This is a genomic window from Actinomyces lilanjuaniae, assembly GCF_003606385.1.
GTDB lineage: Bacteria > Actinomycetota > Actinomycetes > Actinomycetales > Actinomycetaceae > Actinomyces > Actinomyces lilanjuaniae.
Window position 1 is genome coordinate 1 of the sequence record NZ_CP032514.1, and the last position, 57,671, is coordinate 57,671.

A 57,671-nucleotide genomic window follows, 5' to 3' on the forward strand; every position below is an offset into this window, starting at 1 on the left:
GTGCCCGATACAGCCAACACCCAGTGGCTTTCCGCCCTGGAGGTCCTCTCCACCTCAGGGGAGCTGGGGCAAGGCAAGATGTCCATGATCCGTATGACCCACGTCATCGACGTAGATGGAACCCTAGTCCTTGTCGTTGGGTCCGCCTTCGCTAAGGACGTTGTGGAGCAGTCACGGGCACCGATCGCTGCTGCAGTCGCTCAGGTGTGGGGCCATCCTGTGCCTATTGAAGTGACTGTCGACACATCTTCGGAAGGGACTCGCCTTGGCAGACCTAACTCCCCCAGGTCCCAAGAACCGATGAACCTCGCCACAGCTCACCTTAGTCATGACACCACTCCAGGTCACGTCGAGATGCCTACGTACGCCGCTAACCGCACCGAGCACCCGGCCAACGGTACTGACATCTACTCGGAGGCCCCGGCTGCCCGGGGATACGCTGTAACAACTGGCACGGCACCTACCTCCATCGGGAGCGGGTCCCCTCTCGGTACGGACCGTCGGACTACTACTCAACCTCAGGAGACAGCCTCCTCGTCTGTCACTTCGTCAGCCGCCGAGAGCACTTACCGCTCCACTGCGTCCCTCTCCGCCGTTAACCAGTCACCCTCCTCCCTACTGACCCCCACTGCCGCAGACGACATCTCCCAACTCAACCCACGCTACACCTTTGACACCTACGTGACGGGTTCCTCCAACCGGTTCGCCCACGCCACTGCTCTCGCTGTGGCCGAAGCACCTGCCCGAGCTTACAATCCTTTATTTATATATGGCGGATCAGGTCTCGGAAAAACACATCTCCTCCATGCAATTGGGCACTACTCGCGAACGCTTAATCCCGGTATCCGTGTCAAGTATGTCAACTCCGAAGTCTTCGTCTCCGACTTCATCGCTTGTGTACGCGACGGCAATCAAGATGACGGTCGCATGGAAGGCTTCAAGCGGCGCTACCGCGAGGTAGATATCCTCCTCGTCGATGACATCCAGTTCCTCCAAGGAAAAGAATCCACTTTAGAAGAGTTTTTCCACACCTTCAACTCCCTGCACTCTTCCGGAAAGCAAGTAGTTCTTACCTCTGATCAGCCTCCCAAGGCACTAGGCGGCCTCGACGAGCGCCTGCGGTCACGCTTCGAATGGGGTCTTCTAGCCGACGTCCAGCCCCCCGACCTGGAGACTCGTATCGCGATACTGTCACGCAAGGGATCTGCTGAAGGCCTCGACCTGCCGCTGGACGTTCTGGAGTACATCGCTTCGCGTGTCACGACCAACATCCGTGAACTCGAGGGAGCGCTTATCAGAGTCACCGCTTTCGCTTCCCTCAATAAACAGCCGGTAGACCACACGTTGGCAGAGATGGTTCTCAAGGATCTTATCTCCGACCCCGAGGGCCAGGAAATAACCGCCTCACTCATCATGGCGCAGACCTCCGACTACTTCGGTATCACGATCGAGGACCTTTGCTCCGCCAACCGGTCTCGCACAATCGTATCCGCGCGCCACATTGCTATGTATCTATGCCGTGAACTCACCGACCTGTCACTGCCCAAGATCGGTCGCGAATTCGGAGGACGCGACCACACCACAGTCATGAGTGCCGACAAGAAGATCCGCACACTGATGGCTGAGCGTCGCTCCACTTTCAACCAGGTCACAGAGTTGACCAGCCGTATCAAGCAGGCTGCACAGTCCCCACAACACTGACCAACCCCGCCTGGGAACCTGACGCTGGAGCTCTGGGGACCTCCTCCGCGCGGCCGTAGTCCCCTACAAACTCCGTATGCCGGGCCACCATGGTGACCCAGATGGTGCGACCACCGCCAGTACGACCCGTGTGGATACTTCTGTGGAGAGTAGGTGGATGACAACCTGACACAGTGTGGAGACCCAGAGGCTACATGTGGAAACACATTGCTGTAAGTTCCCTGTCTCCACCGCTCCTACTGTCCGATCACCAGAACCACTCCTTTGTGGTTCCACAGAGGTCACCGCGCGGTTCCCGCCTAAGAGCCAGTTCTCCCCAGGATTCACATGTGCTACTACACCTACAGAACAGGAACTTCTTACATGAACGGCACAGCGCAGCCATCGAGGCTCCCTCAGCGCCCTGGACCTGCCTGGGAACCCTCACGGCCGACTCATGCCGAGGCTGCTGTACCAGGTATGGTCGGGGGCGAGGCTGTCAGACTAGTGTTGGGGTGACGTCTAGACTCCTCCGTACGGATCGGTCACGGACCAGCCGTGCCAACGATCCCGCTCCGCTCCACAGCCAGGGACCTGCTGGAGCCAGGGACCAGGAACATCGACAGGAAGGCACCTACCGTGAAACTCAGGGTTGATCGTGACGTCCTCGCTGAGGCTGTGACCTGGACCGCTCGTTCCGTCCCGACCCGGCCTCCGGTACCGGTCCTGGCGGGGGTACGCCTGGAAGCCATAGGAGCGACCTTGGTTCTGGCGTCCTTTGACTATGAGGTGTCAGCACGTAGCGAGGTCGCTGCCGAGGTAGAAGAGGAGGGCGTTGTCCTGGTGTCGGGAAGGCTGCTTGCCGACATCGCCAAGTCTCTGCCCAACAAGCCTGTAGAACTTGAAGTCGAAGGAACTAAAGTCACTGTCACCTGTGGGTCGTCCCGCTTCTCCCTGGCTGCCATGGCGGCAGACGACTACCCTGTCTTGCCCACCATGCCCGCCGTGGCGGGGACAGTAGACGCTCATGACCTGGCTCGGGCGGTGGCCCAGGTCTCTGCTGCCGCGTCACGCGACGACACTCTTCCTCTGCTCACCAGCGTACAGATAGAAGTTAAGGGCGAGTCGCTGGTCCTGATGGCCACTGATCGTTACAGGCTTGCGGTACGTGAGATGACATGGAATCCGTCGCACGTAGAGATCGCCACGACAGCGTTGCTCAAGGCCCGAACCTTGTCTGACGTCGCCAAGTCCCTGACCTCCTCGGGTGAGATCACCCTTGCCCTCTCGGACGACAGCACCTCGTCCGGACGCATCGGGTTCGAGGCTGGCGGTCGACGAACTACCTCCTTGCTTACCGATGGCGACTACCCGCCGGTGCGTCGGCTGTTCCCGGAGACAACGACCATCCATGCTACCGTCGGAACCGAGGAACTCATGGCTGCGGTTCGGCGCGTAAGCTTGGTCGCTGAGCGCTCCACACCTGTCCACATGACTTTCACCCAGGGTACTCTCTCCCTTGATGCAGGCCAGAGTGACGACGCGCAAGCCTCCGAGCAACTTGTGTCCCACCTTGAGGGCGACGATATTACGACTGCCTTCAACCCCGCTTTTCTGCTAGACGGCTTAGGTGCGCTGGAGCATCCTTATGTCAGACTTGACTTCACGCACTCTTCCAAACCCGCGGTACTTACCGGCGTGGACTCTATCGGTGGTGACGAGGATCCCGGCTTCCGCTATCTCATCATGCCGATTCGGTTCGGTGCCTGACTACTTCAGCAACAACGTGTACCTCTCTGACCTTTCCTTGGACAACTTCCGTTCCTACAAGGACTTGGTTCTCTCCCTGTCCCCCGGGCCCACCGCTTTCGTAGGCCCCAACGGCCAGGGGAAGACCAACCTGGTAGAGGCTGTTGCCTATATGGCGACGCTCTCGTCGCACCGAGTTGGTGCGGACACGGCTCTGGTACGCCGTGCCCCTCCTGGTTCTTCCCAGCCTCAGGGAGCCGTCTTGAGAGCAAAGGTGGTGCATACAGATCGTCCCACTGTCCTGGAGATCGAGATCATTGCGGGGAAAGCTAACAGGGCTAGGATTAATCGTGGAAACTGCCGTCCTCGTGACCTGCTGGGAATCCTGCGCGCCGTCGTCTTTGCTCCGGAGGATCTTGCCGTGGTGCGTGAAGAACCCGGGCTGCGTCGCCGCCTCCTGGACGACTTGGCAGTTGCACTGCGACCGGGGCTGGCAAGTGTGCTCGCCGAGCACTCCAAGATCCTCGCTCAGCGAGCTAGCCTTCTGAAGTCGGCGCGTGCCGCACGGTCGAGTGCGACCGGCACCAGATCGGTGATCTCCACCTTGGAGGTCTGGGACGCCCAGCTTGCTGATGTCGCCTCCCGTCTTATCGCGGCCAGGATTGAGGTGCTACGCCGGTTGCGTCCCTGGGTGGAGTCCTCCTATGAGACTGTCTCCGTAGGACGGTCTTCCGTCCATGCTGCCTATCGATCTAGCCTGGACGCCCATGAAAGGACCGGAGATCCTGACCCACAGCGCAAGGAGACCTGGCACGAGACGGAGGAGGCGCTTCGGGACCCGGCCGCGGTCGCGGTGCGGCTGAGGACGGCGATGGCTCAGCTTCACGAGCGGGAGATTGACAGGGGAGCAAACCTTGTTGGCGCGCACCGTGACGACCTTAGTCTGTTCCTAGGGGGGCTGCCAGCTAGAGGGTTTGCTTCTCACGGGGAGCAGTGGTCCCTCGCCTTGGCCCTGCGTCTGGCTTCTTACGAGATGCTGCGGCACAGCGCCGACACCTATGGTGGTGATTCCGAGCCCGTCCTCATCCTTGATGATGTATTCGCCTCACTGGACCAGCAGCGGCGTCGTGCCCTGGCTAAGATGGTCGCGAATGCCCAGCAAGTGTTGCTGACAGCGGCGGTGGACGCTGACGTTCCTGCAGAGTTGAACGGAGCACGCTTTCATGTTCTGGGAGGGAAGGTGACCAATGACTGAGCAGGGACCTGGTTCTCCCCAGCAGCCTAGTCGCGACAGTCAGGAGCCGGTTGACGTCCTTGCCCAACGTGCCCTGGTACGTCAGCGGCGCCGTGCCTGGGAGTCGGGAGAGACGCAGGCTCCTGGGTGGATTACAGACCATGAGAAGAAGGTGGCGCCATGGGACCTTCGACGTGAACGTGATCGTGCCCTGCAACTGGATGAGGACCCGGATGAGCGTGGACCTGGACTGGCGCGCGGACGGGACAGGCCTGGTCCCACTCCCTACGACCCTCGCACGGGCCGTGAGGAGTTGCATCGTATTGTCACGGGCCATGGCTGGGTAGACAGGCTTGCTGTGGCTTGGACCGTGTCTCAATGGTCCGGTATCGTGGGGGAGCAGGTTGCCCAGCACTGTACCGTAGAATCCTTTAACGCCGATCAGGTTACCGTGCGCGCCTCATCCTCTAGCTGGGCCCAGCAGTTGCGGCTGCTTCAGCCTACTATCGAGGCGCGTGTCGCCGAGACGATGAAGTCGGCGCCCGCGGGCACGATGGATGTAAGGAGCCATCCAGGGCAGACCCGCCCCCGTCCTCCTGTGACGCTAAGGATTCTCGGGCCCGCGGCACCGAGTTGGCGACATCGCGGAGTGGGGCTGCACGGAGCGCGTGGTCCTCGCGACACCTACGGGTAACTTTCTTGTAACTGAGGTGACCACAGGCACGTCTGTGAGGGGCTCGTGCTCGCCGGGACATGTGCCCTCCTGGGCTAGAATGCCTCTGAGCGCCCACGGTGCGCCCATGACCGTCCAGATGACAAGCACCTCTTGTAGCGCGGTGTCCAGACCAGGATCGGCCCAAGGAGGGAGCGGGACGGAGACATTCGGACCACCCAGGTCCCTTTTGCGCACAGAACGAGGAGCAACTGACACGTGTCTGACCAGGACATCATGACAACTTCCGAGGCAGCGCTCTCGGGAGACCTTGATCCGACGGCTTCAGGGGGTAGGGACTACGGGGCCTCGGACATCACCGTCCTTGAGGGACTGGAGGCAGTTCGCAAGCGTCCCGGCATGTACATCGGGTCTACCGGTGAACGTGGTCTGCATCACCTGGTCTACGAGGTAGTAGATAACTCGGTGGACGAGGCCCTCGCTGGCTACTGTGACCACATTGAGGTTACTCTCCTGGCCGACGGCGGTGTACGCGTGACGGACAACGGGCGGGGTATCCCTGTCGACAACCATCCCACTGAGCAGCGACCGACTGTGGAGGTTGTCATGACAATTCTCCATGCTGGAGGAAAGTTCGGTGGCAGCGGTTACGCGGTGTCTGGCGGTCTTCACGGAGTGGGAATCTCCGTGGTCAATGCTTTGTCCACTCGTGTCGAGACGGAGGTATGTCGACAGGGGTACAAGTGGCGCATGTCCTTTGCGGAGGGCGGCAAGCCGGTGACTGACCTCGTGCGGGAGGCACCTACACAGGACACGGGGACGACTCAGACCTTCTACCCTGATCCTGCTGTCTTTGAGACGGTCAGTTTTGACTATGAAACCCTGCGCCGACGGTTTCAGCAGATGGCCTTCCTCAATAGGGGCCTGCGTATTACTCTGACGGACGAGCGCGCCGGTGTACAGGACTCGGGGGACGAGATAACTGGGGATGAGGCCGGGCCCGCTGACGACCCGGTCGTAGGGCACCGCAGCGTCAGTTACTGCTACGAGCACGGCCTGCGCGACTACGTGGCCTTTCTCAACACCTCCAAGAAGACGGACCTGATTCACCCTGAGATCATCGCCTTTGAGGCTGAGCAAGTTACGGAGGACGGGCGGTCTATCAGCCTGGAGATCGCCATGCAGTGGACAAGCGCGTACTCGGAGTCCGTGCACACCTATGCTAATACTATCAACACAACGGAGGGCGGTACCCATGAAGAAGGCTTCCGTACGGCGCTGACGACACTGGTTAACAAGTACGCCCGTGATAGGGGGCTGCTCAAGGACAAGGAGGACAACCTCACTGGCGATGACGTCCGTGAAGGACTGACTGCAGTGATCTCGGTCAAGCTCTCAGAGCCACAGTTCGAGGGACAGACCAAGACCAAGCTCGGTAATACTGAAGCCCGCAGTTTCGTCCAGCAGACGGTCTATTCCCAGCTCGGCGATTGGCTCGACTCCCACCCGGGTGAGGCGAAGGCCGTAGTCACCAAGGCTATTCAGGCCGCTACCGCGCGACTGGCCGCCCGTAAGGCGCGAGAGGCTACCCGACGTAAGGGTGTCCTGGAATCTGCCTCTATGCCGGGAAAGCTGCGTGATTGCTCCTCCCGTGTGGCTGAGGAGTGCGAGATCTTCATTGTCGAGGGCGACTCTGCTGGGGGATCTGCCGTGGGTGGACGTGACCCGGAGCATCAGGCGATCATGCCGATTCGGGGAAAGATCCTCAACGTGGAGAAGGCCAGGCTGGACAGGGCGCTGTCCTCGGAAACAATCCGCAGCCTCATCACGGCTTTTGGCACAGGTATCGGAGAGGACTTCGACATCTCCCGGCTGCGCTACGGCAAGATTGTCATCATGGCTGACGCCGATGTTGACGGGCAGCATATTGCCACCCTTCTTCTCACGCTTCTGTTCCGGTATATGAGACCTCTTATCGAGCATGGGCATGCTTATATTGCTATGCCCCCCCTGTACCGGATCAAGTGGGTCGGTACCGACCACGAGTTCGCCTATTCGGATGCCGAGCGTGACCAGCTCCTCGAAACTGGGCAGGCAGCCGGACGGCGCCTGCCCAAGGAAGGTGGTATCCAGCGGTACAAGGGTCTAGGCGAGATGAACGACCATGAACTGTGGGAAACCACGATGGATCCGCAGCACCGGGTTCTCAAGCAGGTCACCCTTGATGAGGCGGCTGACGCCGACGAAACCTTTGCCATTCTCATGGGCGACGACGTCGAACAGCGCCGCTCATTCATCCAGCGCAACGCAACAGATGTGCGCTTCCTTGATATCTGAGCACCCTGGTGCTCATGGCCTGCTGGCTGGTCCTGGGCCGGGGCCGTCTCGTGCCCCTGGTTGTCCAGGTGCCAGATGGATCAGGTGGATACCGAAACACAAGACCGAAGGAAACCCGTGAGCGACGAGAACACCACCAGCATCGACGGTACCGAGGAGACGGATCGGGACCGTATCCAGCCGGTCGACCTGCAGATGGAGATGCAGCGCTCCTACCTTGACTACGCCATGAGCGTCATTGTCGGACGGGCGCTGCCGGACGTGCGTGACGGACTCAAGCCCGTGCACAGGCGTGTCCTCTACGCTATGTACGACGGCGGGTATCGGCCCACCTCATCCTTCTCCAAGTCCTCCCGCGTGGTGGGTGAAGTGATGGGAAACTATCACCCCCACGGTGACGGTGCCATCTATGACGCCTTGGCTCGTCTGGTGCAGTGGTGGTCTCTACGCTATCCTCTGGTAGCCGGCCAGGGTAATTTCGGTACTCCTGGGAACTTGGGACCGGCCGCGCCTCGCTATACCGAGTGCAAGATGGCTCCTCTGGCCATGGAGATGGTCCGAGACATTGATGAGGAGAGCGTCGACTTCCAGGACAACTACGACGGGCGTAATCAGGAGCCGGCGATTCTTCCTTCACGGTTCCCCAATCTGTTGGTTAACGGATCTGAGGGGATCGCGGTGGGTATGGCCACCCGTATCCCTCCGCACAACCTGCGTGAGGTCGCCAGTGGTGTCCAGTGGTTCCTCTCCCATCCTGAAGCGTCCCGCGAAGAGCTTCTTGAGGCCCTCATCGCCCGGATTCCTGGCCCTGACTTTCCCACTGGTGCCACGATCCTGGGACGTCGCGGCATTGAGGACGCCTACCGTACCGGTCGCGGCTCGATCACCCAGCGTGCAGTGGTGGAGGTTGAGGAGATCCAGGGACGCCAGTGCCTTGTGGTCACTGAGTTGCCCTATCAAGTCAATCCTGACAACCTGGCCGACAAGATCGCCCAGCTGGTGCGTGAGGGCCAGGTTCAAGGAATTGCCGACATTCGTGATGAGACCTCGGGACGTACCGGCCAGAGGCTGGTGATCGTCCTCAAGCGCGATGCTGTCGCCAAGGTGGTACTCAACAACCTCTATAAGCGGACTCAGCTGCAGGACAACTTCGCCGCAAACATGCTGGCCCTGGTTGATGGTGTGCCGCGCACTCTGAGCCTGGACGGGTTTGTGCGTCACTGGGTCTCCCACCAGATTGACGTCATTGTGCGGCGGTCACGCTTCCGACTGCGCAGGGCGGAGGAGAGGCTGCATATCCTGCGCGGTCTTTTGGCTGCCATTGACGCCCTGGACGCGGTGATCGCTCTTATCCGTAGATCGCCCACCACCGAGGAGGCCAGGAGCGGACTCATGGAGCTGCTGGGAGTTGACGAGGCCCAGGCTGAAGCTATTCTCTCCCTCCAGTTGCGTCGTCTGGCTGCTCTGGAACGCCTGAAGATCCAGCAGGAGTCTGACGACCTTACCACCCGGGTAGCTGATCTGCGTGACATTATTGCCAGTCCTGACCGTCAGCGCGGTATCGTCTCCTCCGAGTTGGCTGAGATCGTGGACAAGTATGGAGACGAGCGGCGTACGACGATCGTGCCTTTCGATGGCGAGATGAGTCTGGAGGACCTCATCCCCGAGGAGGACGTGGTTGTGACGATTACTCGTTCCGGTTACGCCAAGCGGACCCGTACTGACGCCTACCGGTCTCAGCACCGGGGAGGTAAGGGCGTCAGGGGCGCGGTCCTTCGGGAGGACGACGTGGTCAGCCACTTCTTCGTCACCACGACTCACCGCTGGTTGCTTTTTTTCACCAACCTGGGGCGAGTCTATCGGGCCAAGGGCTATGAGCTCCCTGAGGGAGGCCGTGACTCCAGGGGCCAGCACGTGGCAAACCTCCTCGCCTTCCAGCCCGGGGAGGAGATCGCCCAGGTCATGGAGCTCACGGACTACGAGCAGGCGGACTATCTTGTGCTCGCTACGCGCCGGGGTCTGGTGAAGAAGACCAGGCTGCAAGAGTACAATTCTAACCGCTCTGGAGGGGTTATCGCCATCAACCTGCGACAGGACGAGGAGGGAAGAGCCGACGAGCTGGTCTCTGCGCGCCTGGTCTCCGAGGGCCAGGACCTGCTGCTGGTCTCCCACCACGGTCAGTCGCTTCGCTTTCAGGCGGACGATGCCACGCTACGGCCGACCGGACGTGCAACGAGTGGCGTGACCGGTATGCGCTTCCGGCCGGGTGACTCGCTGCTCGCCATGGATGTCATTGACCCCTCCTGGAGGGACGCGGATCTGTTCGTGGTGACTGAGGGAGGGTACGCTAAGCGCACCAACGTGGCTGACTACCCTGTCAAGGGGCGGGGCGGCCTCGGGGTCAAGGTAGCCAACCTAGTGGAGGAGCGTGGCGAGCTGGTGGGGGCGCTGACGACCGCGCCCAGTGACGAGGTCATGTGCATCATGGCGTCCGGGAAGGTTGTGCGCTCTGCCGTCTGCGAGGTCTCAGTCACCGGAAGGACGACACAAGGTGTGACTTTTGCCAAGCCTGATGAGGGTGACCGCATCATCGCGGTGGCTCGTAACGCTGAACGGGACCTTGACAGCCCGGAGGTGTCTGGGAAGGAGCCACAGGAAGACGCAGCCGAAGACCAGGTGAAGCAGCCTGACACGGCGCTTCTTGGCGTGGTAGCAAGTCAGGATACCCAGACAGTCACGGATGCGAGCACCACGGGTGAGGCGGTAGCGTTGCCTGATGAGGAGAGCGAGGTAGAGGCATGAGCCAGCCGATATCCATTCCGCCTGGTGGCGGGCCGCCCCAGCCTGTGGGAGACGCTGTGTCCGTTGTGGAGGCGACGACCTCCGGGTCGAACACGGAAGAGAAAAAGTCTAAGAAGAAGATCGTCGGTCCACGGCGGGTGCGGCTTGCACTCACCCGAATCGACCCGTGGTCGGTGATGAAGGCCTCCTTCCTGCTAAGCTTTGCTGCGGGGGTCATGGTCATTGTGGCTACTGCTTTTACCTGGCTGATGCTCGACGCAATGCAGGTCTTCTCCACGATTGAGGACCTGGCCAGGACAGTCGCAGGCGAGGACTCTAACGCCTTCACCGCCCTCATGACCTATCTACAGCTGCCACGTGCCCTTGCGATGGCAACGATCGTTGCAGTTGTCAATATGATTCTCATCACTGCTTTAGCAACGGTGGGCGCTTTCCTGTACAACATCACTGCAACCTTGGTCGGTGGGATTCATCTCACGCTCGCTGACGAGTAACTGACTTGGCCGTTCTGGGCCGAGTGAGATAACCTCGTTCCAGTGGCACGGGCCTATAGCTCAGTCGGTTAGAGCGCATCCCTGATAAGGATGAGGTCGCTGGTTCGAGTCCAGCTAGGCCCACTTCAGCGAAGTTGGTAGGGGATCCAAATGTGTAGTCGCGGTTTTGTCCCGATTATGCTTCTCACCGCCTTGGCTACTGGGACCTACGTCTTGTGGTTGAGGTTAGAGTCGGATTGTCGGCAACGGGCCACCTGGGTGGAGGTAGCTGACCCGCTGGACTGAGGTCCAGTACCGGGGCCATGGCGCAATTGGTAGCGCACCTGCTTTGCAAGCAGGGGGTTACGGGTTCGAGTCCCGTTGGCTCCACCTAGCGATGGAAACTGACTCCTCCTCTGGTAGTTCTAGGCGGGGATTACCCTAGAGGCGCTTGGACCGCGGCCAAGGACAAGGCGTTGGCAAGCCAGCATGGTTGGAGTGCAGGTGGCTGTCTGGGCGCTTCTTATTTAGTTTGGGATCTGTCAGACTCTGACGGAGGCTATTTTACCGGGCGCGTGTATTGGAGTCTTACTTAGGCGTTACAACCACCAGGTTGCTGGAGGTCGCAGTCAAGGTCTCCTCAACAGGTGTCAGGAGTAGTATCCGGGTGCGGCTCCCAGGGAGAGGATGTGCCTGGATTTTCGTTCTCGGCCCGCGTAGAGTGAGGAGCGCTTCACCTTGTCAACCAAGTCGGCTTACTGTGGCATCCAGGTCTCCTGGCCCAGGCAGCGGACCTGGGTACTCGGGCCGGTGAGCTGAACGGGGAACGGAGACATAGCATGACTAATCCGTGGGAGATCTACGACGCTCTCATCGACTGCCTTCCCGCCGACATCCGTGTGACACGCACCGGTCAGGGACCGCGGTGGACCCGTGTGCTTAACTCAGCCGAATCGGTGGGGTCAGCCTGGACCATGGATGTACGGAGTCGACCGGCTCTGGTTGAGGACTCCGCACTGATTGGTAAGTCGTTGCGTGACGTTGCCGCACTGGTGCGTTCCTGGAATCTGGCGGAAGCTAGCGTTGGGTTGGCTGCTGTGAACTCCTGGTACTCCGCACCGGGCACCGCTGAAGGCAACGGCTTTGTCCCTACCGGTGAAGGGACTACCTGGAGGCAGGTCTTTGACCCCTTTGCTGCCGATATCGCCGGGAAGAAGGTGGCGGTCGTAGGTCATTTCCCCTTCGCGCAGGCCGCACTGGCTGGGGCCGCGGAGTACAGCTGCCTGGAACGCGTGCTGCAGCCTGGGGACTATCCGGACAGTGCCTGTGAGTACATCCTGCCTGAGTGTGATTATGTGTTCATCTCCTCCTCGAGCTTTGTCAATAAGACGACGCCACGCCTGATCGCCCTGTCTCGGCAGGCCTACACGGTACTTGTGGGTCCTTCCACCCCCTTGCATCCTGTGCTCCTCGACCACGGGGTGGATACCGTGACCGGCTACGTTTTTTCTCCCGATGTTGCCCAGGCGGACGCCTTTGCCGAACTGGTGCAGGACAATACTATTGGTTCTGGTTACCGTGTCCACAGGCACCGGGCATAACTTGGACGGGCGGTGCGACTTATACCTGGACCCGGTCGGGATGAGATCCCGTACGCTGGCCGCGGTCCAAGGCATCGATCGCCGCCACCTGCTCCTGGCTCAAGGTAAAGCCGAAGACGTCACCGTTGGTCCTGATGCGATCAGAATGCACCGATTTGGGGATGACTACGAAGCCTTTTTGTAGATGCCAGCGGATGACTACCTGCGCCGGACTTACCTTCAGGTCCTGGGCTATCTGTACGACCACTGGGTCCTGAAGAACCTGTCCCCGGCCCAGCGGCGACCAGGACTGCGTAACGATACCAAGCCGCTCATGGATGCTACGCAGCGACTCCTGAGTCAGCCACGGATGGAGCTCGACCTGGTTGACGGCTGGTACCACCCCGGTGGCCTCAGTGATACGGTGCAGGTGCTCAGCAGTGTAGTTCGATACCCCGATCGCCCGGACTCGACCCGAGTCAAGAATCTTGATCATAGTGCGCCAGGTATCCACCAGGTCAATTCCCGCAGACATGGCCAGGGGCCAGTGCACCAGGAACAGGTCCAGGAAGTCCAACCCCAGGGCGTCGAGAGTGGCGTCAAGGCTGCGCAGCGCATCGTCCCGCCGGTGGTTGGGATTGTCGAGTTTGGAGGTGACAAACAACTCCTCGCGCTGTAGCCTGCTGGCCGCGAGAGCGCGGCCCACCCCTGCCTCGTTGCCGTACATCTGAGCCGTGTCGATATGTCGGTAGCCTAGCTCGAGCGCCGCCAGGACCACGTGCTCAGCGTCGTCATCAACTACTTTGTAGGTTCCGAGACCCAGTTGGGGGATCATCGGGGGTGTTGATGGTCCAGCGGGACTTATGCCGTGAGTCAGGGGGATGAGGTCTGCTGGCAGTCCGGTCATGGTGACAGGGTACACAGGAGCAGGGTGCGGGTACAGGCAGGCTGTGGTCGCACGGCAACGGCGGTGGCGTACCCGCAGGTACACCACCGCCGTCTACGTGATTCAAGACTGCCTAGCCAGAGCAATACATAACTGCTGCGGACTGGGAGAAGACGATGCTAGGACAGCCGCCGCGTGCAGGATCTATCCTGCTCAGGCCTCAGGGGCAGGAGGAGCTGGCGGGACGGTCGGCGGTTCCGTGCTGTCGCCCTGCTGAGCAGTGTCAGGGGTGGCCGCAGCGGGAGTAATGCCGTATCCAGTGTCCTGGGCATCAGTGGAGTCTGCCCAGTACTCTTCTGCCCAGGGGTCCTCTACCGGCTGGCTACGACGCCACATGACGTAGGCAGCGCTGGCTGTCGCACCGGCGAGAGCCAGCCAACCCAGTGTCTTGAGGACGCGATGCTTCTTCTGCTTCTTCACAGGAACCTCCAATGCGGCGGACTTTGCGGCGACGGCCGCGCGCTGAGCGCGTTCCGTCAGGTTGCCGTCCGCCTGGGCAGCAGCCTGGGCGGCGACAGCGGCACGTTGCGCGCGGGGCACGTAGTCTTCCACGACGCGTAGCCGGGCTTCCTCAACCACAGGTTCCAGTCGGACCTGGGTGTCCTTAGCGGCACGAGCAACATCCGCACGCGCTTTACTGACACGTGGCGCCAGCCACACGGCAGTGCGGGCAGCCCGGTCAGCAACCGTCTCAGCAAGAGAGGCGGCCCCCTGGCGGAGTTGACCACTGTCAATTTTTGCGTGGGTCTTGCAGCACGTCTTCTTGCAGCACAGCATGATGTCGCTCCCTCGCTCGGGACGGAAGGTAGAACAGAAACTATGGTCGCACTGCCGCGGTGATCGTGCCCAACGGAGGAACCGGGGTTTTGCCTGGGGTGAACAGCGTAACGGTCAAGGTGGCGGCTACTGCCCCAAGGGCCAAGCCGTGCAACCATGGCTGCTATGGAAGCGACTCTTCACACGAACCACGGTGACATCCGCCTCGAGCTCTATCCTGAGCAAGCCCCCAAGACCGTCTCCAACTTCGTGGGGCTGGCGACAGGTGAGAAGGCATGGACTGACCCGCGCACAGGGGAAGAGTCCAACGCGCCGCTGTACGACAACGTCATCTTCCACCGGGTGATCCCTGGCTTTATGATCCAGGGGGGCGACCCCCTGGGGACCGGTACCGGTGGTCCGGGGTACGTGTTCGACGACGAGATCGACCCCTCCCTCACCTTCGCTGCTCCCTACGTGCTGGCTATGGCCAACGCCGGCAGGCGGCTGGGGAGAGGGACCAACGGCTCACAGTTCTTCATTACCACGGCACCCACTGAGTGGCTCCAGGGAAAGCACACGATCTTTGGTGCGGTGACGGACGCTGCCTCCAGGCAGGTTGTCGACGCTATTGCCGGCGTCGCCACTGACCAGCGTGACCGCCCCGTGGAGGACGTCGTCATCACCTCCGTATCCATCATGCCGTGAGCCCCGCCCCGTCAGTGCAGGTTGTCAGCCTGAGAGCGCCCCTCCCAGCAAGCGGTTGGTCCCTGTCCGGTTCCGTCCTTGCCAGCCCCGACGGCCAGCCTCGACCGCACTGGCACGCAGTGAGAGACGCGCTACGGTTTCACAGGAAAAATAGATGAGTCAGCAGCCTGTCTCCACTCCTCCTGTCTGCCCTCGACACCCACAGACTGCTGCCTATGTGCGTTGCCAGCGTTGTGGTCGCCCGGTGTGTCCTGAGTGCCAGGTTCCTAGCCCTGTCGGTGTCCACTGTGTGGACTGCGTACGTACCTCGCAAGCAGGTCGGCGGCGTGTGCGCACTGTCCTGGGTGGCAGACCGACGTCAGGAACTGCTGTAACCAACATGCTGATCTTGGCCTGCGTCGTGGTGTATATAGCCCAGTTTCTCCTTCAGACCGCCTCCATCCCCCTGGACCGGCTGCTCGGATTCGTCCCCGCTGCTGCCCTGGAGGAGCCGTGGCGGTTCCTGAGTACCGCTTTTCTCCACGGGCCACCGCTTCACCTGGCATTCAACATGTGGGCGCTGTGGGTCCTGGGCTCTGTCCTGGAACCGCTGCTGGGACGCTGGCGGTTCCTCGCTGTCTACCTTCTGAGCGCCCTGGGCGGGTCTGTGATGATCTACCTGCTGGCCTCCCCGGCCTCCCAGGACTGGGTCACCTTGACGGTCGGCGCCTCAGGCGCGGTCTTTGGCCTGTTTGCCACGACGTTTGTGGTACAGCGACGCCTCGGACGTGACACCTCTCAGATTGTGGGGCTACTGGTCCTCAATGCCGTGATCTCCCTCCTTGGTGCCAACATATCGTGGCAAGGCCACTTGGGGGGGCTGCTCACCGGCGGCCTGCTGGCGGCGGTTTTTGCGTGGGCGCCCAGAGACAGACGCAGCCTGTACGGCGTTGTGGCGACAGTCGGTGCTGCTGTGGTCCTGGTGGCCCTGGTGCTTGTCCGCAGCCTGCTGGTCCAAGGACCTGGGTGACTGTCATGCCCTGCTGGTGTCCATGGAGGCCAGTCAATAACTGAATGACACCGATGTGGTTGTCCCCAGGTGTGGACACATCTGTGGAATCACATCGCTGTAGTTATCCACATGTGTGTACTCACCTGGGGACAAACGCTCCCAGTGCTGTGTACCCCTGTTCACGGGCGGGTACCGCGTTACCTCCAGCGAAGAAGCCCCAGGAAGCCCACCATCATGATGAGAAAGCCGATGTAGAGGTTGCCGTTGAGGAGCCAGTCGGAGGCGTGGTTCTCCTGGAAGTACGGGATCGGGTACTGTCCCTGGAAGAGGTAGGTGATCACGACCCAGAGCAGGCCGATAACCAGGAGAGACACCATCGTCGGGGCGTACCAGCGGGGGGAGGAGGTGTCTCTCACCTTGGTAGGAGTACGGGAGACCCGGTTGGCTGCCGCCCGGGACTGCTCCTCCAGCGCCCTGGCGCGCTTTGCCGGGTTACCTGACCGTAGTGCGTGCCTCAGGTCGGTATCGGACAGGCGCGGCTCGGTGTTCTTCCCAGACTTCTTCCACAGGGCCACGTGGGTCTCCTCACTGGCGGTTGGCGGTTTGGGGACCGCCACAAGTACGTATTCCGCCCTAGCCTAGAGCATGGCGCGAGACGTCCTGGACGTCTGTACTGTGATACGTCCACCACGGGAGACCTTGCGCTTATCCTGGTCTGCCACCAGACTGGGCCTCCCACACCGAAAGAGGTCTGATGTCCAGAACCCATTCTGTGCGCCCCCCGGTGCAGGCTCGTGACCGCAAGCGTGGTAGACGTTTTGTCAACGCGATCCTCACCGGTGTCGGAGAACTTCTTATCACCTCGGGACTCGTTGTTGCCCTGTTCCTGGTCTGGCAGCTGTGGTGGACGGGGATAGATGCCTCGGCAAGCGCCGCTGCTGCTACGACGAGCTTTGAGCAGACCCAGGTGGACTCTCCTGAGGTGGAGGGCACCCGCCACTATGAGGACCCTCCTGCGGTCCGCCCGGTCGGGAACGGACAGACGATCGGGATGCTTGTCGTGCCCAAGTGGTACGGTGTCACGAACAACAACATGCCCGTGATCGAGGGCACGGGATCTGATGTCCTGGACCAGGCAGCTGCTGGTCACTACCCGGAGACCCAGCAGGTTGGTGAGGTCGGGAACTTTGCTGTGGCCGCCCACCGTCGTACCTACGGCAACTCCTTCAGGCGTATTGACCTCCTGGAGGAGGGTGACGAGGTGATTATCTCGACTGCCGATACCTGGTATGTCTACACGGTCACCAGTCATGAGATTGTCATGCCTGACCAGGTTGAAGTCCTCGCTCCTGTTCCCGGGGAACCGACAGCGACGCCCACCACCGCCATGCTGACGATGACGACCTGTCACGGGGAGACGACCGGGGAGTGGGGCAACGACCGCCGCTGGATTGTCCACGCGGAGCTCTCCTACTGGATGGATCGCTCTGAGGGGCGTCCCGCATCAGTTCTCAACGACCCGGAGGTGAACTGATGTACGGCTGGATCTGGAGACATCTGCCCGGACCCTGGTGGCTGCGGGCACTTCAGGCGCTCCTCCTGACAGCGGCAGTGGTCTACCTGCTTATGGAGGTCGTCTTCCCGTGGGCGAACGAGACGTGGAACTTGTCCGGAAACGCCGACGTGGGCTAGGGCGGTGCTAGCCCCTCAACGGTAGGTGGAGCAAAGCACCGGTATAGAAATAGAAGAGAGGAAGAGATGTCGTCGCCCACTGCGACGTACGTCTACTCCTGATCCTGGGAGTCCTCCTCGTCGTCGGCAGCAGCCTCCTCACCGTTGTTCTGAGGACCGTCGGAGACGGTTAGCCTGACTCGCGTACCACGTTCCACCTCGGAGCCTGGTGACGGGCTGACAGAGATGACGTCTCCTGCTGGAACCGAGTCAGAGGAGGCGAGATCAGCCTCGCCGTCGACGCTCAGCCCGGCACCCTCCAGGGTAGCCACCGCTTCCTGCTGGCTCATACCGGCCACGTCAGGCACGACAACCGCCTCGGCTGTAGAGGCTGACGTGGCTGGGGACGTGGCCGTCGGTGTCGGGGTGCCCGCACCGCTGGAGACCACGATATTGACCTCGGTGCCCTGGGAGACCTGGGTGCCGGCTGCTGGGTCAGACGAGATCACCGTGCCCTCAGCGACACTGCTGGAAGAGTCCTGGCTGACGTTACCGACACTCAGGCCGACAGATGTCAGTGCCTCACGGGCCTCCGCCTGGGTCATACCGGTCAGGTCCGGGACCTGGGTCTCCCCGGTGGACAGGACCAGAGACACGGTCGAACCGCGCTGTACTGGGTTGCCAGCGACAGGGTCGGTGCGGATAACCCTGTCCTTGGCGACAGTTCCCGAGTCCTCCGTCGTGGCGTTACCGACCTGCAGCCCGGCCTCCTCAAGGGTGGTGCGGGCCTCGTCCTGGGTCTTGCCGGAGACGTCGGGCACATCAACCATGGCTGAGCCCCCCGAGAAGTAGACGGTAATGGTGGTGCCTGTCACGGCAGAGGTACCGGCCTCAGGGTCGGATGAGACGGCAAGACCCTCGTCGATCGTGTTGTGCGAGACGTCCTCACCTCGGCTGAAAACCAGCCCAACTGCCTCTACGGCTTCGCGTGCCTCGTCCTCAGTCATCTCAGCGATGTCGGGGACGGCGACCTCGGTCGGGGAGGCCGAGGGCTCAGGAGCAGGGGTACCTCCGATACGGCCGGAGGCGTACAGTCCCGCGACCACTGCGGCAGCCAGGAGCAGGACCACCAGCAGCGCACGTAGCCACAGGCGCCCTCTGCGCTGTGACGGCGCGGACTGCGCCTTGTCGGAGGAGTCCGCCGGTGCCGGAGCCTGGGAGCCGACCGCCTGGGCGGCAGCGGGGGCAGTCGCAGACGCCGCTCCAGCGGCTGCCCAGGAGTCTGCCGCGGGTGCGGCCACCGCCAGTCCCTGGGCAGCCGCCTGCAGGTCAGCACGCATGTGGGCGGCATCCTGGTAGCGGTCCTCGCGGCTCTTGGCCAGGGACTTGAGAATGACCCGGTCCAAGGACTCGGGCACGTCCGCCGCCAGTGCGGAGGGGCGGCGGGGGATCTCACGCACATGCTGGTAGGCGATGGCCACAGCGGAGTCGCCCTGGAAGGGCGGCTGACCAGTCAGCAGCTCGTAGAGGAGGCAGCCGGTGGAGTACAGGTCGGAGCGGGCATCGACGCTCTCTCCCCGGGCCTGCTCTGGTGACAGGTACTGGGCTGTACCGACTACCGTGTGGGTCTGGGTGACGGTGGAGGCCGAGTCCTCAATGGCACGGGCGATACCGAAGTCCATGACCTTGACCGACCCGGTCGAGGTCAGCATGATATTGCCAGGCTTGATGTCGCGGTGGACGATACCTGTGCGGTGAGAATACTCCAGGGCGTCAAGGACACCGGTGACGATCTCTACGGCCTCAGTGATAGGGACCGCCTCACCCTCGCTAAGGAGCTCGCGTACAGAGTGGCCCTCGACATACTCCATGACGATATAGGGGACCAGCCTGACGGCGCCGGAGTGCTGTGGCAGCTCCTCCTCGCCGGAGTCGTAGACGGCGACGACCGCGGGGTGGTTGAGTGCGGCAGCGGATTGTGCCTCACGGCGGAATCGCTCCTGGAAGGTGGGGTCGCCAGCAATGTCTGAGCGCAGCAGCTTGATGGCCACCCAACGTGACAGCCGGGTGTCGTAGCCAAGGTGCACCTCGGCCATGCCTCCACGTCCAATGAGATCGCGGATCTCATAGCGGCCCGCGAGGACCTGGGGGAACTGACTGGTCACAGTACCTCCTTGACAGGGAAACCGGCACCCGAGGTCGCTGTCGTCGAGGCCTCAGGAGCTGGGTCAAGCGTACCTAGACCTGCCAGGACTGCGCTCACAGCCAGAACGAGGACGAAGAACCGCAGGGACGGCAGGCGCATACCCATAAAGCGGCGGCCGGAGGCGTGCCTGGGAGTGCCTTCCGGGGCGTCCTCGGAGTTCTGCTGGCTCCGGGCGCCTCCGGGCTGGCTGACGGCCTTGGGTGTCGCGGCTGCACCGGGGGTCTGCGGGTGCGCAGGCTGGGCTGTCTGTCTCGGCCGGGTCGGATGGGTCGAGAACGCAGAGTCCCTGGTAGAGCCCTCGGGCTGAGGAGCCTCGTGTCCGGGCTCCTGGCGGCGGCCTGTCGCTTCCCAGCCCAGTGCCCCGCTGGAGGTCCAGGGCTCAGGTGGCAGGTTGACCACGATACGGTCCAGGGTGCGGGCTACCTCCCGGGCCGAGGCAGGACGGTCCTTCGGCTTCTTTGCCAACAGGCTTAGGACGACGTCGCTGACCTGGGGAGGCAGGGTGTCCGGAAGCGGAGGAACGTCGTCGTTGACGTGGGAGAAGGCGATGTCTACCTGGGTGGCGCCAGTGAATGGGCGCCGCCCAGCCAGTGCCTCATAGGCGATAATCCCCAGGCCGTAGAGGTCACCGGCAGGAGTGGCCATGTTGCCCATGGCCTGCTCGGGGGCAAGGTACTGGGCTGTGCCCATGACCATGCCGGAGGCGGTCATCGGCCGCTGGTTCAAGCCGGTGGAGATGCCGAAGTCCGTCAGCTTGGCCAGGCCCTCACGGTTGATGAGGATGTTGGAGGGCTTGACGTCACGGTGTACGACCCCAGAGTCGTGCACGACCTGGAGGGCGCGGGCAACCTGGGCTAGGACGGGCAGGATCTCCGAGGGGGGGAGGGTGCCCCGCTCCGTCAGGATGTCGGACAGCGCCCTGCCCTGGACTAGCTCCATGACGATCCAGCCTGTGCCCTCTTTCTCCCCCGAGTCCAGGACTACCGCAAGATTGGGGTGGCGCAGGCCGCGGGAATTGGTGGCCTCGGCACGCAGACGCGACAGGAAGATCTCGTCGCCAGCCAACTCTGGTCGCAGGATCTTGACGGCAACGGCCCGGCCCGAGCGCAGGTCCGTGGCCCGCCATACCTCGCCCATACCTCCCAGGGCGATACGCTCCACCAGGGTGTAGCGGCCCTGGAGCTCCAAGCCGACACGAGGTCTCACTGGTCCACCACCGCGTCAATCACTGTGGCGGCAATAGGGCCGGCCAGGGAGCCACCCGTAGCGGTGGAGTCGGTGTCGGCACCGCCGTCCAGCACAACGGCAACTGCCACGTCGGGGTTGTCGATGTCCGTCCCGGCGAAGCCGACGAACCACGTCGTCGGGCCGCCCTCGTCCGCTCCGGTCTCGGCGGTGCCGGTCTTGCCAGCCACTGTCACGCCCGCTACCTGCGCAGTCCGGCCGGTACCCTCGGCAACAGTCTGCTGCATCAGCTGCGACAGGGAGGCGGCTGTGTCCTCGTCGATCGGGGTACGAGCCACGGACGGAGAGGCCGTGTCCACGACGTTGAGGTCGGCGTCCAGTGTGCGCGAGACCAGGTAAGGGGACATCTGGGTACCCCCGTTGGCCACGGTAGCCGCGACCATCGCCATCATCATCGGCGTTGCCCGTACCGACGCTTGGCCGATCCCAGCCATGGCCGTCTGGGCCTCGGAGGTGTTTGCGGGGTAGGTCGAGGGCGTGACCGTCAGGGGGATTGCCATGTCGCTGTCGAAGCCCCAGGCGCTGGCCTCCTCCGCCAGCTCCTCCTCTCCGACGTCGATGGCCAGCTGCGCGAAGGGAGTGTTGCAGGACTCCATAAAGGCATAGGCAAAGCTGACTGAGCCGTTGCCGCAGGACTCCCCCGCGTAGTTGCTCAGTGAGTGGCTGGTCCCTGGCAGGGTGATCGTGTCCGGGGCGCTGACCTCGGAGTCGGTGCTGACCGTTCCCAGGCGTAGGGCTGCAGCGGTGGTGAGGATCTTGAAGGTAGAACCCGGCGGGTACAGGTCGCCACCGATGGCACGGTTGGTCAGGGGCTTGGCGGGGTCCTCGTTGAGGGCTTCGAGAGAGGCCTGGGCCGCGCTGCCGTCGTGGGTGGCGAGCGTGCTGGGGTCGAAGGAGGGGGTGGAGACCATGGCCAGGACCGCGCCCGTTGAGGGGTCCAGGGCGACGACAGCGCCCTGGCGTCCCGCCAGGGCATCGTAGGCCGCCTGCTGCGCCTGGGGGTCGATCGTCAGCTCCAGGGCGCCTCCGCGCTGGGCACCCCCGGTGACGAGTGACCTGACACGAGAGGAGAACAGTGAGGGGTCGTCCCCGTTGAGCACTGAGTTGCCGGCACGCTCCATGGCGGTCATAGAGGCGAAGGAGGTGGCGAAGTACCCGGTGATCGGCGCGTACAGCTCGCCCCCCGGGTAGGTGCGCTGGAAGGTGTAGGCGTCGTCCGACTCCACGGTGTCGGCCACGGCGGTGTCACCGACGAAGATAGGTCCTCTGTCGGTGCCGAACTGCGCGTAGACCGTGCGTGAGTTCCGCGAGTCGGTCACAAGCGTTCCGTAGGGGGAGGCCGACTCCCACAGAGCGGGGCGCGCCAGTCCCTGCACGCTGGTCAGTGACGCGGACAGGGCAAGGAACATCACCAGGACCAGGATGGTGACCTGACGGATCTGACGGTTCATGTGCTCTCCTGCCCCTCTGCTCCTGTGCTACCAGGAGGTGCCTGCTGGATCCCTCGAACCGGGGTCGGTGGCAGCGTCGCCTGGTGTGCGGGTGGACCCTGGTAGGGGCCGGGCCACTGAGGTTCCTCGTGCGCACCCGCAGTCGTGATTGTGGTCGTCTCCGCGTCGCTGCCCAGGAATCCGGGGACGTCCACGGTGCCACCGTACCCGTCGGGGGCCAAGGGGGTTGCCTGCGGGTCCGGGACGGCGTCATCGTCCATGGTGCCGTCGTCGCGGGCGTGCAGGACCTGACTGCGCAGCGAGCTCGGCAGTTCGGCGGTATCGATGATCTGAGGTGCCTGGGTGGAGGGGCGGCGGGCGGCGTCGGACAACCTCACCAGCAGCGCCAGGATGATCCAGTTAGAGATGAGGGAGGAGCCACCGTAGGCCAGGAAGGGCGTGGTCAGACCGGTGAGCGGGATGAGCCGGGTGACTCCGCCAACCACCACGAAGACCTGCAGGCCGATAGTGAAGGACAGTCCGGTGGCCAGCAGCTTGCCAAAGCCGTCCCGCAGGGCCATGGCGGTGTGCAGCCCTCGCTGGACCAGGATGAGGTACAGCAGGATAATCGCCAGGGACCCGGTCAGGCCCAGTTCCTCACCCAGAGAGGCAATGATGAAGTCAGAGTTGGCGAAGGTGACCAGGCTGGGATAGCCCTCACCCCAGCCTGAGCCCACCAGCCCCCCTGAGGCCATGCCGAACAGGGCGGTCACCAGCTGCCAGGAGCCGCCGATACCGTTGTACACCTCGGGGTCCATAGCGTTGAGCCAGCCGTTGATACGCTGCTGGACGTGGCTGAGGTGGGTCGCGGCGAACCAGGCGGCGGGCAGGAACAGCAGCCCGCCGATGAGCAGCCAGGAGGGGCGGTCTGTAGCCACGTAGAGAACCACGACGAACAGGCCGAACAGCAGCACCGAGGAGCCCAGGTCACGCTGGAGTACCAGGACGACGATACTCACGCCCCACACCACCAGCAGCGGTCCCAGGTGACGGGCACGTGGCAGGTTCATCCACAGCACACGGCGTCCTGCCAGTGCCAGGTTGTCGCGGTTAGCCACGAGGAAGGAGGCGAAGAAGACGGCCAGCAGTACCTTCGACAGCTCTGCCGGCTGGAAGGACATGGGACCGATGATGATCCAGATGCGGGCGCCATTGACCGTCCGGCCGATGAGGGGCAGGAAGGGGAGCACGAGAAACACGAGTCCCAGCCACATGGCCCAGCGGTCCCACCGCCGCAGGTGCCGGTGGTCACGGACCACCAGGACTGCGCAGAAGCAGAGGACGCCCAGGACGGTCCAGATCAGCTGCCTGTTGCCGACGTAGTACTCCGGCTGGTCGTTGCTGAGGTAGGCCTGGTCCAGCCGCTGGATCATGGCCAGACCGATGCCGTTGAGGGCGACTGCCGTGGGCAGGATGACAGGGTCAGCCCAGGGGGCGGTGCGACGGACCCACAGGTGGACGACCAGGGCGATAACGGCCAGGGCGACGCCGAGCTGGAGGGTCTGTGCCGGGGAGGCGCCGGTGCGGTTGAGGGCGGTCAGGACAAAGCCTCCCAGACCGATGACCAGGGCGATGCCAAGCAGTGCTGCCTCCGTCCAGCGGCCTGACCGCCGTGGGGAGCCGGCAGGGTGGATCGTGGCCACGCCCGGAGGGGTGCTGGGAGCAGGGGCGGCGCTCATCTCAGCTCTCCTGGGTGGGGGTCGGGGAGCTGCTGGGAGAGGGAGGCCGGGATGTCGCTGACGGGGTCGTGGAGCCTGGTGCCGTCGGCGTGGCGCTGCTGGTGGCCTCGGTCTCAGGGCTGGTCCTGGCGTGGCTGGACACCGTGACCTCGACATAGCGGCGTGCTGAGGCCAGGGAGTCGCGGTACACCGTGTCGTCCAGCAGGTCCCGCATGCGCTCATCGAGGTCTTCGACGGCTGGCTCGGAGTAGGTCTCTACCACGTGGCTGAGCTCTAGCGGACCCACGGACTGGGGGATCCCCCGGTAGATAGCCACCTGGTCGTCCAGGGTGGAGACGTAGTAGTGGGCCTGGGTCCACCGGTAGAACAGGAAGCCTGCTCCCAGGACAGCGGCCAGCAGGACCAGGGAGCCGACAAAGGTCCTGCGGCGGCTGTGACGTCGTGCCGCACGCTGGGCGTCAGCCTCGGCTGCGACCGCGTCCCAGACCTCTTCGGCATCCCCGTCCTCGTGATCCACGGCAGCACCACCGGTAGTGCCGTTGTCGGTCTCCAGCGTGGCCATGAGCGCGGCAGCCTTGGCTGCCGGTGTTGAGGGGCCGCTGCGGGAGAGCTCCTGGGAGGAGTCGGCGTGGTCCAGCTCGTCGTTGCGCCCGGTCTGCTCCCTGACATCGCTGGCGGTAGCGCCTGTCCGGTTCGAGGAACGGGCAGCGGCGGCGGCGCGCTCCTGAGCGAGGCGCTCGGTGGCGGCGCTGCCGACGACCTGGGGGTCGCTCTGCGGGTCGGGCTCATTCCTGACGACGTCGAACACCACTGCGGTCACGTTGTCTGGCCCGCCCGCCCGCAGGGCCAGGTCGATGAGCTGGTCGGCGGCCTGGCCCGGGTCAGTGACCGAGGCCAGCACCTCCCCGATGGTCTCCGCGCTGACCGGGCCTGACAGCCCGTCGGAGCACAGGAGCCAGCGGTCACCCGGTACCGCCTCGCGGATCGACTCGTCGAGCTGGACGTCGCCCTCGGCATCCCCCAGGACGCGAAGCAGGACCGAGCGCTGCGGGTGCTGCCGGGCCTGGTCGCGTGTCAGCCGCCCGGTCTCCACCAGGTACTCCACGAAGGTGTGGTCCGTAGTGACCTGTGTCAGGGTCCCGTCACGCAGCATGTAGGCCCGCGAGTCCCCCACGTGGATCATGGCCAGCTTGTTGCCAGAGCGCATGACGCCGATGCACGTGGTCCCCAGCCCGGCCAGGTCCGGGTCCTGCGCGGACAGGGAGACGAGCTCCGCGTGGGCGGCGTGAACGGCGTCGCGCATGAGGCCGAGGAGCTCTCCGGCCTGGTGGGAGTCCGCGTCCAGGGGCATCAGGTGCTCGACGGCCACGGCTGAGGCGATGTCGCCGCCGGCGGGGCCGCCCATGCCGTCGCACAGCACGCACAGGTGCGGCCCGGCGTAGCCGGCGTCCTGGTTGGACTGGCGCACGAGGCCGACGTCGGACCTGGCGGCAAAGCGCAGGGAGATGGTCATGAGCGCAGCTCCAACGTCGTCTGCCCGATGCGGACCGGGGTGTTCACAGGCAGTTCGACGGCTCCGTGCACGGGTGCCCCGTTCATGGTGGTCCCGTTGGTCGAGCCGAGGTCCTCAAGCCACCAGGAGCCTTCCTTGGGAAAGACGCGAGCGTGCCGGGAGGAGGCGTAGGAGTCGTCCAGGACCAGCGTGCACGAGGGTGAGCGGCCGATGATGATCGAGGTGGGGCTCAGGGGGACGGTAGAACCGGCGAGCGGTCCCTCGGTGATGAGGAGTCGGGAGGGGCTGCGTCGTCTGCTGCGGGAGGGGGAGGGCTCTGAGGTGTGGGAGGAGCGTCGCCGGGACGAGGAGGAGGTGCCCGGTGTCTCGGTGACGTCCCGGCGCAGGGCGCGCACGATGAGGAACAGGAACGCCCACAGCAGGGCCAGGTAGCCCAGCCGAAGGATGGTGAAGACGAGCTCGTTCACCCGTTGGCCCCGGCTGACTGGGTGCCGTCCCAGAACATGATCTGGGTGCGGCCGATGGTCAGGGTGTTGCCGTCCACCAAGGTGACGGCGTCCACGCGCTGCCCCTCGACGAAGGTACCGTTGGTCGAGCCCATGTCCGTGGCGATCGTGTTGCCCTGTGTCAGCCGGATCTCCAGGTGCCGACGGGAGACCCCCGAGTCGTCGACGATGATGTCGGCCTCGCTGCCGCGGCCGATGATGGTGACGGGGCCGGTGAGCAGGTAGCGCTGACCGTTGATGTCCACGATGGGGTGGGACGGCGAGGCCGCTGCGGCTGCGGCCGGGGCCGCAGCGCCACGGCGTGTGGAGGACTCGATCTCCACGGCGGGGGCGTTGGGAGCGTCGTTGGCCACGAAGGTGACCTCGACCGGGCCGACGAAAGAGTAGCCTTGCTCTGCGGCGTGCGTGGTAGCGACCTCCTCCATCTGCCGGACCATCTCGTCCTGGCCCCAGGCGGTGATGCGCTCGATGCTGGCGGGTGCCAGGTGGATGCGGAAGATGTTGGGTACCACAGAGCGGTCGCGCGCGAAGGACGCGGCCCGCTTGTCCATGGTCTCCCGCAGCTTCGAGGCGATCTCAATGGGCTCGACGTCGTCCGAGAAGCGTGACATGGCGCGGTTCGCGACGTTCTCGACGCCTTTCTCGAACTTGTCCAGGAAACCCATGGACGTTACCTCCCCAGAGTAGTGTGCGACGGCCCCGTGGGGCCGGGAGACGGAACTGCCCCGTCTCCCTGGGCCTGCGGCAGGCCGGTGCCCTGACTCAGCCTTGGCCCATCGTAACCGTAGTGACCCCTGACAGGGAAGACGGGACAGGAGTGGTGTCACAACAAATTGTCGTGAGCGGTCTCACGGCTCGTCCACGAAGTCCTGATTGGACGAAGACGGGCCGGGGCAGCTATTCTCGTACCCGCTTCGCGCGAGTGGCGGAATTGGTAGACGCGCACGGTTCAGGTCCGTGTGATCTTACGATCATGGGGTTCGAGTCCCCCCCGCGCACGGTATAGGCCCAGGTTGTACTGACCTGGGTTTTGTGCGTCTCGGGGTCCAGGCCACGAGTGCCTCCAGGGGCCGATCAGCCTTGGTGGCAGCATCTGCGACGTACTCGGAGATGACGTCCCTGGAGATCCTGACTGACTGCATCCTGACTGACTGCGGCCTCGGTGGCTACCACCCTGAGGGCCGCCATGGCCGGGACCGCCCTGATATGACAAAGACCACCAAAGGATCGCCGGGAGCCTGCGGGCACCGAGGGTCCCGGCCACACAGGCCGCTGGCTCGCGCGTACGTGGGGCCGACGCCGAGCCTGCTCCGGCCGGTCGCGGCACACCCTGCCACTGTGGCGAGGACTTCTGCAGCAGCCCTGGGCTGCCGGGGGTGCCCAGGGCTGTCTGGAGCCGTCCAGATCTAGCAGCAGCCGGTGGAGACCTTCTCCTCCGCAGCCTGCGCACGGGCACGCCAGAACTCGTGCTCCCCCATCGGTGCGCAGTCCGGGTGCTCGTGACAGTGTCGCTGAAGGTAGCGCTCGTAGGCGGACTCTCCCGTCATGTCCCGCCACAGGCGGCGGGCACGGGACAGGACCTCATGCAGACGCGGCACAGTAGTCCCGCCTTACCGGCTGCCACTGGGGGCCGAGGGCTGGGCGGAGTCGGCCGCACGTCTGGCGACGAGCCCGGGGTCCCCGACCTGCTCGTACTCCTGGGCCACTTTCCTGGCCAGTGGTGAGGCCACCATGGTGTCAGGCGCGTAGAAGGCCGACTCCTGGTAGGGGTCCTCTGACGTCGTGGTGTCACCGGTTCGCAGTACCCTGACTACCCGGACGAGGGCGCAGACTATGGTGAAGGCCACCATGAGGACGAAGACGACCGACAGGGTGCCCTGGATAAAGGTGTTGCGCACGATGGCCTCCTGCTCAGCGACCGCTTCCGGGTCGGTGAGGGTGGGCAGAAGCTCTCGGGCGTCACGCCACTGCTGCCAGTAGCCGACCCGGGGGTCAGTGGAGAAGATCTTCTGCCAGGAGGCGGTGAAGGTGACCGCGGTGTCGAAGACCAGTGGCACCAGGGGTATCCACACCCACCTGACGTAGCCCTTGCGGACCACGATGACAGTGGCTACCAGCAGGGCCACGGCGGCGATCAGCTGGTTGGCGATCCCGAAGAGCGGGTAGAGGGTCTGGATCCCGCCGCGCGGATCGGTCACCCCCATGAGCAGCAGTGAGCCCCAGGCGGCTACGACGACCGCCGTCGACCCCCATGCCCCTAGCCGCCAGGAGGGATCCTTGAAGCGCGGGAACACGTTACCCAGGGCGTCGGAGAGCTGGAAGCGGGCCACGCGGGTCACCGCGTCCACAGCGGAGAGGATGAACAGGGCTTCGAACATAATGGCGAAGTGGTACCAGAAGCCCATCATGGTACGTCCTCCTCCGATCTGGTGGAGGATGTGGGCCATACCCACGCTCAGGGTGGGTGCCCCGCCGGTGCGTGAGACCACCGAGGGCTCCCCCATGTCGGCGGCGACCTGCTCCAGCGCCTCGGTCCCGGTGTAGGTGGCAGGGTTGCCGTCCTCGTCCCAGGAGTCCCAGGTGGGCGTGAGGGAGTCCCCCGGGCATCGGTCACGTCAAGGTTGGACACGGCGGTGCTGGCTACCTCTTCGCGAGACTGGGCCGTGGCGACGACCTCCTCCCCCGCCAGCGCGTCCAGCGACGCCTCAGAGGTGTTCATGGAGAAGTAGACGCCCGGGCTCAGCGACACCGCCGCGGCCAGGGCCATGACCGCCACGAAGGATTCCATGAGCATGCCCGCGTAGCCGATCATGCGGGTCTGGCTCTCCTTCTCGATCATCTTGGGGCTGGTCCCGGAGGAGACCATGGAGTGCATACCCGACAGCGCCCCGCAGGCGATGGTGATGAACAGGAAGGGGAAGAGTGTGCCTGCGAACACGGGTCCCTCCGTGTTGGAGGCAAACTCGGAGACCGCAGCGACCTCGACACGTGGACGGACGATGATGATACCCACAGCCAGGACCAGGATGGTTCCGACCTTCATGAAGGTGGACAGGTAGTCCCTGGGTGTCAGTAGCACCCACACAGGCAGCACGGCCGCCAGAAAGCCGTAGACGATCATCGCCCACACCAGGGTGGTGGGAGACAGGTGGAGGTGCTCACCCAGGGAGGACTCGGCGACCCAGCGCCCCCCGATGATGACGGCAATGAGCACGACGAACCCAGCTACCGACACCTGGGTGATCCTTCCGGGGGCCACGTAGCGCAGCCACAGCCCCATCCCCACGGCGATGGGGATGGTGCACCCCACGGAGAACACCCCCACGGGGACTCCGCCAGGGCGTTGACGCAGACCATGGCCAGGACTGCCAGGACGATCATGAGCATGACGAAGACGACGACGGTAGCCACGGCGCCACCTACGCGCCCGATCTCGTCGGTGGCCATCTGGCCGAGAGACCTCCCGCCCCGGCGCATGGAGAAGAACAGGACCAGCATGTCCTGGACGGCCCCGGCGACCAGCACCCCGACGATGATCCACAGGGTGCCTGGCAGGTAGCCCATCTGGGCAGCCAGGACCGGTCCCACCAGCGGCCCTGCCCCGGCGATGGCGGCAAAGTGGTGGCCGTAGAGGACGACGCGGTGGGTGGGGTCGAAGTCCCGGCCGTTGTTGATGCGCTCGGCGGGGGTGGCGTTGGTGTCGTCGGGGCGCATGATCCTGCGCTGGATGTAGAGGGCGTAGAAGCGGTACCCGATGGCGTAGGTGCACACTGCCGTAACGACGAACCAGATGGTGTTGACGCTCTCCCCGCGGATCACGGCCAGCATCCACCAGCCCAGGACGCCCAGGGCCGTGATGACGGCCCACAGGGCGATCCTGGTGGGGGTCCATCGGTTGTCCGGAAGCGTCCCGACGGGGACGCCGTCCTTGTTGCGGAGGATGCGCCGCTCCTCCTCGGGCGTGTAGGTGGGTCGTGCAGGGGCCTGCTGGGACATGGGTCACTCCTCGACGGTGAGGGTGGTGGGGTGCGGGCGGGTGTGTCAGGAACGGGAACAGGAGCGGACCGTCTGGTGGTCCGTCAGGTTCGGCTGACCCAGGAGGGTCGGCTCCTCTAGGGTATCCCTGTACCTGGCCTCGGGGAAGAGGGCGTCATGGTACCCACGGTGGCACCACGGCTGCGGAAGACAAGTCAAGGGCAGAGAGTAAGGGCCGAGAGAAGGGACAGGAGGAGAAGGCGCCGCAGAGGTCCTATACTGCTGCTGCTCGCCGTGTTCCCAGCTCTTTGCCCGGCGGTACCTGGCATCACGCCCCAGCAGGTCTGGGTGTGCTTCGATGGCGTACCCCCATGCACCACAGACCCGGGTGCGTCCGGGACCTGTTCCGCGGGGTGGGCACGGGGTAGTGACGGACCAGCGGAAGGGGTGCGTCGTGTCAGCACCGTATGACAGGACTACAGAGGGCCAGGGCGGAGCCGGTGCGCCGGTGGCCCGCGCAAGAGCGGCCAGCCGTGGGCACCATGCCGCAGCACCCGGGGGCAGGGCTGCCGCCGCTGCCGGGTCCGGGGGCGTCCGGGCGGTGCGAGCCGGGTCGGTGTTCCGGGTCCTGATGCTGGTCAACCTTGTCGTCGCAGCGGCCTCGGCAACTACTTTCTACGGGAGGTATCACACCCAGGGTGCCGTGTCGGAGTTTCTGGGGCTGGTCTACGAGATGGTGACCCTTGACGCCGAACAGGGTGTCGCTACATGGCTGTCCTCTCTGCTGTGGGCTGTGATCGGGGTGGTCGCCCTGTTCTACAGCCTTGCCGCGCGGCGTTTTTCCCTGTCCTGGGGCTTCTTCGCTGCCGTGGGCCTGGCGGCCTCGCTTGACGAGTACGCCGAGCTGCACGAGCGGCTTCGTGCTGTCGGGGAGCGCATGCAGCCTTACCTGCCCTTCCAGGTCTCCTACACGTGGGTGCTGCCGGGCGCGGTCATCGCGGTGGTCGTGGTCGCGGTGCTGGCAAGGCTCGTTCTGTCGCTACCTGGTGGGGCGCGAGGGCTCCTTGTCGTAGCGGGCCTGATCTTCCTTACCGGGGCCGTCGTCCTGGAGACCCTGGCCGGAGCGCTCAAGGACGGCTACGGGGGGACTGCAGGACTGCTGTACTGGTCCTTCTCCCAGGCTGAGGAGCTCCTAGAGCTGACCGGGGTCTCGCTGGCGCTGTCTGCACTGCTGTCCCTGACGGCGTGGGACCCTACTCACCACGCCCTGCGTGTCATGGTGTGAGACAGAGGTGCCGGGCGGGGCTGCCCAACACCAGCCTTGCCTGCAGCTCCTCCATTCCTCCATGAGCGCATCGCCGCACCTGCCACTGACCGGCGTGCGCTACCGTCGCGAGGACTACTGAGACGGGTGGCGCCGTTACTACCGTTACTACAAGGGCTAGTTCCGCTGCCCTTGGCCCAGCCTAGCCCAGCAGGGCCAGGATGACCGCGGCGCTGCGGGCTGCGGCCTCCTGTGCCCCCATGTGGAAGTCCCGGCCCGCCTGGGGGCCGCACAGGTCGGAGACCCCGCGCACGGACAAGAAGGGGAGGCTGGCGCTTGCGGCCACCTGGGCCAGGGCGGTGGACTCCATGTCTGTGCTGATGGCGGAGGGGAAGATCTCGCGGACCTTGGCCACGTTGGACTCGGTGACAAAGGAGTTGCCAGCCAGCATCTGACCGACACGGATGTGCGCTTGCCCGGAGGAGGGTGTGGCTGACTGTAGGGCGGGCTCACCCACCCGGCCCAGCCTGGCCAGCAGGGAGGGAGCCCCGTGGAAGATCTCGGGCTGGCCGGGCGTCTGGCCGTGCAGGTAGCCGAAGGCGGTGGCGTCGGCGTCGGCAAAGGCCAGGGCGGTGGACACACACACGTCGCCCACTTCCACCTGGGGCCCCAGCCCGCCGGTCGTGCCTGCGGAGACGACGACCTGCGGGCGCACCTGGGTCAGGGCGGCGGTCAGGGCGGAGGCCGCCGCGACCAGGCCGATGCCCGAGCGCACCAGGACCAGCTCGCGGGAGGCAGCAGGGGCGGCAGAGGATGCGGCCGGGTCCGGGGGCAGTGCCAGGCTCCAGGCCTCGGCGGAGCCCAGCAGCGGCACAGGGTCGGCGCCGTCGAGCCTGGGCAGAGCGTCCAGGAAGGGCTGGGACTCCTCGGGCATCGCTACCGAGATGACCGCGGCAGCTGGACGGGGCGCGGCTGACGTCATGGGAGAAGCCTAAGGGGTCGGTGGTGCGGTGTCCGTACCCGTCGGCGGACCAGTAGCTGCGCCTGCCAGCGAACCGGGTGCTGTGAACCTGCAACTGTCCAGGCCGATGAGCCGGCCGTCGTCGTCCACGCCGTGGCAGCGCGGCATGCCGGGCGGGTCAAAGGTGTCCTGCGCTCTGGCTGGCACCTGTGGTCCAGGGGCTACTCGGACGCTGCGGCAGCGCGGGGCATATACCTGCTGGGGCCGTTTCAGGTGGGCGGGAGTAGCGTGACCCTGCCTGGCGCGAATCCTGGCGAGGTGAAGACTGTCTGGCACAGGTGGAGCGCCGTGAGCCTGCCTCACGCTCCGTGGCACTCCGGCTCACGTTCCGTGGTGCTCGAGGTGTCCAGACAGGCTGGCATGAAACAGGCTCCTGTCAGCACCCTCTATCCTGACGCGACTCGCGCCAGCCCACTTCGCACGGTTCCTGCTGAGGTAGAAGTACTCAGAATAGTTGTCTCGCTCTGTCTGAGAAGTATGACAGGTGCTGCGGCACTGGGGTCCCGGCTACAGGGTGCTGTGGCGGCACTGCCGCATTGGCAGGTACCTGTGAGTGCCCGTGAGCACGCTCACCGTTGGTAGACCTCGCGACGGTGGGCGGTCCGAATAATGGACACGAGCAGCTCGGAGTCGACGACGTCGTAGATGAGCCGGTAGTCACCAGCCCGGATACGCCACGCCGTGCGCTCTCCGACCAGCTTTCTGGCGCCGTCGGGCCGAGGATTGTCAGCCAGTTGCTCTATGGCGCTAAGTACCCGGTCGCGCGCGGGACGGCGAATCTTTCTTACCTGACGCGCCGCAGCCGCAGTGAGTTCGACCCGGTAGCTCACGAGGTCAGGCTGGCACGCAGTTCGTCAAGTGATACCCGGGTACCGTCGTCGCTCGCCCTGGCCTCACGGTAGGCGGCAACGTCCTGAGCCATCTCCAGTTCCTCAAGCATTTCAAGATCGGCCGGGCTGATCATGACGGCCGCGAGCCTTCCGTTGCGGGTCACGCCAATACGCTCCCCCGCGTACATGGCCCGACCCAGTACCTCGGAGAGGCGGCTGCGCAGCTCGCGTGTGGAGACCTTGTCGGTCAATGTATCCATGGAGCAAGAGTAGCAGTCGTGCTCACTGTGTACACAATGCTTTGTGTGACGGATGATGAGCATGGCCGACCGGCAGGTGGCTGGCGATGCAGCGACAGCCAGCGGCGCGCCCGTGCCGCCGCCATGGTGGACACGTTCTTCAACACTGCCATGATGCCCCGGCAGATGTACGCCGAGGCGCTGCGCCCGGTGGTGGCGCCTCACAGGCGGTGCGATCAGGCCATGACCTGCTCCCACTCCTGGCGCGCGGCCAGGAAGGCGCGTACGGCCTCCTGGGCGGCGGGCAGCGAGTGGTGGGCGCCCCAGCCGCACTGGACCTCGTTGGCGGCGGGCACCTCGGTGGCCTCCAGGATATCGCGGCAGGTGGCCTCCAGCGCCGTCAGGAAGTCCCGCGGCTCCAGGCCCAAGGTCAGGGCGTAGAAGCCCGTCTGGCAGCCCATGGGGGAGAAGTCGATGAGCCGGTCGGTGTGGTTGCGCATAAGCTCGGCGCACAGGTGCTCCACGGAGTGAACCGCCTCCATCTCCAGGTGGTCGCGGTTGGGCTGGCAGAAGCGGACGTCGTACTTGACCAGCACGTCCCCACCGGGAAGCTCCTTGCGGTCGGCGACGCGCACATAGGGTGCGGACACGGCGCGGTGGTCCAGGTTGAAGGACTCCACGTTCATCCGGAGGGTCGTCCGGGAGGCGGTCTCAGAGCCTGCGGACACGGGCGCGGCACCGGTCGCGGCGGGCTCGGAGGCGGACGTCGTGGCGGTCGTGGTTGAGGAGGCGGCCGGGTCGCTCACGCTGGTCATGCTCCCAGCCTAGGACTTGTGCGAAGGCTCTGCGAAGAGTCCGTGGCACGGAGGCTCCTCCGGCAGCGGCCCCGGTCCACAGCACGTGTGCCCAGGGCGTCCGCGCGAAGGGCGTATGGGCCGGTGGCTGGCGGGGCCGGGGGTCGCCCGGCCGAGCAGCCTGTACCCGAGGTCCTACCTGGGTTCGCAGCCGTGCTCTAGCATGGAACGCTGCTAGCCCTGGAAGTCGACTTGGTAGTCAACCTGGTAGTCGAGGAGGAGGACCAGATGCCGCAGGTGCGCACCCGGCCCGCACGCCCAGCCCGCCAGGACAGGCGCCCGCCCCTAGGCAGGAAGGAACGCATCGGCCTGGTCCTGGCCGTCGTCGTCTTCCTGGCGCCGCTGCTGGTGGACGTGCCGGACCTGGACCCGGTGGGTGAGCGCATGCTGTCCGTCTTCCTGCTGGCCATCGTGCTGTGGGTGACCGAGGCGATCCCCCTGGTGGCCACGGCGGTGCTCGTCATCGGCCTGGAGATCCTCCTGGTCTCCGACCAGGCCCTGCTGGCTGTCCCAGAGGACTCCCCGGAGTACTCCAGCTTTCTGGAGGCCCTGGCCAACCCTGTCATCATCCTGTTCCTGGGCGGGTTCCTCATCGCCGACGGCGCCGCCAAGTACCACCTGGACCGCAACCTCGCCGCCGTCCTCATCCGCCCCTTCACCGGCTCGGCTCGCACCACGGTGCTGGGCCTGATGGTCATCACCGCCCTGCTGAGCATGTTCATGTCCAACACGGCCACCACGGCCACCATGTTCGCCGTGCTCATCCCCATCCTCGGCGCCCTGCCGCAGGGGCGCCCCCGCGCCGGCGTGGCCCTGTCCATCCCCGTGGCCGCCAACGTGGGGGGCATCGGCACCCCGGTGGGCACCCCGCCCAACGCTATCGCCCTGGGCGCCCTGGCGGAGGCGGGCTACCACATCTCCTTCGCGCAGTGGATGCTCATGGCCGTCCCCCTCATGCTCGTCATCCTCCTGGCGGCCTGGCTGCTGCTCATCATCCTGTTCATTCCCCGCGGCCTGGGTATTGACCTGGACATGACAGCCTCCTGGGACACCGACCGCAAGGCTGTCATCTTCTACGCCATTGCTGCTGCGACCATCATCTTGTGGATGACTGAGAACCTCCACGGGCTGAGCGCCAACGTGGTCGGCTTCCTGGCGGTGGTGGCTCTCCTGGTCACCCAGGTCATGGACGGCTCGGACCTGGGCCGCCTGTCCTGGCCGGTGCTGTGGCTGGTGGCCGGGGGCATCGCCCTGGGCGACGGTGTGGGCTCCACCGGCCTGGACGCGTGGATCCTTGGCCTGTTCCGCTGGGAGTCCATGGGGGCGCTGGTGGTGCTCATTGTCATGGGCCTGCTGGGCCTGGTCATGTCCAACGTCATCAGCCACTCCGCGGCCTCCAACCTGCTCATCCCCCTGGCTATGGGTCTGGCTACCGGTATCGGGGGCCTGGACCCGGTGACCATCGCCGTGGTGCTGGCCCTGGCCTGCTCCCTGGGGATGAGCCTGCCGATCTCCACCCCGCCCAACGCCATCGCCTACGCCACCGGCGAGGTCTCCACCGCTGACATGGCCAGGACCGGCATCATCGTGGGCCTCGTGGGCACCGTCGTCCTGGTGCTGGTCATGCCCACCTTCTGGTCGCTCATGGGGCTGCTGTGACTACCTCCCCGCAGCGGCTGGTGGTCGCCGTTGTCTCCCCCGCCTCCTTGGGCGCCCAGGCCGCCCACGAGGTGGAGGGCGCGGTCGCCAAGGTCGCTGACGTCGTGCGCCTGCGCTCCCTGGGGGCGCTGCTGGCCCAGGCCGACGACCTGGGTACCGTGGCCCTCATCGTCGCCACCGACGAGGTCGGCAGCCTGGATGACGTCGCCGCTGCCGTGGAGCGCTTCCCCTCCCTGAGGACGGCGCGCCTGGTGCTGCTTACCGAGCGCACCGAGCTGAGTAACATCGGCCGGGCCATTGACGAGGACCTGGTCCACGAGGTGGTGGCGGTCCCCTGGACCCCGGGTGCCATAGCCACCCGGGCAGCCGCCCAGACCCGTCGCTGGATGCGTGACCACCTGCCCGACGACGACCGCCGTCGCCTCCTGGGCTCCCGGTCCGGGACGGAGCACTCTGGGCGCTCCCCGCTCCTGGAGACTCTGACCCACTCCCCGGAGGCGCTGACACGCGAGCTTATCAGGGCCTGCGAGGACGTCCTGGGACCGCGCCCCCGGCTGCGCCTGCCGCCCGGGGTGCGTCTGACCCACCAGGGACAGGCCGTGGACAGTGTGTACATCGTTGTCGAGGGCGCGGTGGCTCTGACCCGGGACACGCGAGTGGGGGAGGTGATCCTGCACCACGCCACCACCGGGCGCGTTATCGGCCTGGTGTCCCTGGCCTCCCAGGGCCGTGCCTTCGTCACCGCCACCACGACCACCGACGTGGACCTCATCCTGCTGTCCATTGAGCAACTCGACCGGGCCCTGGCTGAGAACCCGGCTACCGAGCAGGTCCTGGCCGCCCTGCTCATCGGCTCCCTGACCAAGCGCCTGTCGCGCTCCGAGGTGCTCCAGGTGGAGAAGATCGAGCTGGCGGCAGCCCTGGACGCGGAGAAGGCCCAGGCCCAGGAGGCGCTGGAGGCCTTGGAGCAGGCACGCCTGGAGCTGCTGGCCCAGGAGCGTTTCGCCACCCTGGGCGAGCTGGCCGCAGGCATCGCCCACGAGCTCAACAACCCGGTGGCTGCCCTGGGGCGGGCGGCCGAGCACCTGCGCAGCGACGTCGCCGCGCTGCTGGCCTCCCATCCCTCCGGGGAGCTTATCCGCTCTGTGGGAGAGGAGGCCCGCAGCCGCCCGGCAGCCTCCACCAGGCAGGAGCGTCAGGCCCGGCGGGCGCTGGAGGAGGTCGTGGGGGACCGTGACCTGGCCCGGCGCCTGGTGGCCGCCGGGGTCGGCGACCCTGACGACGCGCGCGCCCTGGCGGCCGCTCCCCACCACCTGGAGGAGGTGGAGCACGCTGCGGCGATCGGACGCAACGAGCGCAACATCGAGTTGGCGACCAGGAGGATCCGCGGCCTGGTGTCCTCTCTGCACACCTACGTGCGTCCCGAGGGGGAGATGGACGACGACGTGGACGTGCGCGAGGTCCTGGAGGACGCGCTGCGGCTGACCGCCCACCGGCTGCGTGGGGTGGAGGTAGAGCGCGACTACGAGGAGGTCCCCGTGGTGCGCGGCCGTGCTGGGGAGCTGGCCCAGGTATGGACCAACATCGTGGCCAACGCGGCGGACGCCTTGGCGACCACCAGCCAAGATGACGGCCGGGTCGTCCTGCGGGTGCGGGCCGAGCAGGCCGAGGACACCGAGCTGTTCCACACCCGGGACAGGCAGGACACCGGGGGCGCGCAGCCGCCCGGGGGTGCTGAGGAGGGCACGGGCGCCCGGGGTGGTGCGGGTCCTGGGGGTGGCGCGGGTCCTGTCGGCGTGCGTGTGGAGGTAGAGGACAACGGGCCAGGGATCTCCCCGGAGGTCCTGCCCCGCATCTTTGAGCCGCGCTTCACCACCAAGCACGGCCAGGTGCGTTTTGGCCTGGGGCTGGGGATGGGACTGGCCAGGAGCGTCGTCGACGCACACGAGGGCGCCATCTCCGTGGAGTCCCGGCCGGGACGTACGGTGGTGACCGTGCGGCTGCCCCGCGACCCCGCCCTGGTCAACGAGCCCCGCAGACCCGGCGACGGCAAGACGGCAGATGGCAAGGAGGACCCGTGAAGCTGACTATCCTCGTCGTGGAGGACGAGCCGGAGGTGCGTGACGCCGTCGTGGCGGACCTGGAGCCCTTCTCCTCGGTGGTGCGTGTGGAGCCTGCCGAGGACGTCGAAGACGCCCTGGAGGTGGTCTCCGAGGTGGACGACGACGGTGATGTTGTCGCCCTGGTGCTGGCCGACCACCGGCTGCCAGGGCGTACGGGTGTAGACATGCTGGTCCAGATGCGCAGTGACCATCGCACCGCTAGCGCCCGCAAGGTCCTGGTCACGGGTCAGGCGGACCAGGCGGACACGATTCGTGCTGTCAACGAGGCCGGCCTGGACCACTACATCGCCAAGCCCTGGCAGCCTGAGCAGCTCCACGACGTGGTGCGTACCCAGCTGACGGACTTTGTGCTGGAGGTCGGCCTGGACCCGCTGCCCCACCTGCGCGCTCTGGACGGCCCCCGGGCCATGGAGGTGCTTCGCTAGGCAGCCTGAGTCTGCTGCAGGCTGGCCCCGGGCTGGTTCATGGTGCGGCGACGCTGCCTCACGCAGGCTGGGGTATCTGTGTGTCCATCCGGCCACATCCCGGGGCGCCCGGGCGGTTGCGGTGAGCAGGAGGTAGCGGTGCGTGCAAGGATGGCGCCATGACCGCTGTGTCTTCGGTTTCCGCAGGCTCCTCAGACACCTCAGGCTCCTCAGACACCTTGGTGCCTTCCGTGTCCCATGTACAGGACGGGGCGAGTGACACCACCCGGCCGACGCGCAGCCAAGGCGAGGTGATTGTTGTCACAGTTGCGGCGCTTGTCGTGGCTGCGGTGGGTCTGTACATGGTTCGTTCGCTGGTGGCGCCCGCCTTTTTTGCCCTGACCCTGGTGGTGACCATCCGTCCGCTGGTGTCGTGGGCGGCGCGCCACCACGTGCCGCGAGGGATCGCGGCGGTGGGGGCGATCGCCATCCTCTACGCCTTTGTCCTCAGCCTGTTCGCCGCCCTAGGGGTGGCGGTCGCCCAGCTGGTGGACACGCTGCCTGGATACTCCTCCCGGTTCCAGCAGATCTGGGCCGACATCGAGAGGATGCTCACCTCCATGGGGGTGGACCAGGCCTCCCTCCTTGACCAGGCGACCAGTGCCCTGGACACCTCCCGGGTCGTGTCGCTGGCGCAGACGCTCCTGGAGCAGCTGACGTCTGCCGGGTCCATGATGATGATCATGGCCCTGGTCATCGTCTTCCTCATGTTCGACACCATGAGGATCGAGGGCCGGGTGCGGGCACTGGCTGAGTTCAAGCCGGAGATTGCTTCCGCCATGACGGGTTTTGCCGCCTCGGTGCGCTCCTACTGGCTCGTCTCCACCACCTTTGGCCTCATCGTCGCAGTGCTGGATGTCTTTGCCCTGTGGGCGCTCAACGTGCCGATGGCGGTCACCTGGGGCGTGGTCTCCTTCATCACCAACTACATTCCCAACATCGGCTTCGTCGTCGGGGTCATTCCCCCGGCGCTGCTGGCGCTGGTGGACTCCGGCCCGTGGACGGCCCTGTGGGTGGTGGTGGCCTACTCGGTCCTCAACTTTGTCATCCAGACCCTCATCCAGCCCAAGTTCACTGGCGACGCCGTGGGTCTCAACACCACCACGACCTTTGTCTCCCTCATGTTCTGGTCCACGGTCATCGGCGGGCTGGGGACGATCCTTGCGGTGCCGCTGACCCTGTTCGCCAAGGCGCTGCTCATCGACTCCGACCCGCGCTCGCGCTGGGTGGGGATCTTTCTGACCGCCGGGGACCAGCCGCTGAAGGAGCAGGAGCCCGAGGCTCCTGATGCCCTGGGCGGTCCTGGGAAGGGACCTGAGAGGCTGCGGTCCTGACTCACCTTCACCGTGACCAGCATGAAACGAGGCGGCACTCCGGTGTACCGTCACCGTCAGGAGCGCGCTCGGGCGCGGCCCAGGCTACGGTCTCGTTTTATGTCAGCCATGCCCTCGCAGTGAGGTGTACCCGGGCCTGTCGCGGAAGTCGTACAGGCGGTTGCTGGGCAGAAGAGGGCTGGTGCGGGTCCGGCGGACCGGGATCCTGCACACGGTGATGGGGCTGCCCCGGCTCACCAGAGCCAGGCGCCCGCGGCCAGCCGCCGACCGTCCCAGGGCCAGCTGCACGCTCACCTTTCTCCGTGTTTATGTGGATCCGTGGAATCACGGCGTTTCACCAGTAGGGCCGGAGAGGCCTCAAAAGCTCCCATGTGCAGTGAGGTGCTCGATGCACATGGGAGCCCAGGCCACCGGCCACATGCTTGACCGAGATCGGCGGAATCACGCCGTTCCCGCCCACCACCCAGGAAGGTGAGCGTGCAACCGGCCTCATGACCCACCTACCCCAGCGTCCAGGTGCACCGCCAGATGAGCGTGCAAAACCCGACGGCGGTGCACGTGAGGTAAGCGGGTACACCGAGAATCCACTATGCCCCACCATAATCTGCTTCAACCCACCTGATGCAGCAGGACCACGGGTGGCAGGCGCATCCTGGTGCCAGATCCTCCGTATCCTCCGTGTCTACGACCATTGCTGCTGCCGCGGCAGCGCGACGAGCTTTTCGACCGTGTTCTGGTCCAGGACCACCCGGGAGACCAGGGTTGACGGCGCGTGCCGGAGCACCTGGATCGCGTCGGGCAAGGGGCCTGCGATCCCCAGCAGCGTCTCACCGAGATCGCCGCCGGTGATACAGCCATATCTCGCCGCGTTGGGGTCAAGGGTGGTGGGGACGTCTCCGAGGTCGACGTGGCCGGTACCTGTGGCATCCCTGACGACCACGGTGAGATGCTCCGCGCCCGTGCCGCCAGCCGCCAGGGCGGGACCTGCTCATGCTGCGCGCACAGAGCCGGCACAGAGTGGGCATGGCTGGGACGGACAGACTGTGTGCTGACACCATGGCTGCCTTCACCGCTGCGGCGGAGGCAGCCCCCAGCAGCAACCAGCCAGGAGCCCTGATGACGACCCGTTCTGTGACCCCTGTACCCGGTGACGGCCGTGGTGGGAGCACCACCGGCCGCACCACAAGCGGGGGAGGTGACCGGGAGCCAGCCTCAGGGCTCGGCCTGCTGCAAGTCAGCCCCCACCGCCGCTCCTTCCTGGCAGCAGGGGTCGGCCTGGGGCTCATCGCAGGACTGGCCGCCTGCCAGGGCTCCACAGGTGCACCCGGGCGGAGCGCGGCTCCGGTGCTCTCGGCACCTGCGACCGCCGACGGCACCACTGGGACCACCTCGGCGGGCGCCCCATCAGCCACCGGCCCCGAGTACCACGAGCCCGCTGCGGACAACACCGCCCTGAGCGCTGGCAGCTGGTCGGGCACCGTCGGCGACAGGACCGTTGACCTGGCTGGCGCCTATCTCGTTGACGGCACCCAGGCCACCATTGACGGCGGCACCTGGGAGTCCACCGAACCTGACCAGGCCGTGTTCCTCGTGGTAAATGGGGGCAGTCTCACCCTGACCAACGCCGCGGTGACCAAGTCCGGCGACGCCACCTCCAGCAACGACAGGGGCGTGGACGACGCCTACAGCTTCTACGGGCTCAACTCCGCCGTCGTCGTGGTCGGGGAGGACTCCAGCGCCACCGTTGCCGAGACCACGATCGAGACGACGTCATCGGGTTCTAACGCCGTCGTGGCCACCGACTCCGCCCAGGTATCCGTCACTGCGTGCGCCATCACTACTACCGGGGAGTCCGCCCGTGGGTTGCACGCCACCTACCAGGGCACCATCACCGGCTCCGACCTCACCATTGACACCACAGGTGCCCACTGCGCGGCCGTGGCCACCGATCGTGGCAACGGCACGGTGACGGTGGAGGGCACCAACACCTTCACCACCGCTGGTGACGGCTCACCCCTTATCTACTCCACAGGGGCGATCACCGTCAGCGGGCTGACCGGCCAGGCCACCGGAGCGCAGGCCGTGGTCGTGGAGGGGAGGAACCAGGCCACGGTCTCCGGCTCGACACTGACTACCGGCTCCACCCGAGCGGGCGTCATGCTCTATCAGTCCATGTCCGGGGACGCGGCCGACGCCGACGCCGCCACCGAGGTCTCCGCCCTGGAGATGAGTGACGTCGAGCTCACATGTACCCAGGACGTGCCGGTCCTCTACGTCACCAACACGACCGCCGAGGCCACCCTGACCTCCTGCACGCTCAGTACTCCGGGTGGTCTGGCCACCGCCGAGGAGGACCGCTGGGGGCAGTCGGGGTCCAACGGGGGCACCCTCACCCTCACCCTGGACGACACGGTCTCCGACGGCGCGCTCACCGCCGGGGACACCTCCTCCATCACCGTGACGGTGACCAACGGGGGCCAGGCCACCGGCACCACCTCCGGCGAGGTCAGCGTGGGCTGAGGCGGCTGTGGGCCGGGTGCTGCCGGGTCGGTGGGGTGGGCCGGCTGACGGGAGGCACCCGTCAGCCTGAGCCCATGAGACCGCCCTCGTAGGCGGCGATGACCAGCTGGGCCCGGTCGCGCGCACCCAGGCGGCGCAGGAGGGCACCCATGTGCGTCTTCAGGGTGGAGTGGGACACGTTCAGGCGCTCCTCGATCTCCTGGTTGGACAGCCCAGAGGCTACGAGCCGCAGCACCTCGGTCTGGCGGGGCGTGAGGGCCTCCAACTGAGTCGGCCCGTGCCCGCCTGAAGGCGCGTGGGCCACCACGGTGGCCAGCACACCGGGTGACAGGAGCGAGCCGCCAGCGTGTACGGCACGCACTGCCTGGACCACCCCCTCCGGCGGGGTGTCCTTGAGCAGGTAGCCTGACGCACCGGCCTGGAGCGCACGGAACACGTAGGCGTCCTCCTCAAACACCGTCAGGACGCACACTCTGGTGCCGCCCAGGCCGGGGTCGGAGCAGATCGCCTCCGTGGCCGCGATGCCATCCAGCCCTGCGGGCATGCGGATGTCCATGAGGACGACGTCGGGGCGCACGGCACGGGCGACAGCTACGCCACTCGTCCCGTTGTCAGCCTCGCCGACGACCTCGACGTCTGCGGCGGCGTCCAGGATCGTCACCAGGGAGCGCCGCAGGAGCCTCTGGTCGTCAACCACCAGGACGCGGACGGGGGCGCTCACGGTGGTGGGCCTCCCGGCGGCGGGTCCGGGATCGTGGCCTCCACCCGGAACCCGTTCGCAGCCGGGGTGGCGGTGAGCCTGCCGCCCAGGGCGGCGCAGCGGCCCTGTAGGGCCTCCAGCCCGGTGCCCGCTCCCGGGACTGCCTGGTGGTCCGGGGCAGGTGCGTCGTTGTCGACAACCGTCCAGACGCAGTCCTCGCCCCGGCCCAGCTGCACGTGCACCCGTGCGCCACCGGCGTGCCGGGCCACGTTGGCCAGGGCCTCTTGGACGACAGCGGCGATCGTCTCACCCGCCTCCGGGGTGTGGACTGGCACGATGTCTGCGGTCGCGCCTGTCACTGTGACCTCTAGGCCCGTGGACCGTGCCCAGGTCGGCACCTCAGGCAGCGCAGGGGCCGACCTGGGAGGCGAGGCTAGTGACTCTGTGCAGGGGCTGCGTAGCGCCGTGAGCAGGTCTCGCATGTCTGCGGTGGCTGCCCGCCCGTTGTCCTCGATGTCGTGCAGCGCGCGCCGGGCCATGGCCTCGTCCAGCATAGGCTCCGTACTGGCCTGCAAGGTGATCGCGGCCAGGCGGTGCGAGACTAGGCCGTGCAGGTGCTCAGCCAGGCGTAGGCGCTCGCGGTGGGTCGCCTGAGCCACCGCCTGCTCACGCAGGCGACGGTAGAAGCGCGAACGGTCCCGGCTGCGCACGGCTGCCGCCCACACGAGTGCTGCCAGGAGTGTCAGCAGCACCAGCGGGGCGTAGTGCTCTGAGCCGGTAGCGGGGCCGGTCGTGACCACACCGGCCACTGCGAGGCAGGCAGTGACAAGGGCGCAGACTCCGTGGGGTGTGGTACGGGCCATGGTATGAGGGTATGTCCCAGGTGGAGCGCGAGCAAGACCCTGACGAGAAACATGCCATAGCCGCCCCACACCGACGGGCAGTCCCAACCTGGGGCAACCAACGGGTTCCCTCAGCCCCAGGGGCCAGCAGACGGCACATATCAGCCCGTAGGCCCATACTGCCCAGGGCCGTACCGTGCCAGCATCAAGGCATGATCAACGTTCAGGACCTCGTCAAGCGGCACGCAGACCGCACCGTTCTGCACGGTGTGTCGTTCTCCGCCAGGACGGGGCGGGTGACCGGGTTCGTCGGTCCCAACGGCTCGGGAAGTCCTCGACGCTGCGCATCCTGCTGGGTCTTGACAGGTCTGAGTCGGGAACCTCGACGATAGCCGGTCGCCGGTACCAGACCATCCGGCACCCGCTCACCCGGGTGGGGTCCATGCTCGACGGTGCCGGGGCACACCCGATGCGTACGGCCCGCGCGCACCTGGGATGGGTTGCAGCAAGCAACAGGATTCCCCGGCGGCGCGTCGACGAAGTGCTTGAGCAGGTGGGGCTTGCTGACGCTGCCAGACGACGTGTGGGTACCTACTCCCTGGGGATGGGCCAGCGCCTGGGGCTGGCTACCGCCCTTCTGGGTGAGCCGGAGTACCTGGTGCTGGACGAGCCTGTCAACGGACTGGACCCGGAGGGGGTCAGGTGGATTCGCGGGCTGCTGCGCAGGCACGCGGACATGGGGGCACGGTCCTGCTGTCCAGCCACCTCATGAGCGAGCTGGCGGAGATAGCCGACGACGTCGCTGTGATCTCAGAAGGTCGTATCACTGCGACCGGGACGCTCGCCGAGGTGACTCGGAGGTACCGCAACCTTGAGGACGCCTTCTTTGCGCACACCCAGAAGGCGGTGGCGTGGTGAGGCTGGTCCTGGCCGAGCTCCTGAAGTTGGCCACGCTGCCGTCTGTGTGGCTGGCCTCGGTCCTCGCCGTGGGCATTCCGGCGGCCTTGGCGTCGCTGAATGCCAGCACTCTCCACCGCGCGCTGAGTACCGGTGACACCGGGGGGCTGCTTGACACCTCCACCGTTGACGCCGGGTTCGGCTCCCTGGTGTACGGGACGGTGGGGATCGTCGTGCTTGGCGTCGTGACTATATCGAGCGAGTACGCCAGAACAGCGCAGAGCACGGGGCGGACAAGGCAGGTGTCCACCACCATGGTTGCCACACCCAGGCGGGGCCGGGTCATCGCTGCCAAGCTGTGCGCAGTTGTGTCGTGGACGGCGGGACTGGCCGTCGTCGCTGTTCCACTGGCGGTGCTCCTGTCTGACCGGATCCTGGGTCCGTACGCGACTGCGCTGGACCATGACCCCGTGAGACGCATGGCGGGTGTCCTCCTCAGTTGGGTGACGACGGCGATACTGTCCCTGACTCTCACCGCAGTGACCCGCAACGGTGTCCTGTCGCTCGTGCTCCTGGTGACGAACAGTTCGGTCGTGTCCGTGAGCCTCCTGGTCTCCCTGGTCACGGACTGGGCCCGCTACTTGCCAGACACGGCAGCGATCAGCACGTTCCTGGTGACTCCTCCGATCTCGGCGGCACTGGAACCGGGTCCGGCTGCGGTCGTATGCGCCGGATGGTGTGCCGCAGCGACGGCGATCACGTTCTGGTGCTGGATGGGGAAGGACGCCTAGGATGGACGTGCTCAGGGCTGAGGTGAGGAAGGCAGTAACCCTTCCCTACACCTGGCTGACTGTCATGGCCACGCTCGCGCTGACGCTACTGGTGGCGCTGGTGCTGGCCAGCCGCTCGGTGGACTCGATCATGGCAACCGACATCGACGCTCTCCTAAGCGTGCCTGACTACCTCGCCTACGGGGTGATCACCCTGGGGGTGCTGGCCGGGTCCACCGAGTATCAGGGTGGTGAGATCAGGACTTCACTGACAGCGGTGCCGAGACGGACGAGCCTGCTGGCGGCGAAGTATGCCAGCCTGACTGTGCTGGCAGCTGGCCTGTCGCTGGTCTCGATGGTTGTTGCGGTTGGCGTGATGGGCCTGGCTTTCGAGGCGAGGGTGTGGCCCCTTGTGCTGCGCGGCGCGGCGTACCTGGTAGTGGTGTCGCTGCTGTCATTTCCTCTAGGGCTTCTTGTGCGAAGTACCACAGGAGCATTGACCTCAGCACTGATGCTGCTGGTCATAGCGCCTCTTGTGCTGACTCCTGTTGCTGGCTGGAGCCAGTGGCTTCCGACTCGTCTTGGAGACGAGCTGCTCCTGACCAAGACGCGACCGCCAGGAGCCGCAGCCACCATGGCTGCTCTGTCGGCCTGGGTCGTCGTGACCAGTGCTGCCGGAGCAGGAAGGTTCTGCCTGGATGACAGCTGATAGCCAGTCGCCTTCAGCTTGATGTGCGGTACGGCTGCAGTCAGGTGGTGTGCCTGGGCCCGTGGTGCTGTGGGCTGGTTCGGCTGTCCTGCGGGCCGTTTTGGTGCCTGGTCGGTCTGCTCACCCCTCTGGCCTGCCCTGGCGCCAGTAGCCCATGAAGGCTACGGTGCGCCGGTCGATGCCGAGGTCGGACACGAGGTGTCGGCGCGTGGCGCGCACGGCTGTGGCCTCCCCGGCCAGCCAGGCGTACAGGGTGGTGCGCTGCAGGGCGGCCCCGCCCCGGGCGGTGCGGGGCACCTCCCACAGCAGCCCGGTATCCACGGCGACCTCCTCCACCCTCCGAGACCGACCCGCTGGGCACAGCTCAGCGGCCGCCGCGCGCACGCCCTCCACGAGCGCCCTGCCGTGGGGGCGGCCCTCCCGCCCTGCTGCCCGCACCTCAATGCCCGGGTGGGTGGGCAGGTAGGCCGTGTCTGCCTCGGTGGGCAGCTCGACCACGGCGACCCCGCGCGCGGTGGTGGGAAGGTCTTCCAGGATGCGGGCGATGGCCGGGGCCGCCGTCTCGTCCCCGCCCAGCAGGAAGCGCTCGGTGACCGGTGGCGGCACAAAGCCCACGCCCCCAGGCTCCCCCGCCCAGCCCCGGTCCGGCCCCAGGAGCACCACCTCGCTGCCCACGGCTGCGGAGGCGACCCAGCGGGCGGCGGGGCCGACCGCAGCCTGCCATCCGGTGGAGTCCTGCGACGCGGACCCGGGCTGTGTGGACGGTACGGTTGAATCCTGCCGCCCGGCCAGGGTGGGTGGCGCGGCGTGGACCACCATATCCACGTCCACCTCGGCGTTCACCTCGGCCCGTCCCGCTCCCGCACCGGGGCGCACGGCCCGGGTAGTGTAGGTGCGGATCGGGGGACGGTGCTCCTGCGGCAGTGCCCGCCACTCGCTGTACCAGTCCTCCCCCGTGGGCAGGTGCTCGTAGCCTGAGGCCGGGGCGGGCAGCACCAGCTTGATGCGCTGGTCCCAACCAGGGTCAGCGAAGTCCCCCAGGTCTGGCCCGGTGAAGGTGACGCGTCGCATGTGGGGGTGAGGTCGCGCACCGCCGCCACCTGGACGTGGAAGAACCGGAAGGGACGGCGCCCGGCGGTGCTGCTTGGCGTACCCCGGATGGCCGCCGGGCTCACGGCCAACCCCTGGAGTCCTGTCCGTCGGCGCCCCGACCGCCCCGCATCCGCGCACGTGGTGACGCCCCGGGGCAGGACGAGGGGGGTGCCGGAGACTGGGTCGGTGATGACCTCGGCGTCCAGGCCCAGCACCTCCAGCACCAGGGCGGCGTCGACGACCTCCCCCGGCTCACCAGCGGCCACGACCCGTCCTTCCCGCATGGCGATGACGTGGTCGGCGTAGCGGGCGGCCAGGTTCACGTCGTGCAGCACCATGACGACGGTGGTGCCGCGCTCCCGGTTGAGGTCGGTCAGCAGGTCCAGGACCTCCACCTGATGGGCCAGGTCCAGGAAGGTCGTGGGCTCGTCCAGGAGCAGCACGTCGGTGCGCTGGGCCAGGGCCATGGCGATCCACACCCGCTGGCGCTGCCCCCCGGAGAGCTCGTCGATGCTGCGGTCGGCCAGCTCGGCGGTGCGGGTGGCCAGCAGGGACTCCTCCACGACGCGGCGGTCGGTAGCCGAGGTCGAGGAGAGCCTCAGGGAGAAGGCGGGCTGGTGGGGGTGGCGCCCGCGCCCTACCAGGTCGGCCACCGTGATGCCCTCCGGGGCGATCGGCTGCTGGGGCAGCAGACCCAGCCGGGTGGCCAACTTCCGGGTGGGGATGGTGCTGATGCTCCTGCCGTCCAGCATGACGCTGCCCGACATCGGGGCCAGGACGCGCGCCATCGTCTTGAGCAGGGTGGACTTGCCACAGGCGTTGGCTCCAATGATGACGGTGATCCTCCCGCTGGGGACGGACACGTCCACGTCGTGGACGACGACCCGTCTGCCGTAGCCTGAGCGCAGCGCCTGGGTGGTCAGGTGGGCGCGGGTCGTGGTGCCCGCAGTCGTCCCGGCTGTGGCCTGCGCGGGTGCAGCCGGCCCGGCCAGTCCGTGGGGCGGGGAGGTGGCACCCTCAGCGGTCTCAGGGGTGCCGGTAGTGTCCGGGGTGTCAGTGGTGCCAGGAGCCTCGGGGGTGTCAGGAGAGTCATGGTTCATGCGGAGCCTCCCCGGCGGTTGGTCCGGAACAGCTGGAGGATGAGGTAGGGGGCGCCCACCAGCCCGGTGACCACCCCGACCGGCAGGACGGTCGGCATGAGGTAGCGGCCCACGAGGTCGCCTCCCAGCACGATGGCGGCCCCCGTGAGTGCCGCCGGGACCAGGAGGGTGCGGCTGGTTCGCCCCACAAGCCGGGCGGCGACAGGACCAGCCAGGAAGGAGACGAAGGCGATCGGTCCGGTGACCGAGGTCGCGAAGGCTGACAGGGCGACCATCATGAGGATAAGCGCCAGCCTGGTACGGCCCACGGGCACTCCCAGGCCCGTGGCGACCTCATCGCCCAGGGTCAGGGGGCCCAGGTCCCTAGCGATGACGAGTAGAAGCGTGCCGCACACCGCCAGGGCGGCGGCCAACAGCCTGACCTGCTGCCAGGTGGGGGAGCCCAGGGACCCGGAGAGCCAGCGCAGGGCATCGGCGACGTCGTAGATGCTGGCCCGCAGCTGGAGGTAGGCGATGAGGGAGGTGAACATAGAGGACACCCCGATCCCGATGAGGATGAGCCGCCCGCCCTGGGCGCTGCCGGAGCCGGACAGCAGGTAGATGACCACGGCGGTGGCCAGGCCGCAGATGATAGCCAGGACGCTGACGCCGGTGCCGGACCAGCCCAGCACCAGGATGGCGAAGACCGCGGAGGCGGAGGCCCCAGAGGTGATCCCGATGATGTCAGGGCTGGCCAGCGGGTTGCGCAGCATCGTCTGTGAGGTGGTGCCTGCCATCCCGAAGGCGAGTCCCACCATGAGACCCACCAGGGCGCGCGGCAGCTGGAGGCGCCTGACGGTGAAGGTGACGCCTGGCACAGTCTCCCCGCGCATGACGGCGATGATGTCACCAGGGGGAACCAGCCGTCGTTGTAGCTGAGCATGACCCACCACAGGGCGGCAACCAGGCCGGACAGTGCCATGGTGGCGGCAAGGTAGCGGCGGGTGCGGGCGCGCTGCCCTGCCAGGGTAAAGCCCGGCTGGGGGAGGTCGGGGGAGGTCCCAGCGGGGGCGGGCGGGCCGGGGAGGCGGGTTGTGGCAGCCTCTTCGGTACCGCCCGTAGGGGCACGGGTGCCTGCGGGTCTGGTGGCAGCGGTCTTCACAGCTGCCGCACCTTTGCCCCCCGGGCGATGGCGATGAGGACCGGCGCGCCGACGAAGGCAGTGATGACCCCGACAGGAACCTCGCTGGGGCGGATAAGGACCCGCCCCACGACGTCGGCCGCAGTCAGCAGGACGGCACCTCCCAGGGCGGACAGAGGCAGGAGCCAGCGGTGGTCGGGACCGCAGAGCATGCGCACGGCGTGGGGCACCATGAGGCCGGTAAAGCTGATCGGCCCCGTCACCGCTGTGACGGCCGAGCCCAGCAGCACCCCGGCCCCGGCGGCCAGGAGCCGGGTCTGCCCGACCCGGACCCCCAGGCCCACCGCCACCTCCTCACCCAGCGCCAGGGAGTTGAGGGGGCGTGCCACCAGGAGGCTCAGCACGGCGGCCACGGCCACAAAGGGGGCGATTGCGGACAGGGACTCCCAGCTGCCCCGCCCCAGGCCGCCCACCTGCCAGAAGCGGAAGCCGTCCATTCCCTGAGCGCGTGGCAGCATGATGGCGCTGACAGCGGCTGACAGTGCCGCAGTGGTAGCCATCCCGGCCAGCGCCAGCTTGACGGGAGTGCCTCCTCCCGGGCCGACCGAGCCGATTGCGTAGACGAAGACGGCGGTCAGCAGCCCCCCGGCCAGGGCCAGCCACAGCTGCTGGGACAGGGATCGGGTCCCCAGGAAGGCGATGCCGGTCACCATCGCCAGGGAGGCCCCCGTGTTGACACCCAGGATGCCCGGGTCGGCGATCGGGTTGCGGGTCACCGCCTGCATGAGGGCGCCGGACAGCCCCAGGCAGGCCCCGGCCACGACCGCCGTGGCCGTGCGGGGCACACGCTGTCCCACGGCCAGGGCGCCGATCTCGGAGCCGTCGCCGCGCAGCCCGCTGAGGACCTCCGTCAGGCTGACCACCCTAGCTCCGAGGACGACAGAGAGCACAACGGCGACGCCCAGGAGCACCAGGAGGCCTACCAGGGCGGCCAGGTGGCGCCGCCTGTGCCCCGTGGCAGGCGTCGTGCGGCCGTCCGGGAAGGACGTAGCGACAGGCGGCTCGGCAGGATGGGCAGCAGGCTGGGCGGCGGGTGATCCGTCCCTGTCCTCGGCAGCCTGGCCGGGGACAGGGGAGGTGGTGGTCACTGGACCTTGTCGGCGGCCGCAGCGATCCGCTTGACGTACTCGGCAATTCCCCACGGGATCGACAGCGGGCCTGGGTTGGCCGAGGCCGCCAGGGGGCCGTCGGCACCGATCAGGGCGACGGCCCCGTTCCTGACTGCGGGAATCGTCCCGATGAGGGGATCGGACTGGAGCCCGTCCAGGTCGGAACCCTCCCCGTACATGACGATGATGTCGACGTCGGATACCTGGTCCGCGTTCTCCGCCGACAGGTCGTAGGAGAACTCCTCTAAGCCCTCGGAGACCTCCTTGACCGACTCAGGGACCTCCATGCCCAGGTCAGTCAGGAAGGCGGCGCGCGGGTCCGCCGTGGTGTAGAAGCCGATGGAGCTGTTCTGCTCGTTCTGGTAGAAGAAGGCGGCTGTCTTGCCCGTCAGCTGGGGGTGCTTGGCGACCTCGGCCTCGATCGTCTCCTCCAGCTGGGCGACCAGGGCCTCACCCTCGGACTGCCTACCGATCGCGGTGGCGTTCATGGTGATAATCTCACGCCACGGGGTGCTCCAGGCGGCGGTCGGGAAGGCGACCGTGGGCGCGATCTCGCTGAGCTGGTTGTACTGGTCCTCGTCAATGCCTGAGTAGGCGGCCAGGATGACCTCCGGCTGCGTCTTCTCGATGGCGGCCATGTCCAGGTCGTCGCTCTCGGCGAAGAGCGTGGGCTCCTCAGCGCCGTCGGCGACGAGCTCGTCCACCTTCTGCCTGGTCCACGGGAGCATGCCGGAGCCGTCCTCAACCCCCCAGGTCTGCTCGGTGAAGCCCACGGGCGTGACCCCCAGGGCCAGGGGCACGTCCTGGTTGGCCCACTGGATGGTGGCCACGCGGGTGACGCCGACCGGAACCTCGGTGGTACCGAAGGCGTGCTCCACGGTGATGGTCCCCGCCGACTCCGCCGAGCCGCTGGAGGCCGCCCCGCTGCCGGAGCCGCTGGTGGCAGAGCCGGAGCACGCTGCCAGGAGGGCGCTTGCGGGTAGGGCGACAGCACTGACGAGGAACGACTTGCGCGAGACGGACACAGGACCTCACTCTCTGGGCATCTGGTACCGGGTTCGGTACCGGAGAGTATCCCAGTGAAGGCTTGCCTAACAAGGGGAGAGGCCGTGTGACAGCCCACGCCCCTTGGGGCAACCCACGACCTTCGGTTTGATGCCCTCAGGGCTGGCGGGCCAGGTCTGCGGCCCCCACGAGCCCGGCCTCCTGGCCGCCCTGGCCCAGGACCACAGGGATCTCGGGGCGGTGGTGCCCTGCGGTGAGGTTGTCCGTGAAGGCCCTGCGGGCCGGGTCCAGCAGGATGTCCCCGGCCTCGGACAAGCCCCCGGAGATGACGATGACCTCCGGGTCCAGCACCGCACACAGGTCGGCAAGCCCCACTCCCAGCCAGTGGGCGAGCCGGGCGTAGCACTCCAGGGCGGCCGGGTCCCCCTCACGGGCGGCCGCTGTGACCGCCTTGCCGGAGATGCGGTCGGCGTCCCCGCCGGAGAGCTCGATGATACGGGCGGCATAGGCAGGCCGGACCCTGGCCAGCTCCCAGCCGTTGACACCCAGGGCAGTGCCTGAGGCGTAGCGCTCCAGGCAGCCGTACAGGCCGCAGCCGCAGGGGCGGCCGTCCGGGACCACGTTGATGTGGCCGATCTCTGCGGCGAAGCCCGCCGCCCCGCGCACCAGGCGGCCGTCGACGATGACGGCGCCGCCCACGCCAGTACCGATGGCGACCACCAGAGCGCTGTCGCGGCCCCGAGCGGCCCCGAACCTGAACTCTGCCCAGCCGAAGGCGTTGGCGTCGTTCTCTACCACGGCGGGCAGGCCCGTGCCCTGGGAGACGGCGTCAGCGATCCGCATGCCGGTCCAGTCCAGGTTGGTGCCGTGAGCCATCGTGTTGCGGTCGGCAGCCACGAAGCCCGCTGCCCCGACACCGACGGTGGCGACCTCCGGGAAGTCCTGCCTGAGGCCACGGACAGCCCTGGTGATCGTGTCAATGATCGCCTGACGATCCGTGGCCGGGGAGTCCTCGCGTACCGTCGTCAGGACGGTGCCGTCCTCGTCCACGACACCTGCCGCGATCTTGGTCCCGCCGACGTCCACACCGATACCCAGCGCCATGCTTCCTGCCCTTTCCCTCGCTCCCTGCGTGCTGCAGGGTGACCGGAGGCCGGTCACCCGTTGACCAGACGGGAGGATCTTAGCCCTGCCCAGGTGCTGCCGTCTGCCTGGGGGCGCGGGCACCATGAGGCTGCGAGTCTGGAGGCACGGCTGCTACGTGCCGGGGGTGTGGCTAGGTGGTTAGCTGCTCAGGGGAGGCGCCTGGCTACCTGGAAGCCATTGGTGTCTAGGACCAGCTCGTAGGAGGAGCCCTCTGTGGAGGTCTCCTCAGCCCACCGGGCCGCGTCGGCGGGAGGGTTACCTCCCCAGGCTGAGGACCACTGGTCAACGACGACGTAGTCCTTGTCCGACTCACTGGTTCCCACCCAGGACACCTCCGCCTTAGGGACCAGGTAGGCCAGGAGGGACAGGTCGGTCTCCACGCTCGCGCCCTCGGGGACCGAGTTGATGACCTGCTGCGCGGTACGGGTGCGCTCGGACGGCTCTGCGAAACCGTCCTGGGTCATGGCCCACAGGGGCAGGTGCGGTGCGGTGAGGGCTGCGGTCATGACGGGGACGAGGAGTCCCACGGCTGCTACCGCCCGTACCCATCTGGGTGCTGTGCGCCAGCCGTGGCCCGTGGGCCGGCGGGGTGTGCCGACCGGGTCGGGACTCGCGGGCCGCTGCGGCTTCCCGGCAGGTGCTGGCGCCTGCGAGGACGCCGGAGCGGTGAGTACCTGGGGCTGTGGGACCTCCGCCCTCCTGGTCCTCAGGCGTGCGAGGACGTCGAGCAGGGCACCCAGGGCGATCGGGATGAGGACGGCGTTGTAGTGCCAGCTGCGCCACTCCCAGTAGAACTCCACCGAGCCCAGGAACCGCCACGCCAGGGTGGGGGCGGCCACCAGTACCCACGGGGAGCGCAAGGCAATGACGCCACCGGTCGCCACCAGGACCGCCAGTGTCTCCAGCTTGACTGTCGGGGTCACCAGTCGGGCCAGGAGCGAGCCCTGGGAGGTGGGGTCGGTCCCGTCGGGCGAGCCCAGGCCGTAGGCCCAGGTCCCTTCCGGGTTGAGCATCGGCAGCAGGACCAGGGTGGTGACGACGAAGGCCAGGAGGCCGAAGAGCGCCAGCCCCAGCCCCAGGGAGCCTACACGGACCCGCAGGCTGCCAACCAGGCGGACAGGGCTCGGCTCGCGCCAGCCTGTCCACGCTGTCACCAGGCCGATCACCAGAACAGTCAGCCCCAGGTCCTCCTTGACCAGAACCAGCGGTACCGACCATGCTGCCACAGCAGCCCACCTGCGCTCTACGAAGGCTGCTGACGCCCAGGCCAGCATGGGAACAGCCAGGGCCACCTCGTGGAACTGGGCGGCGACCGCCCCCTGGAGGCCCCACGAGGTCACGTAGACCAGTCCCAGGACGCCGCCCACCCAGGCATTGGTCAGGCGAGCGGCCAGGCGGGTCAACGGCCACGCGGAGACGGCCAGGAGCAGGTCCTGGACCACCAGCAGGGCCAGCGGGGAGGGGAACACACGCCACACCGGTCCCAGCAGGACCAGGATGGGGTGAAAGTGGTCGCCCAGCAGGTTGTACCCGTCCGCCTTGATGGGGACGATGGGGGCCTCAAGGCGGGAGTAGGCCTTGGCGAGCTCGGAGAAGATCGCCAGGTCCCAGCTGGGGACCTGCATGGTGCGCCACTGGACCACCGAGAAGGAGATCATCGCCCACGACCCGACGAGGACAACGATGCTGGCGGGCAGGACGGTGGGCAGCGCGGGCGCGAGGGCCCTCACGGCTCTGCGGGCAGTGGACCGGACTGCGGTCCCGGCCGCGGCCGCAACGCTGCGCAGGGTTGTGGCGCGCCGTCGTTCATGCGCAGGCAGCAACTCCTCACCAGGTGCCTGGTCCGTAGGTTTCACGGCTGTGAAGCCTACCTGTACTACATTGCCTGAGTCCTCTTCGGCCAGCGCCTGTCCCGCGGGGGGCCAGGGGCAGGGATCTGCTGTGCGGCGCAGTCAGCCGTGTACCCGCGTCCAGCACCATCGAGCAAGCGTGAGGAGCCACGATGTCTACCACCATTGAGGGGACCGGGGCGGGGACCCAGGACCCCGTCGAGGAGCCTCGGCTGCAGCGGCGGCTGTCCAACCGTCACGTCCAGCTCATCGCCATCGGCGGGGCGATCGGGACTGGCCTGTTCATGGGCTCAGGCAAGACGATCTCCCTGGCCGGACCCGGGGTCCTCATCGTCTACGTCCTTATCGGGGCCGTCATGTTCCTGGTCATGCGGGCGCTGGGGGAGGTGCTGCTCAGCGACCTGAGCTACAAGTCCTTCGCTGACGTCGCCCACGACCTGATCGGCCCGTGGGCGGGCTACCTGACCGGTTGGACCTACTACTTCAGCTGGTTGGTGACGGCGGTGGCCGAGGTCGTGGTGATCGCAGGCTACATCGCCTTCTGGTGGCCGGACCTGCCGCTGTGGGTGGCCCCGGTGGCCACCGTCTCCCTGCTCCTGGGGCTTAACCTGGCCACGGTGCGGGCCTTCGGCGAGATCGAGTTCTGGTTTTCTACCATCAAGATCGTGGCCATCATGGCGCTGGTGGTAGTCGGCCTGATCATGGTGGCCACCGGCTTTACCTCGCCCAGCGGGGCTCAGGCCTCCCTGGGCAACATCGTGAGCGAGGGATTCATGCCCAACGGCTTCAACGGCTTCGCCATGGCTTTCCAGATCGCGGTCTTCGCCTTTATCGGCACCGAGCTGGTGGGCACGACGGCGGCGGAGGCTAAGGACCCTACGACTACCCTGCCCCGGGCGATCAACGCCATCCCGGTGCGTATCGTCCTCTTCTACCTGGGCGCGCTCGCGGTCATCATGGCGGTGACTCCATGGCGCCAGATCGACGCCGACTCCAGCCCGTTCGTGTCTATGTTCTCCCTGGCGGGCCTGGCCGCGGCTGCCGGGGTGGTCAACTTTGTGGTGCTGACCGCTGCCTCCTCCAGCGCGAACTCGGGTGTCTACTCCACCTCCCGGATGCTGTATGGCCTGTCCTGGGCAGGCCAGGCGCCCCGGGTCTTCCAGCGCCTGACAGGGCGGTCCGTGCCCGGGGCGGCCCTGGTGGTTACCTGCTCGGCACTGCTGGCCTCCATTCCCCTGCTCTACATGTCGGGCTCCGTCATGGAGGCCTTTACCATGGTCAGTGCGGTAGCCAGCGTCCTGTTCATCTTCATCTGGGGATCATCGTGGTGTCCTACCTGCGTTTTAGGGTGCTGCGTGCCGAGCGCCACCGCTCCAGCGCCTTCCGGCTTCCCGGTGGCAGGGTGGCGGCCTGGGGGACCCTGGGCTTCTTCGCCTTCGTGGTGTGGACGCTGACCCTGGCTGACGACACCCGGCTGGCTGTATTCGTCTCGCCTCTGTGGTTCGTGGTGATGGGTGGCTCCTGGTGGCTACGTCAGCGGCGGGAGCGCTAGCCAGGGGGTTGTGACAGCACGCTAGGACTGGGCGTGGCTGGGGCCAGAGCCCCGGGCAAGAGCTCCTCTGCTCGGCGGGGCGTGGCGGCCTGTTATGTCGTTTCTTACATAGCCCGGATGGGGTAGGAGTAGTCGTATCAGCGATGCTGTCCCAGCGGGAAGGGCGCAAAGTGGGCTTGCGTGAATCAGGCTGAGATGGAGCGCGTCCGTGTGGGTGGAACTCCTACCAGCGTGCCTTGACCAGGGCTTCGTGAGCCTGGCTCACGCGGCTCCATCCTGGCGGGACGATATCCACCTGCTCCTGAAGCGGGTCGTGCAGGCTCGCACCGCTCCACCCCACGTGACACCCTGACATCGACAACACTCTTGGCCCTGGCGGCACCGGCGGGTCTGGCGGGTCTGGCGGCACCGGCGGGTCTGGCGGCACCGGCGGGGCACACACCTCGCTCACTTCTGGGAGACGAGTCTCAACCGTGAGGTTAAGGTAGGTGACAGGGCGGTCTCAGGCGACCCGGGCGCGTGCTCCACGCGTGCAGTGCTCTGCAGTGCTCTACGGTGCTCTGTGCTGCCGCTCCGGCTTCTCTCCGCCTCAGTCACCTGCCTGACAGCCCCGCCGACCTCCTCCCCGCCGACCTCCTCTCTGACACGCGAGCCGACAGGAGCGCCATGACCCCCACGACGACCCCCGTAACCCCCACGACCCCGCAACGATCCGCACATCATGCGGTACGTCGCCCCGTATGTCCCGCGCACCCGCCTGTACGGTCATGCCTACGGTGCTGCCTCGCCCGATGCCGGGACTGCTGACACTCCTGGCCGTTCTGTCCATTCTGTCCATGATGCTTCTTCCGGCCGCGCCCGCGCCTGCGGCTGTACCGGCTGCGCCCGTGTCCGGGCAGCCGGTACAGCCTGATACCGATAACGGCGACCTCCTCCTTCCGCAGGGAGCCTACGTGGCCCTCGGCGACTCCTACGCCTCCGGTTTCGGGGTGGCTCCTTACGCTCCGGGCACCGACGTCGAGGACGGCAACAGGTGTCAGCGCTCCACCTCGGCCTACGCTCACCTGGTCTCCCAGCGCACTGGGACCGAGCTGGTCTTCCGTGCCTGCAGCGGCGCCCGGACTGCGGACTTCTATCAGGACAACGCCGCGTGGGAGGAGTCGGCCCAGCTTGACGCTCTGAGTGTGGACACGGACC

The 57,671-nt window shown here is 66.4% G+C and carries 48 protein-coding genes, 3 tRNA genes and 3 pseudogenes (1 of these 54 running past the window's edge); 27 read left to right on the plus strand and 27 right to left on the minus strand.

Annotated elements, in window-relative coordinates:
- The 10 genes from dnaA (at position 1) to D5R93_RS00050 (ending at position 12,549) form a co-directional block, all read left to right on the plus strand.
- Positions 1–1,701: a chromosomal replication initiator protein DnaA gene (gene dnaA, locus D5R93_RS00005; RefSeq protein WP_119835365.1), complete on the plus strand. Its 1,701-nt coding sequence runs from the start codon at positions 1–3 to the stop codon at positions 1,699–1,701.
- A gap of 618 nt (positions 1,702–2,319) precedes the next feature.
- Complete coding sequence (gene dnaN, locus D5R93_RS00010) at positions 2,320–3,450, plus strand: DNA polymerase III subunit beta (protein WP_120205647.1); 1,131 nt, start codon at positions 2,320–2,322, stop codon at positions 3,448–3,450.
- 16 nt (positions 3,451–3,466) lie between these two features.
- Positions 3,467–4,684 (plus strand): DNA replication/repair protein RecF, encoded by a 1,218-nt coding sequence (gene recF / locus D5R93_RS00015; protein ID WP_120205649.1) that lies wholly within the window; start codon positions 3,467–3,469, stop codon positions 4,682–4,684.
- Positions 4,677–5,357, plus strand: a complete 681-nt coding sequence (locus D5R93_RS00020) for a DciA family protein (RefSeq protein WP_119835364.1) — start codon at positions 4,677–4,679, stop codon at positions 5,355–5,357. The genes recF and D5R93_RS00020 overlap by 8 nt, the downstream gene beginning before the upstream one ends.
- Before the next feature lie 255 nt (positions 5,358–5,612).
- The gene (gyrB, locus tag D5R93_RS00025) at positions 5,613–7,673 is read left to right on the plus strand and encodes a DNA topoisomerase (ATP-hydrolyzing) subunit B (protein WP_119835596.1); all 2,061 of its coding nucleotides are present in this window, start codon (positions 5,613–5,615) and stop codon (positions 7,671–7,673) included.
- A 117-nt stretch (positions 7,674–7,790) separates the two neighbouring features.
- Positions 7,791–10,475: a DNA gyrase subunit A gene (gene gyrA, locus D5R93_RS00030; RefSeq protein WP_120203026.1), complete on the plus strand. Its 2,685-nt coding sequence runs from the start codon at positions 7,791–7,793 to the stop codon at positions 10,473–10,475.
- Entirely contained in the window at positions 10,472–10,969 is a 498-nt protein-coding gene (locus tag D5R93_RS00035) for a DUF3566 domain-containing protein (RefSeq protein WP_119835362.1), read from the plus strand. The genes gyrA and D5R93_RS00035 overlap by 4 nt, the downstream gene beginning before the upstream one ends.
- A gap of 49 nt (positions 10,970–11,018) precedes the next feature.
- Positions 11,019–11,092: transfer RNA gene (locus D5R93_RS00040), tRNA-Ile, on the plus strand.
- A gap of 173 nt (positions 11,093–11,265) precedes the next feature.
- Positions 11,266–11,338: transfer RNA gene (locus D5R93_RS00045), tRNA-Ala, on the plus strand.
- A 449-nt stretch (positions 11,339–11,787) separates the two neighbouring features.
- Positions 11,788–12,549, plus strand: coding sequence for a Rossmann-like domain-containing protein (locus D5R93_RS00050; protein ID WP_120203028.1), 762 nt, complete (start codon positions 11,788–11,790; stop codon positions 12,547–12,549).
- A 19-nt stretch (positions 12,550–12,568) separates the two neighbouring features.
- On the opposite strand, the gene D5R93_RS00055 is transcribed toward D5R93_RS00050, so the two are convergent.
- The gene (locus tag D5R93_RS00055; protein ID WP_120205651.1) at positions 12,569–13,435 is read right to left on the minus strand and encodes an aldo/keto reductase; all 867 of its coding nucleotides are present in this window, start codon (positions 13,433–13,435) and stop codon (positions 12,569–12,571) included.
- Between the two features lie 192 nt (positions 13,436–13,627).
- Entirely contained in the window at positions 13,628–14,053 is a 426-nt protein-coding gene (locus tag D5R93_RS13665; RefSeq protein WP_243106826.1) for a hypothetical protein, read from the minus strand.
- A gap of 363 nt (positions 14,054–14,416) precedes the next feature.
- On the opposite strand from D5R93_RS13665, the gene D5R93_RS00065 reads away from it, so the two are divergent.
- Both D5R93_RS00065 and D5R93_RS00070 read left to right on the plus strand, forming a co-directional pair.
- Complete coding sequence (locus tag D5R93_RS00065; protein WP_120205653.1) at positions 14,417–14,938, plus strand: peptidylprolyl isomerase; 522 nt, start codon at positions 14,417–14,419, stop codon at positions 14,936–14,938.
- A gap of 379 nt (positions 14,939–15,317) precedes the next feature.
- Entirely contained in the window at positions 15,318–15,947 is a 630-nt protein-coding gene (locus tag D5R93_RS00070; RefSeq protein ID WP_310732061.1) for a rhomboid family intramembrane serine protease, read from the plus strand.
- Between the two features lie 179 nt (positions 15,948–16,126).
- Here the strand turns inward: D5R93_RS00070 and D5R93_RS00075 are convergent, their stop codons facing one another.
- Entirely contained in the window at positions 16,127–16,504 is a 378-nt protein-coding gene (locus D5R93_RS00075) for a cell division protein CrgA (RefSeq protein WP_243106827.1), read from the minus strand.
- 179 nt (positions 16,505–16,683) lie between these two features.
- Here D5R93_RS00075 and D5R93_RS00080 point away from each other — a divergent pair, with 179 nt between their 5' ends.
- A complete protein-coding gene (locus D5R93_RS00080; protein WP_119835359.1) occupies positions 16,684–17,463 on the plus strand; it encodes a class E sortase in 780 nt (259 codons plus the stop codon).
- Positions 17,463–17,621, plus strand: coding sequence for a hypothetical protein (locus D5R93_RS12965; protein ID WP_162933729.1), 159 nt, complete (start codon positions 17,463–17,465; stop codon positions 17,619–17,621). The genes D5R93_RS00080 and D5R93_RS12965 overlap by 1 nt, the downstream gene beginning before the upstream one ends.
- 92 nt (positions 17,622–17,713) lie before the next feature.
- Here D5R93_RS12965 and pknB read toward each other — a convergent pair whose 3' ends face one another.
- From pknB to D5R93_RS00115, 7 genes are read right to left on the minus strand one after another with little or no spacing between them, the layout of a single operon-like run.
- Positions 17,714–19,765, minus strand: coding sequence for a Stk1 family PASTA domain-containing Ser/Thr kinase (gene pknB / locus D5R93_RS00085; RefSeq protein WP_120203033.1), 2,052 nt, complete (start codon positions 19,763–19,765; stop codon positions 17,714–17,716).
- On the minus strand, positions 19,762–21,012 hold the full coding sequence (locus tag D5R93_RS00090) for a serine/threonine-protein kinase (protein ID WP_119835357.1): 1,251 nt from the start codon (positions 21,010–21,012) through the stop codon (positions 19,762–19,764). The genes pknB and D5R93_RS00090 overlap by 4 nt, the downstream gene beginning before the upstream one ends.
- A complete protein-coding gene (locus D5R93_RS00095) occupies positions 21,009–22,502 on the minus strand; it encodes a peptidoglycan D,D-transpeptidase FtsI family protein (protein WP_119835356.1) in 1,494 nt (497 codons plus the stop codon). Before D5R93_RS00095 ends, D5R93_RS00090 begins: the two co-directional genes overlap by 4 nt.
- On the minus strand, positions 22,499–24,220 hold the full coding sequence (locus tag D5R93_RS00100) for an FtsW/RodA/SpoVE family cell cycle protein (protein ID WP_119835355.1): 1,722 nt from the start codon (positions 24,218–24,220) through the stop codon (positions 22,499–22,501). The genes D5R93_RS00095 and D5R93_RS00100 overlap by 4 nt, the downstream gene beginning before the upstream one ends.
- Position 24,221: 1 nt before the next feature.
- Positions 24,222–25,733, minus strand: coding sequence for a PP2C family protein-serine/threonine phosphatase (locus D5R93_RS00105; RefSeq protein WP_120203036.1), 1,512 nt, complete (start codon positions 25,731–25,733; stop codon positions 24,222–24,224).
- Positions 25,730–26,200, minus strand: coding sequence for an FHA domain-containing protein FhaB/FipA (locus D5R93_RS00110; protein WP_119835353.1), 471 nt, complete (start codon positions 26,198–26,200; stop codon positions 25,730–25,732). Before D5R93_RS00110 ends, D5R93_RS00105 begins: the two co-directional genes overlap by 4 nt.
- Positions 26,197–26,904, minus strand: coding sequence for an FhaA domain-containing protein (locus D5R93_RS00115; protein WP_119835352.1), 708 nt, complete (start codon positions 26,902–26,904; stop codon positions 26,197–26,199). Before D5R93_RS00115 ends, D5R93_RS00110 begins: the two co-directional genes overlap by 4 nt.
- Positions 26,905–27,154: 250 nt before the next feature.
- Between D5R93_RS00115 and D5R93_RS00120 the strand changes: the two genes are divergently transcribed.
- Positions 27,155–27,238, plus strand: a tRNA-Leu gene (locus D5R93_RS00120).
- A gap of 407 nt (positions 27,239–27,645) precedes the next feature.
- On the opposite strand, the gene D5R93_RS00125 is transcribed toward D5R93_RS00120, so the two are convergent.
- Complete coding sequence (locus D5R93_RS00125; RefSeq protein ID WP_279221369.1) at positions 27,646–27,837, minus strand: YbdD/YjiX family protein; 192 nt, start codon at positions 27,835–27,837, stop codon at positions 27,646–27,648.
- 12 nt (positions 27,838–27,849) lie between these two features.
- Positions 27,850–30,235 (minus strand): annotated as a pseudogene (locus D5R93_RS00130) (carbon starvation CstA family protein).
- A gap of 433 nt (positions 30,236–30,668) precedes the next feature.
- Between D5R93_RS00130 and D5R93_RS00135 the strand changes: the two are divergent.
- Positions 30,669–31,499, plus strand: a complete 831-nt coding sequence (locus D5R93_RS00135) for a hypothetical protein (RefSeq protein ID WP_147392824.1) — start codon at positions 30,669–30,671, stop codon at positions 31,497–31,499.
- Between the two features lie 181 nt (positions 31,500–31,680).
- Here the strand turns inward: D5R93_RS00135 and mtnN are convergent, their stop codons facing one another.
- The 4 genes from mtnN to D5R93_RS00155 all read right to left on the minus strand — a co-directional run bounded on the left by mtnN (position 31,681) and on the right by D5R93_RS00155 (position 34,254).
- Entirely contained in the window at positions 31,681–32,460 is a 780-nt protein-coding gene (mtnN, locus tag D5R93_RS00140; RefSeq protein ID WP_243106828.1) for a 5'-methylthioadenosine/S-adenosylhomocysteine nucleosidase, read from the minus strand.
- A gap of 608 nt (positions 32,461–33,068) precedes the next feature.
- Positions 33,069–33,329, minus strand: coding sequence for a type II toxin-antitoxin system RelE family toxin (locus D5R93_RS00145; protein WP_120203041.1), 261 nt, complete (start codon positions 33,327–33,329; stop codon positions 33,069–33,071).
- On the minus strand, positions 33,326–33,589 hold the full coding sequence (locus D5R93_RS00150; RefSeq protein ID WP_119835348.1) for a type II toxin-antitoxin system Phd/YefM family antitoxin: 264 nt from the start codon (positions 33,587–33,589) through the stop codon (positions 33,326–33,328). Before D5R93_RS00150 ends, D5R93_RS00145 begins: the two co-directional genes overlap by 4 nt.
- A 215-nt stretch (positions 33,590–33,804) precedes the next feature.
- A complete protein-coding gene (locus D5R93_RS00155; RefSeq protein ID WP_119835590.1) occupies positions 33,805–34,254 on the minus strand; it encodes an S-ribosylhomocysteine lyase in 450 nt (149 codons plus the stop codon).
- Positions 34,255–34,650: 396 nt separating this feature from the next.
- On the opposite strand from D5R93_RS00155, the gene D5R93_RS00165 reads away from it, so the two are divergent.
- From D5R93_RS00165 to D5R93_RS00180, 4 genes are all read left to right on the plus strand, one after another.
- Positions 34,651–36,081 (plus strand): SLC13 family permease, encoded by a 1,431-nt coding sequence (locus tag D5R93_RS00165; RefSeq protein ID WP_120205658.1) that lies wholly within the window; start codon positions 34,651–34,653, stop codon positions 36,079–36,081.
- Positions 36,078–38,162, plus strand: coding sequence for an ATP-binding protein (locus D5R93_RS00170; RefSeq protein WP_120203043.1), 2,085 nt, complete (start codon positions 36,078–36,080; stop codon positions 38,160–38,162). The genes D5R93_RS00165 and D5R93_RS00170 overlap by 4 nt, the downstream gene beginning before the upstream one ends.
- Entirely contained in the window at positions 38,159–38,629 is a 471-nt protein-coding gene (locus tag D5R93_RS00175) for a response regulator (RefSeq protein WP_120203046.1), read from the plus strand. The genes D5R93_RS00170 and D5R93_RS00175 overlap by 4 nt, the downstream gene beginning before the upstream one ends.
- A gap of 221 nt (positions 38,630–38,850) precedes the next feature.
- The gene (locus tag D5R93_RS00180) at positions 38,851–40,002 is read left to right on the plus strand and encodes an AI-2E family transporter (RefSeq protein ID WP_423243335.1); all 1,152 of its coding nucleotides are present in this window, start codon (positions 38,851–38,853) and stop codon (positions 40,000–40,002) included.
- A gap of 102 nt (positions 40,003–40,104) precedes the next feature.
- Here the strand turns inward: D5R93_RS00180 and D5R93_RS00185 are convergent, their stop codons facing one another.
- A complete protein-coding gene (locus D5R93_RS00185) occupies positions 40,105–40,296 on the minus strand; it encodes a hypothetical protein (protein ID WP_162933730.1) in 192 nt (63 codons plus the stop codon).
- Positions 40,297–40,684: 388 nt separating this feature from the next.
- Positions 40,685–40,942, minus strand: a complete 258-nt coding sequence (locus tag D5R93_RS00190) for a hypothetical protein (protein ID WP_119835343.1) — start codon at positions 40,940–40,942, stop codon at positions 40,685–40,687.
- A 116-nt stretch (positions 40,943–41,058) separates the two neighbouring features.
- On the opposite strand from D5R93_RS00190, the gene D5R93_RS00195 reads away from it, so the two are divergent.
- Positions 41,059–42,522: a hypothetical protein gene (locus D5R93_RS00195; RefSeq protein ID WP_205570063.1), complete on the plus strand. Its 1,464-nt coding sequence runs from the start codon at positions 41,059–41,061 to the stop codon at positions 42,520–42,522.
- Positions 42,523–42,583: 61 nt separating this feature from the next.
- On the opposite strand, the gene D5R93_RS00200 is transcribed toward D5R93_RS00195, so the two are convergent.
- Positions 42,584–43,243: a response regulator gene (locus D5R93_RS00200; protein WP_120203053.1), complete on the minus strand. Its 660-nt coding sequence runs from the start codon at positions 43,241–43,243 to the stop codon at positions 42,584–42,586.
- A complete protein-coding gene (locus D5R93_RS00205) occupies positions 43,240–44,085 on the minus strand; it encodes a sensor histidine kinase (RefSeq protein ID WP_120203056.1) in 846 nt (281 codons plus the stop codon). Before D5R93_RS00205 ends, D5R93_RS00200 begins: the two co-directional genes overlap by 4 nt.
- Positions 44,086–44,260: 175 nt before the next feature.
- Between D5R93_RS00205 and D5R93_RS00210 the strand changes: the two genes are divergently transcribed.
- Genes D5R93_RS00210 through D5R93_RS00220 form a run of 4 tightly spaced genes read left to right on the plus strand, consistent with a single transcriptional unit; the run spans position 44,261 to position 46,440 of the window.
- On the plus strand, positions 44,261–44,836 hold the full coding sequence (locus D5R93_RS00210) for an ATP-binding cassette domain-containing protein (protein ID WP_341466832.1): 576 nt from the start codon (positions 44,261–44,263) through the stop codon (positions 44,834–44,836).
- Positions 44,833–44,982, plus strand: coding sequence for a hypothetical protein (locus D5R93_RS14645; protein WP_341466833.1), 150 nt, complete (start codon positions 44,833–44,835; stop codon positions 44,980–44,982). Before D5R93_RS00210 ends, D5R93_RS14645 begins: the two co-directional genes overlap by 4 nt.
- Positions 44,976–45,752, plus strand: coding sequence for an ABC transporter permease (locus D5R93_RS00215; protein ID WP_120203058.1), 777 nt, complete (start codon positions 44,976–44,978; stop codon positions 45,750–45,752). The genes D5R93_RS14645 and D5R93_RS00215 overlap by 7 nt, the downstream gene beginning before the upstream one ends.
- A gap of 1 nt (position 45,753) precedes the next feature.
- Positions 45,754–46,440 carry a hypothetical protein gene (locus D5R93_RS00220; RefSeq protein WP_120203060.1) on the plus strand — a complete coding sequence of 229 codons (687 nt, stop codon included), beginning with the start codon at positions 45,754–45,756 and terminating at the stop codon, positions 46,438–46,440.
- Positions 46,441–46,560: 120 nt separating this feature from the next.
- Here D5R93_RS00220 and D5R93_RS00225 read toward each other — a convergent pair whose 3' ends face one another.
- From D5R93_RS00225 to D5R93_RS00255, 7 genes and pseudogenes are all read right to left on the minus strand, one after another.
- Positions 46,561–47,511 carry a siderophore-interacting protein gene (locus tag D5R93_RS00225; protein ID WP_120203063.1) on the minus strand — a complete coding sequence of 317 codons (951 nt, stop codon included), beginning with the start codon at positions 47,509–47,511 and terminating at the stop codon, positions 46,561–46,563.
- Between the two features lie 497 nt (positions 47,512–48,008).
- Positions 48,009–48,632, minus strand: a pseudogene (locus D5R93_RS00230) (ABC transporter ATP-binding protein); the annotation flags it as partial.
- Entirely contained in the window at positions 48,629–49,504 is an 876-nt protein-coding gene (locus D5R93_RS00235; RefSeq protein ID WP_243106832.1) for a FecCD family ABC transporter permease, read from the minus strand. The gene D5R93_RS00235 and the pseudogene D5R93_RS00230, both read right to left, overlap by 4 nt.
- Positions 49,505–49,769: 265 nt before the next feature.
- Complete coding sequence (locus tag D5R93_RS00240; protein ID WP_243106833.1) at positions 49,770–50,900, minus strand: FecCD family ABC transporter permease; 1,131 nt, start codon at positions 50,898–50,900, stop codon at positions 49,770–49,772.
- On the minus strand, positions 50,897–51,946 hold the full coding sequence (locus D5R93_RS00245; RefSeq protein WP_120203065.1) for an iron-siderophore ABC transporter substrate-binding protein: 1,050 nt from the start codon (positions 51,944–51,946) through the stop codon (positions 50,897–50,899). Before D5R93_RS00245 ends, D5R93_RS00240 begins: the two co-directional genes overlap by 4 nt.
- A gap of 136 nt (positions 51,947–52,082) precedes the next feature.
- Positions 52,083–53,030 carry an ROK family glucokinase gene (locus D5R93_RS00250; RefSeq protein ID WP_119835335.1) on the minus strand — a complete coding sequence of 316 codons (948 nt, stop codon included), beginning with the start codon at positions 53,028–53,030 and terminating at the stop codon, positions 52,083–52,085.
- Between the two features lie 188 nt (positions 53,031–53,218).
- Complete coding sequence (locus D5R93_RS00255; protein ID WP_119835584.1) at positions 53,219–54,730, minus strand: DUF2079 domain-containing protein; 1,512 nt, start codon at positions 54,728–54,730, stop codon at positions 53,219–53,221.
- A 344-nt stretch (positions 54,731–55,074) separates the two neighbouring features.
- On the opposite strand from D5R93_RS00255, the pseudogene D5R93_RS00260 reads away from it, so the two are divergent.
- Positions 55,075–56,474 (plus strand): annotated as a pseudogene (locus tag D5R93_RS00260) (amino acid permease).
- Between the two features lie 767 nt (positions 56,475–57,241).
- Positions 57,242–57,671, plus strand: partial view of an SGNH/GDSL hydrolase family protein gene (locus tag D5R93_RS00265; RefSeq protein WP_162933731.1) — the start only. Its footprint extends 566 nt past the window's final position; the window shows 430 of its 996 coding nt (coding positions 1–430); its start codon is at positions 57,242–57,244; its stop codon lies beyond the right edge, outside the window.

What these genes read in the sequence shown, in the direction of transcription:
- D5R93_RS00020 (WP_119835364.1), top strand. Translation starts at nt 4,677, where the DNA reads ATGACTGAGCAGGGACCTGGTTCTCCCCAGCAGCCTAGTCGCGACAGT.
- D5R93_RS00195 (WP_205570063.1), top strand. Translation starts at nt 41,059, where the DNA reads ATGGCTGCCTTCACCGCTGCGGCGGAGGCAGCCCCCAGCAGCAACCAG.
- D5R93_RS00050 (WP_120203028.1), top strand. Translation starts at nt 11,788, where the DNA reads ATGACTAATCCGTGGGAGATCTACGACGCTCTCATCGACTGCCTTCCC.
- D5R93_RS00065 (WP_120205653.1), top strand. Translation starts at nt 14,417, where the DNA reads ATGGAAGCGACTCTTCACACGAACCACGGTGACATCCGCCTCGAGCTC.
- D5R93_RS00165 (WP_120205658.1), top strand. Translation starts at nt 34,651, where the DNA reads ATGCCGCAGGTGCGCACCCGGCCCGCACGCCCAGCCCGCCAGGACAGG.
- D5R93_RS00220 (WP_120203060.1), top strand. Translation starts at nt 45,754, where the DNA reads ATGGACGTGCTCAGGGCTGAGGTGAGGAAGGCAGTAACCCTTCCCTAC.
- D5R93_RS00205 (WP_120203056.1), bottom strand. Translation starts at nt 44,085, where the DNA reads ATGGCCCGTACCACACCCCACGGAGTCTGCGCCCTTGTCACTGCCTGC.
- D5R93_RS14645 (WP_341466833.1), top strand. Translation starts at nt 44,833, where the DNA reads ATGAGCGAGCTGGCGGAGATAGCCGACGACGTCGCTGTGATCTCAGAA.
- D5R93_RS00080 (WP_119835359.1), top strand. Translation starts at nt 16,684, where the DNA reads ATGTCCAGAACCCATTCTGTGCGCCCCCCGGTGCAGGCTCGTGACCGC.
- D5R93_RS00115 (WP_119835352.1), bottom strand. Translation starts at nt 26,904, where the DNA reads ATGGGTTTCCTGGACAAGTTCGAGAAAGGCGTCGAGAACGTCGCGAAC.
- D5R93_RS00055 (WP_120205651.1), bottom strand. Translation starts at nt 13,435, where the DNA reads ATGACCGGACTGCCAGCAGACCTCATCCCCCTGACTCACGGCATAAGT.
- D5R93_RS00105 (WP_120203036.1), bottom strand. Translation starts at nt 25,733, where the DNA reads ATGACCATCTCCCTGCGCTTTGCCGCCAGGTCCGACGTCGGCCTCGTG.
- D5R93_RS00250 (WP_119835335.1), bottom strand. Translation starts at nt 53,030, where the DNA reads ATGGCGCTGGGTATCGGTGTGGACGTCGGCGGGACCAAGATCGCGGCA.
- D5R93_RS00095 (WP_119835356.1), bottom strand. Translation starts at nt 22,502, where the DNA reads ATGAACCGTCAGATCCGTCAGGTCACCATCCTGGTCCTGGTGATGTTC.
- D5R93_RS00100 (WP_119835355.1), bottom strand. Translation starts at nt 24,220, where the DNA reads ATGAGCGCCGCCCCTGCTCCCAGCACCCCTCCGGGCGTGGCCACGATC.
- D5R93_RS00235 (WP_243106832.1), bottom strand. Translation starts at nt 49,504, where the DNA reads ATGCGCGGGGAGACTGTGCCAGGCGTCACCTTCACCGTCAGGCGCCTC.
- D5R93_RS00225 (WP_120203063.1), bottom strand. Translation starts at nt 47,511, where the DNA reads ATGCGACGCGTCACCTTCACCGGGCCAGACCTGGGGGACTTCGCTGAC.
- D5R93_RS12965 (WP_162933729.1), top strand. Translation starts at nt 17,463, where the DNA reads ATGTACGGCTGGATCTGGAGACATCTGCCCGGACCCTGGTGGCTGCGG.
- gyrB (WP_119835596.1), top strand. Translation starts at nt 5,613, where the DNA reads ATGACAACTTCCGAGGCAGCGCTCTCGGGAGACCTTGATCCGACGGCT.
- D5R93_RS00150 (WP_119835348.1), bottom strand. Translation starts at nt 33,589, where the DNA reads ATGGATACATTGACCGACAAGGTCTCCACACGCGAGCTGCGCAGCCGC.
- D5R93_RS00070 (WP_310732061.1), top strand. Translation starts at nt 15,318, where the DNA reads ATGCTGATCTTGGCCTGCGTCGTGGTGTATATAGCCCAGTTTCTCCTT.
- D5R93_RS00255 (WP_119835584.1), bottom strand. Translation starts at nt 54,730, where the DNA reads ATGATCTCCTTCTCGGTGGTCCAGTGGCGCACCATGCAGGTCCCCAGC.
- D5R93_RS00155 (WP_119835590.1), bottom strand. Translation starts at nt 34,254, where the DNA reads ATGAACGTGGAGTCCTTCAACCTGGACCACCGCGCCGTGTCCGCACCC.
- mtnN (WP_243106828.1), bottom strand. Translation starts at nt 32,460, where the DNA reads ATGACGTCAGCCGCGCCCCGTCCAGCTGCCGCGGTCATCTCGGTAGCG.
- D5R93_RS00035 (WP_119835362.1), top strand. Translation starts at nt 10,472, where the DNA reads ATGAGCCAGCCGATATCCATTCCGCCTGGTGGCGGGCCGCCCCAGCCT.